The organism is Rhodococcus sp. 11-3 (assembly GCF_023704055.1).
GTDB classification, from domain to species: domain Bacteria; phylum Actinomycetota; class Actinomycetes; order Mycobacteriales; family Mycobacteriaceae; genus Rhodococcus; species Rhodococcus aetherivorans.
Genome location: NZ_CP080406.1, coordinates 4665372 through 4723042 on the forward strand (window position 1 = coordinate 4665372; position 57671 = coordinate 4723042).

52 protein-coding genes and 3 riboswitches (2 of these 55 cut by a window edge) are annotated in these 57671 nt (G+C 71.8%); of the genes, 25 read left to right on the top strand and 27 right to left on the bottom strand.

Features of this window, described 5'->3' with window-relative positions; genetic code table 11:
• Both KZJ41_RS21615 and KZJ41_RS21620 read left to right on the top strand, forming a co-directional pair.
• Positions 1–765: the 3' portion of a PepSY domain-containing protein gene (locus KZJ41_RS21615; protein WP_102800155.1), read on the top strand. Its footprint begins 678 nt before the window's first position; the window shows 765 of its 1443 coding nt (coding positions 679–1443); its start codon lies beyond the left edge, outside the window; the stop codon is at positions 763–765.
• A 34-nt stretch (positions 766–799) separates the two neighbouring features.
• Entirely contained in the window at positions 800–1312 is a 513-nt protein-coding gene (locus KZJ41_RS21620; RefSeq protein ID WP_006945430.1) for a hypothetical protein, read from the top strand.
• A 132-nt stretch (positions 1313–1444) separates the two neighbouring features.
• Here the strand turns inward: KZJ41_RS21620 and cobF are convergent, their stop codons facing one another.
• Positions 1445–2218 (bottom strand): precorrin-6A synthase (deacetylating), encoded by a 774-nt coding sequence (gene cobF, locus KZJ41_RS21625; RefSeq protein WP_006945429.1) that lies wholly within the window; start codon positions 2216–2218, stop codon positions 1445–1447.
• A complete protein-coding gene (cobN, locus tag KZJ41_RS21630) occupies positions 2215–5823 on the bottom strand; it encodes a cobaltochelatase subunit CobN (RefSeq protein ID WP_251549562.1) in 3609 nt (1202 codons plus the stop codon). Before cobN ends, cobF begins: the two co-directional genes overlap by 4 nt.
• 72 nt (positions 5824–5895) lie before the next feature.
• A riboswitch (cobalamin riboswitch) is annotated at positions 5896–6090 on the bottom strand.
• A 37-nt stretch (positions 6091–6127) separates the two neighbouring features.
• Between cobN and KZJ41_RS21635 the strand changes: the two genes are divergently transcribed.
• From KZJ41_RS21635 to KZJ41_RS21645, 3 genes are read left to right on the top strand one after another with little or no spacing between them, the layout of a single operon-like run.
• Complete coding sequence (locus KZJ41_RS21635) at positions 6128–7186, top strand: cobalamin biosynthesis protein CobG (RefSeq protein WP_065922249.1); 1059 nt, start codon at positions 6128–6130, stop codon at positions 7184–7186.
• A complete protein-coding gene (locus KZJ41_RS21640) occupies positions 7183–7833 on the top strand; it encodes a precorrin-8X methylmutase (RefSeq protein ID WP_006945411.1) in 651 nt (216 codons plus the stop codon). The genes KZJ41_RS21635 and KZJ41_RS21640 overlap by 4 nt, the downstream gene beginning before the upstream one ends.
• On the top strand, positions 7830–9359 hold the full coding sequence (locus KZJ41_RS21645; protein ID WP_065922248.1) for a precorrin-2 C(20)-methyltransferase: 1530 nt from the start codon (positions 7830–7832) through the stop codon (positions 9357–9359). The genes KZJ41_RS21640 and KZJ41_RS21645 overlap by 4 nt, the downstream gene beginning before the upstream one ends.
• A gap of 54 nt (positions 9360–9413) precedes the next feature.
• Here KZJ41_RS21645 and KZJ41_RS21650 read toward each other — a convergent pair whose 3' ends face one another.
• Complete coding sequence (locus KZJ41_RS21650; protein WP_251549564.1) at positions 9414–10178, bottom strand: cobalt-precorrin-4/precorrin-4 C(11)-methyltransferase; 765 nt, start codon at positions 10176–10178, stop codon at positions 9414–9416.
• Positions 10175–11377, bottom strand: a complete 1203-nt coding sequence (gene cbiE, locus KZJ41_RS21655; protein ID WP_168579963.1) for a precorrin-6y C5,15-methyltransferase (decarboxylating) subunit CbiE — start codon at positions 11375–11377, stop codon at positions 10175–10177. Before cbiE ends, KZJ41_RS21650 begins: the two co-directional genes overlap by 4 nt.
• A gap of 34 nt (positions 11378–11411) precedes the next feature.
• A riboswitch (cobalamin riboswitch) is annotated at positions 11412–11609 on the top strand.
• 32 nt (positions 11610–11641) lie between these two features.
• On the opposite strand from cbiE, the gene KZJ41_RS21660 reads away from it, so the two are divergent.
• From KZJ41_RS21660 to KZJ41_RS21680, 5 genes are all read left to right on the top strand, one after another.
• Entirely contained in the window at positions 11642–13582 is a 1941-nt protein-coding gene (locus KZJ41_RS21660) for a magnesium chelatase subunit D family protein (RefSeq protein ID WP_029545398.1), read from the top strand.
• Complete coding sequence (gene cobO / locus KZJ41_RS21665) at positions 13582–14196, top strand: cob(I)yrinic acid a,c-diamide adenosyltransferase (protein ID WP_006945402.1); 615 nt, start codon at positions 13582–13584, stop codon at positions 14194–14196. The genes KZJ41_RS21660 and cobO overlap by 1 nt, the downstream gene beginning before the upstream one ends.
• A gap of 100 nt (positions 14197–14296) precedes the next feature.
• Positions 14297–16666 carry a cobyrinate a,c-diamide synthase gene (locus KZJ41_RS21670; RefSeq protein WP_251549566.1) on the top strand — a complete coding sequence of 790 codons (2370 nt, stop codon included), beginning with the start codon at positions 14297–14299 and terminating at the stop codon, positions 16664–16666.
• Complete coding sequence (locus tag KZJ41_RS21675) at positions 16648–17598, top strand: cobalamin biosynthesis protein (RefSeq protein WP_050035704.1); 951 nt, start codon at positions 16648–16650, stop codon at positions 17596–17598. Before KZJ41_RS21670 ends, KZJ41_RS21675 begins: the two co-directional genes overlap by 19 nt.
• 53 nt (positions 17599–17651) lie before the next feature.
• Entirely contained in the window at positions 17652–18209 is a 558-nt protein-coding gene (locus KZJ41_RS21680; protein ID WP_006945398.1) for a hypothetical protein, read from the top strand.
• A 57-nt stretch (positions 18210–18266) separates the two neighbouring features.
• Here the strand turns inward: KZJ41_RS21680 and KZJ41_RS21685 are convergent, their stop codons facing one another.
• The 4 genes from KZJ41_RS21685 to KZJ41_RS21700 all read right to left on the bottom strand — a co-directional run bounded on the left by KZJ41_RS21685 (position 18267) and on the right by KZJ41_RS21700 (position 21563).
• Complete coding sequence (locus KZJ41_RS21685; RefSeq protein WP_029545408.1) at positions 18267–19001, bottom strand: cobalt-precorrin-6A reductase; 735 nt, start codon at positions 18999–19001, stop codon at positions 18267–18269.
• Entirely contained in the window at positions 18998–20491 is a 1494-nt protein-coding gene (locus KZJ41_RS21690) for a cobyric acid synthase (RefSeq protein ID WP_006945396.1), read from the bottom strand. The genes KZJ41_RS21685 and KZJ41_RS21690 overlap by 4 nt, the downstream gene beginning before the upstream one ends.
• A gap of 5 nt (positions 20492–20496) precedes the next feature.
• The gene (locus tag KZJ41_RS21695) at positions 20497–21336 is read right to left on the bottom strand and encodes a CbtA family protein (protein ID WP_065922242.1); all 840 of its coding nucleotides are present in this window, start codon (positions 21334–21336) and stop codon (positions 20497–20499) included.
• A 62-nt stretch (positions 21337–21398) separates the two neighbouring features.
• The gene (locus tag KZJ41_RS21700; RefSeq protein WP_373566487.1) at positions 21399–21563 is read right to left on the bottom strand and encodes a CbtB domain-containing protein; all 165 of its coding nucleotides are present in this window, start codon (positions 21561–21563) and stop codon (positions 21399–21401) included.
• 81 nt (positions 21564–21644) lie between these two features.
• Positions 21645–21709: riboswitch (cobalamin riboswitch) on the bottom strand.
• A gap of 188 nt (positions 21710–21897) precedes the next feature.
• Between KZJ41_RS21700 and KZJ41_RS21705 the strand changes: the two genes are divergently transcribed.
• Entirely contained in the window at positions 21898–23127 is a 1230-nt protein-coding gene (locus KZJ41_RS21705; RefSeq protein WP_251549569.1) for a transposase family protein, read from the top strand.
• 41 nt (positions 23128–23168) lie between these two features.
• Complete coding sequence (locus KZJ41_RS21710) at positions 23169–23708, top strand: histidine phosphatase family protein (RefSeq protein WP_251549571.1); 540 nt, start codon at positions 23169–23171, stop codon at positions 23706–23708.
• A gap of 6 nt (positions 23709–23714) precedes the next feature.
• On the opposite strand, the gene KZJ41_RS21715 is transcribed toward KZJ41_RS21710, so the two are convergent.
• The 3 genes from KZJ41_RS21715 to KZJ41_RS21725 form a co-directional block, all read right to left on the bottom strand.
• On the bottom strand, positions 23715–24647 hold the full coding sequence (locus tag KZJ41_RS21715) for a cation diffusion facilitator family transporter (protein ID WP_029545414.1): 933 nt from the start codon (positions 24645–24647) through the stop codon (positions 23715–23717).
• A 69-nt stretch (positions 24648–24716) separates the two neighbouring features.
• On the bottom strand, positions 24717–25862 hold the full coding sequence (locus tag KZJ41_RS21720) for an aromatic acid exporter family protein (RefSeq protein ID WP_043802373.1): 1146 nt from the start codon (positions 25860–25862) through the stop codon (positions 24717–24719).
• Positions 25849–26265, bottom strand: a complete 417-nt coding sequence (locus KZJ41_RS21725) for a DUF3151 domain-containing protein (RefSeq protein ID WP_029545418.1) — start codon at positions 26263–26265, stop codon at positions 25849–25851. Before KZJ41_RS21725 ends, KZJ41_RS21720 begins: the two co-directional genes overlap by 14 nt.
• Positions 26266–26345: 80 nt before the next feature.
• Between KZJ41_RS21725 and KZJ41_RS21730 the strand changes: the two genes are divergently transcribed.
• Positions 26346–27347 carry a hypothetical protein gene (locus tag KZJ41_RS21730; protein WP_006945357.1) on the top strand — a complete coding sequence of 334 codons (1002 nt, stop codon included), beginning with the start codon at positions 26346–26348 and terminating at the stop codon, positions 27345–27347.
• Positions 27348–27416: 69 nt separating this feature from the next.
• Here the strand turns inward: KZJ41_RS21730 and fbaA are convergent, their stop codons facing one another.
• Positions 27417–28454 (bottom strand): class II fructose-bisphosphate aldolase, encoded by a 1038-nt coding sequence (fbaA, locus tag KZJ41_RS21735; protein WP_006945356.1) that lies wholly within the window; start codon positions 28452–28454, stop codon positions 27417–27419.
• Positions 28455–28604: 150 nt separating this feature from the next.
• Between fbaA and KZJ41_RS21740 the strand changes: the two genes are divergently transcribed.
• Both KZJ41_RS21740 and KZJ41_RS21745 read left to right on the top strand, forming a co-directional pair.
• The gene (locus KZJ41_RS21740; RefSeq protein WP_006945355.1) at positions 28605–29378 is read left to right on the top strand and encodes a DedA family protein; all 774 of its coding nucleotides are present in this window, start codon (positions 28605–28607) and stop codon (positions 29376–29378) included.
• Between the two features lie 23 nt (positions 29379–29401).
• Complete coding sequence (locus KZJ41_RS21745) at positions 29402–30067, top strand: DedA family protein (RefSeq protein WP_006945353.1); 666 nt, start codon at positions 29402–29404, stop codon at positions 30065–30067.
• On the opposite strand, the gene KZJ41_RS21750 is transcribed toward KZJ41_RS21745, so the two are convergent.
• The 5 genes from KZJ41_RS21750 to KZJ41_RS21770 form a co-directional block, all read right to left on the bottom strand.
• Entirely contained in the window at positions 30064–31128 is a 1065-nt protein-coding gene (locus KZJ41_RS21750; RefSeq protein WP_065922232.1) for a GTP-binding protein, read from the bottom strand. The genes KZJ41_RS21745 and KZJ41_RS21750 overlap by 4 nt on opposite strands.
• Positions 31129–31145: 17 nt before the next feature.
• Positions 31146–32306: a glycoside hydrolase family 76 protein gene (locus KZJ41_RS21755; RefSeq protein ID WP_161997176.1), complete on the bottom strand. Its 1161-nt coding sequence runs from the start codon at positions 32304–32306 to the stop codon at positions 31146–31148.
• Between the two features lie 76 nt (positions 32307–32382).
• A complete protein-coding gene (locus KZJ41_RS21760; RefSeq protein ID WP_029545427.1) occupies positions 32383–33048 on the bottom strand; it encodes a TrmH family RNA methyltransferase in 666 nt (221 codons plus the stop codon).
• A 2-nt stretch (positions 33049–33050) separates the two neighbouring features.
• Positions 33051–33671 carry a hypothetical protein gene (locus KZJ41_RS21765; protein ID WP_251549573.1) on the bottom strand — a complete coding sequence of 207 codons (621 nt, stop codon included), beginning with the start codon at positions 33669–33671 and terminating at the stop codon, positions 33051–33053.
• A 47-nt stretch (positions 33672–33718) separates the two neighbouring features.
• A complete protein-coding gene (locus tag KZJ41_RS21770; RefSeq protein WP_251549575.1) occupies positions 33719–34486 on the bottom strand; it encodes an SDR family oxidoreductase in 768 nt (255 codons plus the stop codon).
• Positions 34487–34549: 63 nt separating this feature from the next.
• Between KZJ41_RS21770 and KZJ41_RS21775 the strand changes: the two genes are divergently transcribed.
• Positions 34550–34996: a hypothetical protein gene (locus KZJ41_RS21775; RefSeq protein WP_043796715.1), complete on the top strand. Its 447-nt coding sequence runs from the start codon at positions 34550–34552 to the stop codon at positions 34994–34996.
• 36 nt (positions 34997–35032) lie between these two features.
• Here KZJ41_RS21775 and KZJ41_RS21780 read toward each other — a convergent pair whose 3' ends face one another.
• The 9 genes from KZJ41_RS21780 to clpB form a co-directional block, all read right to left on the bottom strand.
• Positions 35033–35782 carry a lysoplasmalogenase gene (locus KZJ41_RS21780; protein WP_029545433.1) on the bottom strand — a complete coding sequence of 250 codons (750 nt, stop codon included), beginning with the start codon at positions 35780–35782 and terminating at the stop codon, positions 35033–35035.
• A gap of 47 nt (positions 35783–35829) precedes the next feature.
• The gene (galK, locus tag KZJ41_RS21785) at positions 35830–36972 is read right to left on the bottom strand and encodes a galactokinase (protein ID WP_029545435.1); all 1143 of its coding nucleotides are present in this window, start codon (positions 36970–36972) and stop codon (positions 35830–35832) included.
• Complete coding sequence (galT, locus tag KZJ41_RS21790) at positions 36969–38075, bottom strand: galactose-1-phosphate uridylyltransferase (protein WP_251551007.1); 1107 nt, start codon at positions 38073–38075, stop codon at positions 36969–36971. Before galT ends, galK begins: the two co-directional genes overlap by 4 nt.
• Positions 38076–38094: 19 nt before the next feature.
• Complete coding sequence (gene pyrE, locus KZJ41_RS21795; protein WP_006945331.1) at positions 38095–38634, bottom strand: orotate phosphoribosyltransferase; 540 nt, start codon at positions 38632–38634, stop codon at positions 38095–38097.
• Positions 38635–38712: 78 nt separating this feature from the next.
• Positions 38713–39345 carry a LemA family protein gene (locus KZJ41_RS21800; RefSeq protein WP_306430621.1) on the bottom strand — a complete coding sequence of 211 codons (633 nt, stop codon included), beginning with the start codon at positions 39343–39345 and terminating at the stop codon, positions 38713–38715.
• Positions 39346–39453: 108 nt separating this feature from the next.
• Positions 39454–40242, bottom strand: a complete 789-nt coding sequence (locus KZJ41_RS21805) for an SDR family oxidoreductase (protein WP_043796710.1) — start codon at positions 40240–40242, stop codon at positions 39454–39456.
• A 49-nt stretch (positions 40243–40291) separates the two neighbouring features.
• Complete coding sequence (locus tag KZJ41_RS21810; RefSeq protein WP_029545443.1) at positions 40292–40951, bottom strand: hypothetical protein; 660 nt, start codon at positions 40949–40951, stop codon at positions 40292–40294.
• Between the two features lie 30 nt (positions 40952–40981).
• On the bottom strand, positions 40982–41899 hold the full coding sequence (locus KZJ41_RS21815) for a DUF5666 domain-containing protein (protein WP_029545445.1): 918 nt from the start codon (positions 41897–41899) through the stop codon (positions 40982–40984).
• Positions 41900–41976: 77 nt separating this feature from the next.
• Positions 41977–44532, bottom strand: coding sequence for an ATP-dependent chaperone ClpB (gene clpB / locus KZJ41_RS21820; protein ID WP_029545447.1), 2556 nt, complete (start codon positions 44530–44532; stop codon positions 41977–41979).
• 242 nt (positions 44533–44774) lie between these two features.
• On the opposite strand from clpB, the gene KZJ41_RS21825 reads away from it, so the two are divergent.
• The 4 genes from KZJ41_RS21825 to KZJ41_RS21840 all read left to right on the top strand — a co-directional run bounded on the left by KZJ41_RS21825 (position 44775) and on the right by KZJ41_RS21840 (position 49575).
• On the top strand, positions 44775–45935 hold the full coding sequence (locus KZJ41_RS21825) for an FAD-binding oxidoreductase (RefSeq protein ID WP_006931236.1): 1161 nt from the start codon (positions 44775–44777) through the stop codon (positions 45933–45935).
• Between the two features lie 255 nt (positions 45936–46190).
• A complete protein-coding gene (locus KZJ41_RS21830) occupies positions 46191–46802 on the top strand; it encodes a LuxR C-terminal-related transcriptional regulator (RefSeq protein ID WP_373566445.1) in 612 nt (203 codons plus the stop codon).
• Between the two features lie 5 nt (positions 46803–46807).
• On the top strand, positions 46808–47554 hold the full coding sequence (locus tag KZJ41_RS21835; protein ID WP_251549579.1) for a DUF4255 domain-containing protein: 747 nt from the start codon (positions 46808–46810) through the stop codon (positions 47552–47554).
• Between the two features lie 62 nt (positions 47555–47616).
• Entirely contained in the window at positions 47617–49575 is a 1959-nt protein-coding gene (locus KZJ41_RS21840) for an ATP-binding protein (RefSeq protein WP_373566488.1), read from the top strand.
• An 8-nt stretch (positions 49576–49583) separates the two neighbouring features.
• Here the strand turns inward: KZJ41_RS21840 and KZJ41_RS21845 are convergent, their stop codons facing one another.
• Complete coding sequence (locus tag KZJ41_RS21845) at positions 49584–51575, bottom strand: hypothetical protein (RefSeq protein WP_251549583.1); 1992 nt, start codon at positions 51573–51575, stop codon at positions 49584–49586.
• A 1792-nt stretch (positions 51576–53367) separates the two neighbouring features.
• On the opposite strand from KZJ41_RS21845, the gene KZJ41_RS21850 reads away from it, so the two are divergent.
• The 5 genes from KZJ41_RS21850 to KZJ41_RS21870 all read left to right on the top strand — a co-directional run.
• Positions 53368–54858, top strand: a complete 1491-nt coding sequence (locus tag KZJ41_RS21850; protein WP_161995739.1) for a peptidoglycan DD-metalloendopeptidase family protein — start codon at positions 53368–53370, stop codon at positions 54856–54858.
• The gene (locus KZJ41_RS21855; RefSeq protein ID WP_050035726.1) at positions 54855–55349 is read left to right on the top strand and encodes a hypothetical protein; all 495 of its coding nucleotides are present in this window, start codon (positions 54855–54857) and stop codon (positions 55347–55349) included. Before KZJ41_RS21850 ends, KZJ41_RS21855 begins: the two co-directional genes overlap by 4 nt.
• A gap of 26 nt (positions 55350–55375) precedes the next feature.
• Positions 55376–56302 carry an RsiV family protein gene (locus KZJ41_RS21860; protein ID WP_144415040.1) on the top strand — a complete coding sequence of 309 codons (927 nt, stop codon included), beginning with the start codon at positions 55376–55378 and terminating at the stop codon, positions 56300–56302.
• Positions 56303–56425: 123 nt separating this feature from the next.
• On the top strand, positions 56426–57154 hold the full coding sequence (locus KZJ41_RS21865) for a DUF4157 domain-containing protein (protein WP_161995740.1): 729 nt from the start codon (positions 56426–56428) through the stop codon (positions 57152–57154).
• Positions 57155–57257: 103 nt separating this feature from the next.
• Positions 57258–57671 carry the 5' end (the start) of a hypothetical protein gene (locus KZJ41_RS21870; protein ID WP_251549585.1) on the top strand. Its footprint extends 3228 nt past the window's final position, so 414 of the gene's 3642 nt are visible here — the first part of the coding sequence; the start codon lies at positions 57258–57260; its stop codon lies off the right edge, out of view.

Genomic DNA, 57671 nt, shown 5'->3' on the forward strand with positions numbered 1-57671 from the left:
GGCGTGTGGATCGCGGTGGGCCTGGTGTTCCTGTCCGCGACCGGCCTGACCTGGTCCCGGTTCGCCGGCGACAACATCGCCGAGCTGCGGGCCGCGCTGCACTGGAAGACGCCGACCGTCGACGCGACCCTGACCGGGGGCGGCGCCGCGGCCGCGACGGGCCACGAGGGGCACGGCGGCCACGCCGGGCACGCCGCCGACCCGGGACTGCTCGACGCGAACATCGCCCGGATCGACTCGGTGCTGGACACGGCCGCCGCCGCGGGACTGACCGGGGTCGTCGAGGCCTCGATCCCGGCGCGCCCCGGCACCGCGTTCACCGTCGCCGAAACCCGCCAGCCCTGGGTGTACGGCATCGACTCGGTCGCCGTCGACGGCGCGACCGGCGAGGTCGTCGACGTGTCGCGGTTCGCGGACTGGCCGCTCGCCGCGCAGCTGACGTGGTGGTCGATCACTCTCCACATGGGCATCATGTTCGGGCTCGTCACGCAGGTCGCCCTGGCGCTGCTGGCGGTGGCGTTGATCACGGTCGTGCTGCGCGGCTACGTGATGTGGTGGCGGCGACGGCCCACGCGAGGGTCGGCGTGGGCCGTCGGCCGGGCCCCGGCACGCGGCGCGCTGCGCCGCATCGGCGCAGGTCCGGCGGTCGCGATCGGCGTCGCGGCCGCGGTCGTGGGCTGGTTCGCCCCGGTGCTCGGGCTGAGCCTGCTGGCGTTCCTCGTCGTCGACACCGCCGTCGGGTGGCGCATGCGGGGGCGCGCATAATGGTCCCTCGTGTGCCGATCGACGAGGAGTGCCGGTGAGCGACGATCTGTCCGCGTACCGTAAGGAGTTCGCCCGCATCGAACGAAAGGTCGCCGGCGAGTTCGACGCCGGTCGGCGGCACCGTGTCCTCGTCGCCTGCATCGTCGCGGTGGTGCTGGGTCTGCTTCTGCCGCAGTCGGATACGGAATGGTCGTGGACGGTGCTCGGCACGTGGTTCGGGCACGACGCCACGACGACGGTGCCGATGCGGATCTTCGTGAGCCTCGCCCTGGTGTTCGGCGTGGTGTCGTCCACCGCGGCGCTGTGCACGCACCGCTGGCGGCTCGCGTCGGCGTCGATGCTCGGCTCCGGACTGGCGTCCCTGTTCGGGCTGCTCGGCTACTGGTCGCAGAACGGCATGCCGGTCGAGACCCCGCACGCCCCCGGCGCCGGGATGGTGCTGTCCTGGCTCGGCATGGTGGCGCTGACCTCGCAGTGGCTGCCCGTCGTGCTCAGCCGCTCCCCCACGGACCGGCACCCGCATCCGGTGACCACGCCCGTGCTCTGACGGGGCATCCGCGCGCCGTTCCTCGGCGCGCGGATGTCCCGTGTGCACGGATCCCCTGCGCGCCGGGGGGACGCGGCGTACATTTCCCCGCCGAATCGGCCGCACCGGGTCGGCGCATTCCTCGGCGTGCGGTCAGGAGACGACGCCGTCGCCGTCCGCGCGACGTAGCAGGTAGGTGTCCATCACCCAGCCGCGCGCGGCCTTCGCGCGGGCGCGGGCCCGCTCGATGTCCGGCAGCACCTCCCGCAGCGGGCCGGCGACGAGTTCCTCGTCGGACGTGCCGAGGTCGGCGCCCCACCAGATGCGCCAATCACCTTCGAGCCGGGCGCATTCCAGCGCACCGTCGAGCATGACGACGAGGTTGTCACCGCCGGCCGCCACCTCCTGCGCGAGCCGGCGGCCCGTGGTGACGACGATCGGGCCGCCGATCCGGTTGAGCACCAGCCGGTGCCGCGCCGCGAGCAGCGACACGCTGCTCACCCCGGGGATCACGTCGTAGTCGACGTCGAGCACGCCCCGGTCACGGATGCGCTCGACGACGCGAATCGTGCTGTCGTACAGGCTCGGATCGCCCCACACGAGGAATCCGGCGGTCTCGTGCTCGGCAACCTGCTCGCGCAGCACCGTCTCGTAGGCGGCGGCCCGGGCGGCGTGCCAGTCCCGCACCTCGGTGCCGTAGGCGGACGGGGCGCGGTCCCGCGGCGGGTCCGGCACCGGGATCGTCCGGTAGTCGCCGGCGATGTGGCGACGGCAGATCTCCTCCCGCACCGCGACGAGGTCGTCGACGCCGCGCTGCTTGTCGGCGACGAGGAAGACGTCGACGTCGTTCAGCGCCCGGACCGCGGCCACGGTGAGGTCGTCGGGCCCGCCCGGCCCGATCCCGATCAGCCGCAGCCGCCTCCTCACGCGCGGTCCTCGAGGTCGCCCTCCACATCGAGGTAGGCCTGCTGCAGTTCCGCGAGCGTCGCCGGATCCGGTTCGGCCCACAGGCCGCGGTCGGCGGCCTCGGTGAGCCGTTCGACGATGCCGCGCAGCGCCCACGGGTTGGCCTCGCGCAGAAACCGCTGGTTCTCGGAGTCGAGGGCGTAGGTGCGGGCGAGGGTTTCGTACATCCAGTCGGCGACGACCCCGGCGGTGGCGTCGTAGCCGAACAGGTAGTCGACGGTGGCGGCGAGCTCGAACGCGCCCTTGTAGCCGTGCCGGCGCATCGCCGCGAGCCAGCGCGGGTTGACGACCCGGGCCCGGAACACACGGGCGGTCTCCTCCGCCAGCGAGCGGGTGCGGACCTGGTCGGGGGTGGTCGAGTCGCCGATGTAGGCCTTCGGATCCGCACCGGTGAGCGCCCGGACGGTGGCGACCATGCCGCCGTGGTACTGGAAGTAGTCGTCCGAGTCGGCGATGTCGTGCTCGCGGGTGTCGGTGTTCTTCGCCGCCACCGCGATCCGCCGGTAGTTGGCGCGCATGTCGTCCGCGGCCGGGACGCCGTGCAGGTGCCGCCCGTACGCGAAGCCGCCCCACGCGGTGTACACCTCGGCGAGATCCGCGTCGCTGCGCCAGTTTCCGGAGTCGATGAGCGGCAGGATGCCGGCGCCGTAGGAGCCGGGCCTGGACCCGAAGATGCGGCGCACCGCGCGCTCGGGGTCGCCGTGCTCGGCCTCGTCGCGGCGGGCGTGCGCGCGCACGTAGTTCAGCTCGTCGGGTTCGTCGAGGGCCGCGACGGTGCGGATCGCGTCGTCGAGCATCGCGACGACGTGCGGGAAGGCGTCGCGGAAGAACCCGGAGATGCGGACGGTGACGTCGATGCGCGGCCGGCCGAGCTCGTCGAGCGGGATCACGGTCAGCTCGCGCACCCGCCGGGACTCGGCGTCCCATTCCGGGCGCATGCCGATCAGGGCGAGGACCTCGGCGATGTCGTCGCCGGAGGTGCGCATCGCGGAGGTCCCCCACACCGACAGGCCGACCGAGGGCGGATAGCCGCCGGTGTCGGCGCGGTACCGGTCGAGCAGGTTGTTCGCGAGCGCCACGCCGGTGTCGTAGGCGAGCCGGCTCGGCACCGCCTTCGGGTCGACGGTGTAGAAGTTGCGGCCGGTGGGCAGCACGTTGACCAGGCCGCGCAGCGGCGATCCGGACGGGCCGGCGGGCACGTAGCCGCCGTCGAGGGCGTGCAGCACCGCGTCGAGCTCGTCGGTGGTGCGTGCCAGGCGCGGCACGACCTGCTCGGCGGCGAAGGCGAGCACCCGCTCGACCTCCGGGTCCGCCCCGCCCAGCACGGACTGCACGACCGTGGCGGCGCTATCCGCCTGCCAGCCGGCGTCCTCCATGCCCTGCACCAGTGCCCGGGCCTGCGCCTCGACCGCGTCGGTCTCGGTGAGCGGCGCGTCCGGCTTCAGGCCGAGGGCGGTGCGCAGACCGGGCACGGCGTGGGCCCGCCCGCCCCACACCTGGGCGGCCCGCAGCACCGACAGCACCAGGTTCACGCGGGCCTCGCCGACGGGTGCCGTGCCGAGCACGTGCAGGCCGTCGCGGATCTGCGCGTCCTTCACCTCGCACAGCCAGCCGTCGACGTGCAGCAGGAAGTCGTCGAACTCGGCGTCGTGCGGGCGGTCCTCGAGCCCGAGGTCGTGGTCGAGCTTGGCGGCCTGGATCAGCGTCCAGATCTGGGCGCGGATCGCCGGCAGCTTGGCCGGGTCCATCGCCGCGATGTTCGAGTACTCGTCGAGCAACTGCTCGAGACGGGCGATGTCGCCGTACGACTCGGCGCGCGCCATCGGCGGGATGAGGTGGTCGACGATGGTGGCGTGGGCGCGGCGCTTCGCCTGGGCCCCCTCGCCCGGGTCGTTGACCAGGAACGGGTAGATCAGCGGGAGATTGCCGATGGCGGCGTCGGTCGCGCAGGCCGCGGACAGGCCGGCGTTCTTGCCGGGCAGCCACTCCATCGAGCCGTGCTTGCCGAGGTGGACGACGGCGTCGGCGCCGAAGCCGTTCTCCACCCACCGGTACGCGGCGAGGTAGTGGTGCGACGGCGCCATGTCCGGATCGTGGTAGATCGCCACGGGGTTCTCCCCGAACCCCCGGGGCGGCTGGATCATCAGCACCACGTTGCCGGCCTGCAGGGTGGCCAGGACGATCTCGCCCTCGGGAGCGGACTGCCGGTCCACGAACAGCTCGCCGGGGGCCGCGCCCCACGCCTCGGTCATCGCGTCGGTCAGTTCCGCGGGCAGGTCCGCCGTCCACTCGCGGTACTGCGCCGCGCTCACCCGGACCGGGTTGCCCGCCATCTGCTCGGCGCTGAGCCATTCCTCGTCCTGCCCGCCCGCGGCGATCAGGGCATGGATCAGCGCGTTGCCCGCCTCGGCGTCGTCCGCGGTGTCGAGGCCCGGGAAGCCGTCGCCGAGGTCGTAGCCGCGCTCCCGCAGCGCGCGCAGCAGCCGGATCGCGGACACCGGGGTGTCCAGGCCGACCGCGTTGCCGACCCGGGAGTGCTTCGTCGGATACGCCGAGAGCATGATCGCCAGGCGCCGCCGTGCGGGCGGGATGCGCCGCAGGCGGGCGTGCGCGACGGCGATGCCGGCGACGCGGCGGCAGCGTTCGGGGTCGGTGACGTAGCGGGGCAGGCCGTCGGCGCCGAATTCCTTGAACGAGAACGGCACGGTGATGATGCGGCCGTCGAACTCGGGGACGGCGATCTGCGTCGCGGAATCGAGCGGGGAGACACCCTCGTCGGAGTCGGCCCACGCGTCGCGTCCCCAGGTCAGGCACAGCGCCTGCAGGATCGGGACATCCAGGGCGGCGAGCGCTTCGACGTCCCAGGCATCGTCGTCGCCGCCGGCGGAGACGGTGGCGGGGCGGGTGCCGCCGGCGGCGAGGACCGTGACGATCAGGGCGTCGAGGGTGCCGAGCTCGGCCAGCAGGTCCGCGGGGGCACCGCGCAGCGTGGAGCAGAAGATCGGCACGGCCACGGCGCGGCCGGTGGCGTCGACCGCCTGCGCGAGATCGCGGACGAAACGGGTGTTTCCGCTGGTCTCGTGGGCGCGGTAGTAGAGGATGCCCACCCGCGGCAGGCCGGGATCGGTCGCGGCGGGCGCGTGGCTGCCCCACGCGGGCAGCGCGGCCGGCGGCTCGAAGCCCTCGCCGGTGAGCAGGACGGTGTCGGACAGGAAGGCATGCAGCTGGGCGAGGTTCGCGGGCCCGCCCTGCGCGAGGTAGGCGTGCGCCTCGGTGGCGATACCGACGGGGACGGTCGAGTGGCTCATCAGCTCGGCGTCGGGCAGCTGCTCGCCGCCGAGCACGACGACGGGTGCGCCGTGCGCCAGGACCGCGTCGATACCGTTCTGCCAGGACCGGACGGAGCCCAGGATGCGGACGATCACCAGGTCGGCGCCGTCGAGGAGGCGGGGAAGCTCGGTCTCGACGTCGAGGCGCGACGGGTTGCCCAGCGCGTACTCGGCGTCCGAGCTCAGCGCCGACAGCAGGTCGGTGTCCGACGTGGACAGCAGCGCGAGCCGCGTCACGACCGGGCCCCGCGCAGTTCCCGATCGCCCCTGCGCAGCACGAAATCAGCCATGTTCAGTCTCCAAACCCTCGTGGACTTCCCGCGCCGTGGCCGGTCTCCTGGCTGACGGATCATCGCTGCCGCGCCGACCTTCCCGGACTTCCGTCCAGTGGTCTCCGGACCGGCGGACCGGTCCGGACGAGGGCGAGCACCTACCCGCTCACAGTGGCGAGGGCCGCGCCGGTCTCACACCGGCTTCCCGAGCACCACGGCAGGTGGAGCGTAACGCACCGCTTCCTCGTCGTGTGCAACCATGTGCCCCCATGGCCGACCTTCCCCCGGACCGGTGCCCCGGTCTGCTGCGCCCCCACCTCGCCGCCGACGGCGCGCTGGTGCGGCTGCGCGCGCCCGGCGGCAGGCTCCCGGACGGTGGACTGCGGGCGCTGTCGGCGGCGTCGACCGCCTTCGCGGACGGCGATATCCACCTCACCTCGCGCGGAAACCTGCAGCTCAGGGGCGTCACGGTGGACGAGTGCGGCGGTGTGCCGGCCGGCCTCGTCGACGCGGTGGCGGCGGCCGGGTTCCTGCCGGCACCGTCGCACGAACGGGTCCGCAACGTCGTCGCCTCGCCGCTGTCCGGGATCGTCGGAGGACGCGCCGACCTCCGTCCGCTGATCGGCGCGCTCGACGCCGCCCTGTGCGCCGAACCCGTGCTCGCGCAGCTGCCGGGCCGGTTCCTGTTCGGCCTCGACGACGGTCGCGGCGACGTCGCGGCCCTGCGCTGCGACCTCGCCGCGGTGGCCGCCGACTCGGGGTCGTTCGAGATCGCGATCGGCCGGCTCTGCGGTCCGGTGGTCCCGGCCGACCGGGTCGTCGACACGCTGATCGACCTGGCGCGACGGTTCGCGGCGGTGCGCGGCACCCGCTGGCACGTGCACCAGCTGCCCGAGGCGGGGGCCGAGCTCGGGGGCGGCGCGCCGCTGCCGCCGGCCGCCCGGTACACGATGCCGTACGGCCCCCTGCCGGGAGCGGTCTCGGCGCTGGTCCCGCTGGGCATCCTCTCGCCGGCGATGGTGGCGGCGCTGCCCGAGTCGGAGGTGATCGTCACGCCGTGGCGCGGCCTCGTCCTCGCCGGCGAACCCGATCCGCAGCCGCTGCGCGACGCCGGGTTCGTGCTCGACGGTGCGTCGCCGTGGACCCGCACCACCGCGTGCGCCGGCGCGCCGGGGTGTAGCCTCGCCGAGGGCGACACCCGTTCCGCGGCCCGGCGTGCCGTCGCCGGCGCGCCCCCGGCCGGGCACCTCCACGTCGTGGGATGCGAACGATCCTGTGGCGCCCCGAATTTCCCACATACCCTCCTGTTCGCGAGGACCCGCCCATGACGCCCACTCCCCCACCCCGGCGCTACGACTACGTCACCGACGGCGCCGACATCTACGTCCGGTCGTTCGCGACGATCCGTGCCGAGACGGACCTGTCCGCGATCCCCGCCGACGCCGAGAAGGTGGCGGTGCGGATGGTGCACGCGTGCGGCCAGACCGACCTGACCCGCGACCTCGCGATCCATCCGGACCTGGTGTCGGCGGCGCGCGGGGCGCTGCGGGCGGGCGCGCCGATCCTCACCGACGCCCACATGGTCGCGTCCGGGGTGACGCGCACGCGGCTACCCGCGGACAACGAGGTGCTGTGCCTTCTGCGCGACCCGCGGGTGCCGGACCTCGCGGCGGCGTGGGGCACCACCCGCTCGGCCGCGGCGGTCTCGCTGTGGGAGGACCGGCTCGACGGCGCGGTCGTCGCGATCGGCAACGCCCCCACCGCGCTGTTCCACCTGCTCGAGCTGATCGACGCCGGCGGCCCCCGGCCCGCCGCGATCGTCGGGGTGCCGGTCGGGTTCATCGGCGCCGCCGAGTCCAAGGAGGCGCTCGCCGCGCATCCGCTGCAGCTCCCCTACCTGGTGGTGCGGGGGCGCCGCGGGGGTTCGGCGATGGCGTCGTCCGCGATCAATGCCCTGGCCCAGGAGGCGGAGTGAACGACACCGGACGGTTCTACGGCGTGGGGCTCGGCCCCGGCGATCCCGAGCTGATCACCCGCAAGGCGGCTCGGCTGATCGAGCAGGCCGACGTGATCGCCTACCACTCGGGCACCCACGGCCGCTCCATCGCGAGGGGCATTGCGGCCGAGCTGATCCGGGAGGGGGTGATCGAGGAGGCGTTGATCTACCCGGTCACCACCGGCACCACCGACCATCCCGGCGGCTACGACGGCGCCATCGCCGACTTCTACGACGAGTGCGCGGCGCGCCTGGCCGCCCACCTCGACGCCGGCCGCACCGTCGTCGTGCTGTGCGAGGGCGATCCGCTGTTCTACGGCTCCTACATGTATCTGCACGACCGGCTCGCGGATCGCTATGCGACCGAGGTGGTTCCGGGCGTGACGTCGGTGTCCGCGGCCGCCGCGGCCGCGGCGGAACCGCTGGTGCGGCGCACCGACGTGCTCACGGTGCTGCCCGGCACGCTGCCCGAGCCGGAGCTGGCGCGCCGTCTCGCCGACACGGACGGCGCCGCGATCATGAAGCTGGGCCGTACCTTCCCCGCGGTCCGCAGCGCGCTCGCCCAGGCGGGCCGGCTCGACGACGCGGTGTACGTCGAGCGCGCGTCGATGGGCGGGCAGCGCATCGTCCCCGTCGCCGAGGTCGACGCCGACGCGGTGCCGTACTTCTCGGTGATCCTCACCCCCGGCGACCGGGCGCCGCGCAACCGGGACATCACCGACCGGTCCCGGCCCGTCGTCGCCGATGCTCCCGAGGCGGTCGCTGCCCGGGAGCTCCTCGTCGTCGGTCTCGGCCCCGCGGACGAGAAGTGGCTCACCCCCGAGGCCGCCGCCGCGCTGGCGTCCGCCGACCACATCGTCGGCTACGGGCCCTACGTCGACCGCGTGCCGGTCCGCCCGGGCCAGCGGCGGCACGCGAGCGGGAACACCGTCGAGGTGGACCGGGCCCGGTTCGCGCTCGAGCTGGCGCTGTCCGGAGAACGGGTGGCCGTCGTCTCGGGCGGCGACGCCGGGGTGTTCGGGATGGCGTCGGCCGTGTTCGAGGCCGCGCAGGATCCGCGGTTCGCCGAGCTGCCGGTGCGCGTGCTACCCGGGGTGTCGGCGATCCAGGCGGTGGCCGCGCGGGCGGGCGCCCCGATCGGCGGGGACTTCGCCGTGATGAGCCTGTCCGACCGGCTCAAGCCGTGGGAGGTGATCGAGCGGCGGCTCGCGGCCGTCGCGCAGGCGGACCTGGTGCTGGGTCTGTACAACCCGGCGTCGCGGTCGCGGACCACGCAGGTCGCGCAGGCCCAGGCCGTGCTGCTGCGGCACCGGCCGGCCGACACCGTCGTCGTGGTCGGCCGCGACGTCGGCCGCTCCGGCGAGTCGCTCGAGGTGACCACGCTCGAGAAGCTCGACCCGGCCACGATCGACATGAAGTGCCTGCTCATCGTGGGATCGTCCGGGACCACGGTCACCGACGCCGGCGCGGTGTGGACGGCGCGGTCAGTACGCACCGACTCCTGACATCCGTGCGCTGACCCGGAATCCGCGCCCGCCGCGGCGGGCGCGGATTCCGGGTCAGCGCGTGAATTCCGTGCGATCCCGCGCCGGGTCGTAGAGATGCGAGCACGCGACGTCCGGCTGCGCCCGCACGCCCAGGGCCCGGCCGACGACGATCACCGCGGTGTGCTTCAGTCCCGCCGCCTCGGCCCGGTCTGCGATGTCGGCGAGGGTGCCGCGCAGCACCAGCTCGTTCGGGCGGGACGCGAACGCCACCACCGCGGCCGGGCAGTCGGCGCCGTACTCGCCGCTCAGTTCCTCGGCGAGGGCGCGGATGCGGGTGATCGCCAGGTGCAGCACCAGGCTGGCGCGCAGTCCCGCGACGCGCGCCAGGGACTCGGTGTCGGGCATCGCCGTGGATCGTGCCCGGGTACGGGTGAGGACCACGGTCTGCACCAGTTCGGGCACGGTCAGCTCCGCGCCGAGGGTCGCGGCGGCGGCCGCGTAGGCCGGCACGCCAGGGGTCACGTCCCAGGGCACCCCGGCCGCGTCGAGCCGGCGCGTCTGCTCGGTCAGGGCCGAATACAGCGACGGGTCACCGGAACACAACCGGACGACGTCGAGGCCGCGCCGGTGCGCGTCCACCAGGTGCGCGGTGATCTCGTCGAGGTCCAGGTGCTGGGTGTCGACGAGTTCCGTGTCGGGCCGGCAGTGCGCGAGCACCTCGGCGTCGAGGTAGGTGCCGGCATAGAGCACCACCGGTGCCTTGCTCAGCAGCCGCGCCGCCCGCAGCGTCAGCAGGTCGGCCGCACCCGGCCCGGATCCCACGAAGTGCACTGTCATTTCTCGCCTTTCGTCACCTGCCACTGCACCACCGGGCGCAGCGCCTGCCAGCCACTGAACCCGCCGAGGGGTGCGGCCTGCTCCACGGTCAGCCGGGTCAGCTCCCCGCCGTGGGTCTTCCACCACTGCACCAGCGTCGCCTCGGTCTCGAGCGTCACCGCGTGCGCGACCAGCCGCCCTCCCGGACGCAGTTCCTCCCAGCACTTTTCGAGCACACCGGGAATCGATCCGCCGCCGCCGACGAAGACGGCGTCGGGGGTGTCGAGGCCGTCGAGCGCCGCCGGGGCGGGGCCGCGCACCACCGCGACCGACGGGACGCCGAGCCGCGCGGCGTTGCGCACGATCCGCTCCGCACGCCCCTCGTCGCGCTCGATCGCGACGGCGCGGCAGCGCGGATCGGTGCGCGCCCATTCGATCCCCACCGAACCGGCGCCGGCGCCGACGTCCCACAGCAACTGCCCCGGCCGGGGCGCGAGCGCGCACACCGCGGCGAGCCGGATCGGGCGCTTGGAGATCTGCCCGTCGTGCTCGAACGCGTCGTCGGGCAGGCCCGGCGCGGTGGAATAGCCCTCCGCGCCCCGGCATTCGACGCAGACAACGTTGAGGGCGGGGGCGTCGCCGGACCACTCGTCGGCGGTGGCGCTGCGGCGGGCCTCGGCGGGGGCACCGAGGTCGGAGAGCACCGTCAGCACACTCGCCCCGAAGCCGTCGCGGCGCAGCAGGTCCGCGACCTGCGCGGGCGTGCCGCCGTCGGAGGAGAGCACGATCAGCCGCCGGCCCCGCCCGAATGCGCGGCGGACGGCGTGCACGTCGCGGCCCACCAGCGTCACCACGTCCACCGACTCGGCGCTCCACCCCATCCGCGCGCGGGCCAGGGCCACCGACGACACCGCGGGCAGCACCGTCACCGCGGCAGCGCCGAGGTGGGCGATCAGCGTGGAGCCGATGCCGGAGACGAGGGGGTCACCCGAGGCGACCGCGACGATCCGCCGGTCACGATGGCGCTCGAGCAGCGCGCCGAGCCCGTCGCGCAGCGGGGAGGGCCACGGCTCCCGGACGGCGCCGGTCTCGGGCAGCAGCGCCAGGTGACGGCGCCCGCCCAGCAGGACCTGCGCGCCGAGCACCGCGTCGCGAGCGGGCGGCGGCAGGCCGTCCCAGCCGTCGGCGCCCATGCCGACGACGGTGATCTGTGAACCCATGGCGTCGAACCCTAGCCGGTGCGGTTAGACTCGGCGGCGGCAAGACAATCGAGGTGCCCCTCACGGGGATAATCGGGAAGCCGGTGCGAATCCGGCACAGGCCCGCTGCGGTGACCCGGGAGCTGTCGATCACGCGCAACACGCGCAGCCACTGGACCGACCGGTCCGGGAAGGCGATCGCACGGCGTTCGACCGGGAAGTCCGAATACCGGCCTCGATTCAGCTGCCGAGAAGACATCCCAGCGGGAGCCTGTGGAGGTTCGAGTGCACGTGTATCCGTTCAGTGCCGTCGTCGGCTCCGACGACCTGGCGCTGGCCCTGTCCCTGTGCGCGGTCTCGCCGTCGATCGGCGGGGTGCTCGTGCGCGGCGAGAAGGGCACCGCCAAGTCGACCACCGTGCGCGCCCAGGCCGCGCTGTTGCCGCAGGTCACCGAGGTCACCGGCTGCCGCTTCGCGTGCGATCCCGCCGCCCCCGACCCGGCGTGCCCCGACGGGCCGCACCCGGGCGGTGCGGCGGCGCAGACCCGTCCGGCGCGGCTGGTGGAACTGCCGGTCGGTGCCACCGAGGACCGCGTCACCGGCTCCCTGCACCTGCAGAAGGCGCTGTCGGCGGGCACCGCCGAGTACGAGCCCGGCCTGCTCGCCCGGGCGCACCGCGGGGTGCTCTACGTCGACGAGGTCAATCTGCTGCACGACCACCTCGTGGACCTGTTGCTCGACGCCGCCGCGATGGGCCGCTGCTCCGTCGAGCGCGACGGGGTGTCGGTCTCGCACGCCGCCCGGTTCGTGCTGGTCGGCACGATGAACCCGGAGGAGGGTGAGCTGCGGCCGCAGCTGCTCGACCGCTTCGGCCTCACCGTCGAGGTGGCCGCGCCCCGCGATCCGCAGGTGCGGGCGGAGATCGTGCGGCGGCGCCTGGCGTTCGACGCCGACCCGGACGCGTTCGTCGCGCGGTGGGCCGACGCCGAGGCGGCGCTGACGCGGCGGTTGGCGCAGGCCCGCGACCGGCTGCCGCAGGTGCGGCTCGACGACGACGCGCTCGTCGCGATCGCGGAGGTGTGCGCGGCGTTCGACGTCGACGGGATGCGCGCCGACCTGGTCACCGCGAAGACCGCCGTCGCGCATGCGGCGTGGGTGGGCCGCGACGAGGTGACGCGGGCGGACATCGCGGTGGCGGCGCGGCTGGCGTTGCCGCACCGTCGTCGCCGCAATCCGTTCGACGAGCCCGGCATGGACGAGTCGCTGCTCGACGAGCTGCTCGGCGAGCAGCCGCCCGAGCCCGATCCGGACGGCCCCGACGATTCCGGTCCCGACGATTCCGGTCCGGACGGCCCCGGCGCCGGCGAGGCGACGCCGGGCCGGGACGACCGGGGGCAGGGCTCCGGTGCGGCGACGTCCGTCGCGGCCCCCGCCGAGCCCTACCGGACCCGCCTGTTCACGGCCGACCGCACCGGCCGCGGTGCCGCGGGCCGCCGCTCCCGCGCCCGCACCACGGTCGGCCGGACCGTCGGCGAGCGTCGCGGCGACACCGGCCCGATCCATCTGCCCGCCACCATCCGCGCCACCGCCACCCACCCGTGCGTGGTTCCGGTAGCGGGGACTACCGAAACCACGCACGGGTGGCAGGTGCGGCGGAAGGTCGTCGAGGGCCGCGAGGCCAACCTGGTGCTGCTGTGCGTCGACGCCTCCGGCTCGATGGCGGCGCGGCAGCGGATGACGCAGGTGAAGACGGCGATCCTGTCGCTGCTGCTCGACGCCTACCGGCGTCGCGACACGGTGGGCCTGGTGACCTTCCGCGGGGATCGCGCCACGCTCGTGCTGCCGCCGACCAACTCGGTGGACGTGGCCGCGACGCGGCTGCGGGAGCTGCCGGCGGGTGGGCGCACCCCGCTCGCCGAGGGACTGCTCGAGGCGGCCGAGACGATCCGGCGGCACCGGCTGCGCGAACCCGACCGGCGGGCCCTGCTCGTCGTCGTCACCGACGGCCGCGCCACCGCCGGGCCGGACGCGGTGGCCCGGTCCCTCGCGGCCGCCGACCGGCTCGCCGCCGCCGGGATCGACGCGGTCGTCGTGGACTCCGAGACCGGCCGGTTCCGCATGGGCCTCGCGGCCCGGCTCGCCGAGCGGCTCGGCGCCGAACACGTCCCCGTCGGTGAGGTCCACGCCGACGCGCTCACCACCGTCGTGCGAGGAAGGGCCGCCTGATGCCGAAGGGACAACCGACCGCCGTGCCGGACGACGGCCTCACCACCCGCCAGCGCCGCAACCGGCCGCTGCTGATGGTCCACACCGGCGACGGCAAGGGCAAGTCGACCGCCGCGTTCGGTCTCGCACTGCGCGGCTGGAACCAGGGCTGGTCCGTCGCGGTGTTCCAATTCGTCAAGTCCGCCAAGTGGCGCCTCGGCGAGCAGACCGCCTTCGAGACCCTCGGCGACCTGCACACCGAACGCGGCACCGGGGGCCCGATCGAGTGGCACAAGATGGGCTCCGGGTGGTCGTGGTCGCGCAAGGACGGCACCGAGGAGGACCATGCCGCCGCGGCGCTCGCCGGGTGGCGGGAGATCCAGCGCCGGCTCGCCGCCGAGCAGCACGGGCTGTACGTGCTCGACGAGTTCACCTACCCCATCGGCTGGGGATGGATCGACGCCGACGAGGTGGTGCAGACCCTGCGGACGCGCCCCGGCCACCAGCACGTCGTGATCACCGGCCGCCGGGCACATCCGGCGCTGATCGAGGCCGCGGATCTCGTCACCGAGATGACGAAGATCAAGCACCCGATGGATGCGGGCCAGAAGGGCCAGAGGGGCATCGAGTGGTGACACTCGCGGGTGACGGCGTGGTGACACTCGCGGGTGACGGCGTGGTGACACTCGCGGGTGACGGCGTGGTGACACTCGGGGGTGACGGCGTGGTGACCGCATGACACCGCTGCCCCGGCTGGTGGTGGCCGCACCGGCCTCCGGACACGGGAAGACCACGGTCGCGACGGGCCTCATGGCGGCCCTGCGGGCGGCCGGGCACACCGTGTCGGGACACAAGGTCGGCCCGGACTACATCGACCCGGGCTACCACGCCCTCGCGACGGGCCGGCCCGGCCGCAACCTGGACGCCCATCTCGTCGGCACCGACCTGCTCGCACCGCTGCTCGCGCACGGCGCCCGCGGTGCCGACGTCGCGATCGTCGAGGGCGTGATGGGCCTGTACGACGGGATGCTCGGCACCGACGGGTTCGCCTCCACCGCCCACACGGCCGCCGTCCTCGGTGCCCCGGTGATCCTCGTCGTGGACGTCTCCCACGCCTCCCGCTCCGTCGCGGCCGTGGTGCACGGGATGGCCACGTTCGACCGCAGCGTCCGCATCGCCGGGGTGATCCTGAACAAGGCCGGCTCGGTGCGGCATTCCGACGAGGTGGCCGAGGCCCTGGCCGCGACGGGCGTCCCGGTGCTCGGCGTCCTGCAGCGCGACGACGGGATCTCGGCGCCGTCGCGGCATCTCGGGCTGGTGCCGGCACAGGAGCGGGCCGAGGCCGCCGCCCAGCTCGATCGCCTGGCCGCACAGATCGCCGCGCGGGTCGATCTCGCCGAGGTGATGCGGATCGCGTGCGCCGCACCGGATCTTCCTGCGAGCCCGTGGGATCCGGGGGCGCCGGCCGACGACGGCCCGGTCGTCGCGATCGCCGGCGGCCGCGCCTTCACGTTCCGTTACGCCGAGACCGAGGAGATGCTGCGCGCCGCCGGGTGCCGCACCGTGGTGTTCGATCCGCTGCGCGACGAACGACTGCCCGGCGGCACGGCCGGGATCTATCTCGGCGGCGGCTTCCCCGAGGTGCACGCGGCCGATCTGGCCGCCAACACCGCTCTGCGCGAACATCTCCGGGCCGCCATCACGGCCGGCACACCCACCGTCGCCGAGTGCGCCGGACTGTTGTACCTGTGCCGCGAGGTGGACGGGGCGCCGATGATCGGCGCGATCGACGCGGCCGCCCGGATGACGCCGCGCCTGACCCTCGGCTACCGCACGGCCGTCGCGCCGCGCGAGACCCTGCTCGCGCCGGCGGGCACGCGGGTGACCGGACACGAATTCCACCGCACCACGGTCGATTCCACCGACGAGCCGGCGTGGCTGCTGGGCGGACGGCCCGACGGCTTCGCGTCCGCCACCGTGCACGCCTCCTACCTGCACACCCACTGGGCCGGGCATCCGGCGCTGGCGCAGCGGTTCGCCGACGCGGTGCGGGCCGCGACGCCGGTCCCCCCGCCGCCGCGCACGACCCGGGCCGCCGCACCGGACCTGCAGCACCACGGCGACCGGGAGGCCACGCCGGGACTGGTGGATCTGGCCGTCAACGTCTCGCGCCGGCCGCGCCCGGAGTGGCTCGACGCCGCGCTGGCCGGGTCGCTGGCCGAGCTGGATCGGTATCCGGACCCGCGCGCGGCGCGGGCCGCCCTGGCCGCCCGGCACGGACGCGACCCGCTCGAGGTGCTACCCACCGCCGGCGGCGCGGAGGCGTTCACCCTCGTCGCCCGTGCCCGTCGCTGGGCGCGACCGGCGGTGGTGCACCCGCAGTTCACCGAGCCGGAGGCGGCGCTGCGCGCCGCCGGGCACGAGGTGACCCGGGTGCTGCTGCGCCGCGAGGACGGCTTCGTCCTCGACCCGGCGCTGGTGCCCGACGACGCCGACCTCGTGATCGTCGGCAACCCCACGAACCCGACCGGCGTGCTGCACCCGGGTGCCGCGCTGCGGGCCCTGGCGCGGCCCGGCCGGGTGCTGGTGGTGGACGAGGCGTTCATGGATGCGGTACCGGGGGAAACGGAATCGCTTGCCGGCGTGTCGCTTCCGGGTGTCGTGGTGGTCCGCTCTCTCACCAAGACGTGGGCGATACCCGGTATCCGCGCCGGGTACGTGCTCGGCGACGAGTCGATCGTCGCCGAGCTCGCCGCGCACCAGCCACCGTGGTCGGTGTCCACACCGGCGGCGGCGGCGATGATCGCGTGCGCGTCGCCGGCGGCCACGGTCGAGGCGGAGCGCATCGCCGTGCAGGTCGCGGCCGACCGCGCCGTCCTCGTCGACGGCCTGACCGCGCTCGGCATCGAGGTGACCGGCCCGTCGGCGGCACCGTTCGTGCTGGCGCACGTCCCCGTGGGGACGCGGGAGCGACTGCGGGGCAAGGGCTTCGCGGTGCGTCGTGGGGACAGCTTCCCCGGCCTCGGCGCCGACTGGGTGCGCATCGCGGTGCGCGATGCGCAGACCACCGAGGCGTTGCTCGGGGCATGGCGGGACCTGACGTGAACCCGCGCGCCGCCGGCCTCGTCCTCGGCTACCTCGCCGATCAGGCGTTCGGCGATCCCCGTCGCGGCCACCCGGTGAGCGGCTTCGGCCGGATCGCCCGGACCACCGAGCGCGCGCTGTACGCGGACCACCGGGCGGCCGGGACGCTGTTCACCGCGGTGCTGGTCGGCGGCGCGGCCGGCCTCGGCTACGGGGTGGACCGGCTCACCCGGCGTCGTCCGCTGGTGCGCACGGCGGTGACCGCGGCCGCGACGTGGACCGTGCTCGGCGGCCGGTCGCTGGCGCGGGAGGCGACGACGATCGACTGCCAGCTGCGCCGCGCGGATCTGCCCGCCGCGCGCCGTCAGGTCACCCACCTCGTCGGGCGCGACCCGTCGCGCCTCGACGCCGCCGGCGTCGCCCGCGCCACCCTCGAGTCCCTCGCGGAGAACACCTCCGACGCCGTCGTCGCCCCACTGCTGTGGGGTGCGGTGGCGGGGCCGGCGGGCCTGCTCGGCTACCGGGCCGCGAACACCCTCGACGCCCGCGTCGGCCACCGCACGCCGCGGCACGAGCGGTTCGGCTGGGCGTCCGCCCGGTTCGACGACCTGCTCAACCTGGCGCCGGCGCGGCTGTCCGCGCTGCTCGCGGCGGGCCTGGGCGAGCGGCCCGGCGCGGCCCTGACGGCCTGGCGCCGCGACGCCCACCGGCATCCGAGCCCGAACGCCGGGCCGGTCGAGGCGGCGTTCGCGGGTGCGCTCGGGGTCACTCTGGGCGGGGTGAACGTCTACCACGGCGTGGTGGAGGACCGCGGCACCCTCGGCGACGGCCCGGCCCCGGAACCCGGGGACATCGCGCGGGGCGTGCGGCTCGCGGCCCGGGTCGGCGCGGGCGCGCTCGCGGTGTCCGCGGTCGTCGCGTCCGCAAGCACCGTTGTGGCGCGAATCACGTAAGCGGTGTAACACTGTAATCAGTGATATTGGCACTTCGTCCCGAGGAGGACGACATGCGACACCATCCGCACATGCACGGACCCCGCTTCGGACGCCCGGGCGGCTGGCAACAGGCCGACGTCCCCGATGCGAGCGACGCCGCCGAGTGGTTCGCCGGACGCCTGCCCGACGACTGGTTCACCGGCCCCGCCGACATCGAGGTCGACCGCGAGGAGATCGTGGTCGTCGGGGAACTGCCCCCGCCCGAGGACACCGGCCCGGCGTCCGTCGACGGGCGCATCGCGCGGTTCCGGGAGACCACCCGGCCGGACCGCATGCGCATCGCCGACGAGGCCGAGGCCCGCTACGGACGGAAGGTCGCGTGGGGTGTCACGCTCGGCGAGCGTCGAGTGCTGTTCACCCACTTGGCCGTTCCGGTGATGACCCGGTTGCGCCAGCCCGAGCGCAAGGTCCTCGACACCCTCGTCGACGCCGGCGTCGCCCGCTCGCGCTCCGACGCGCTCGCCTGGTGCGTCCAGCTCGTGGGGCAGCACAGCGAGCAGTGGCTCGCCGAGCTCCGCGAGGCGATGCGCAAGGTCGACGACCTGCGCACCGAGGGCCCGCAGGTCTGAGATCGCGGACCCGCGCGGTTCCCGGTCGTCTGCACACGACATTGCGTGCACGGACGACTAATCCGCGCAGGAATCCGTCGCCCACGCGACGGCGTCCGCGACCGTCGCCACCGTCGGCACGCCCGCCGGCGAGGGCGGGCGGCGCACGACGACCACCCGCACCCCGAGTTCGGCCGCCGCGTCGAGCTTGGCGCGCGTGAGGTCCCCGCCGGAGTCCTTGGTGACGAGCACGTCCACCCCGTGGCCGGCGAGCAGCGCACGCTCGCCGTCGACGGTGTAGGGGCCGCGGGCCAGCAGCACCGTCCAGGAGTCCGGCACGTCGAGGTCCAGCGGCTCGACCACCCGCACCAGGACGCGGTGCCGCGCGAGCGGCCCGAGGAAGCGATCGAGGGTCTGGCGGCCAGTGCTCAGGAACACGCTCGCCCCCCGGGCGGCCACCGCGGCGGCCGCATCGTGGTCGTCGACCCACGTCCAGTCGCCGGTGCCGGTCCAGCCCGGCCGCGCCAGGCGCAGCAGCGGCATCCCGGCCGCCGCGCAGGCGGCCGCGGCGTTACCGCTGATCCGCGCGGCGAACGGGTGGGTGGCGTCGACCACCCTGCGGATACCGTTGCCGCGCAGATACTCCCGCAGTCCGTCGATGCCGCCGAAACCGCCGATCCGCACGTCGCCGACCGGCAGGCGCGGGTTGCGCACCCGTCCCGCAAGCGACGACACGTACGCCACCCCCGCGGTGTCCAGGCCGGCGGCGAGCGCCCGCGCCTCGCCGGTGCCGCCGAGGATGAGGACGGTCACGCCAGGCCGCCCGTCAGTGTGGGCAGCACCGGCCGAGCCCCGAGCATCCCGAGCAGGGCGCCGACGTCGAGGTGCTCCTCGACCATGTCCGCGAGCACCTCGAGGCGCGCCTCGCGGGCGGCGTGGAAGCCGACGGTGCCGGTGGCGAGGTCGCGCCCGGTGAGGGCGGCCGCCTCGCGGAGCCACGCCGTGCGCAGGGCGTCGCCCTCGAGGCTGCCGTGCCACATGGTGCCGAACACCGTTCCCGCCCGGGCGCCGCCGAGGAACTCCTCGTCGCCGCCGCGGGAGATGCGGCCGTGGTGGATCTCGTACCCGGAGGCCGGCACCCCGAGCGCCGACCCGGCCGGCAGCCGCAGCACCTTCTCCGGTTCGAAACGGGTGTGCACGTCCAGCAGTCCGAGCCCGTCCACGCACGCCCCGGGGGTGCCCTCGACGCCGTGCGGATCGGAGATCCGCCGGCCGAGCATCTGGAAGCCGCCGCAGATCCCGAGCACCACGCCCCCGCGACGGGCGTGGTCGGCGACGGCGGTGTCGAGGCCACGGCCGCGCAGCCACGCGAGGTCCGCGAGGGTGGCGCGGGTGCCGGGCAGGATCACCACGTCGGCGCCGGCGAGGGCGCGCGGATCGTCGACGAACCGCAGCCGCACGTCCGGTTCGAGGCACAGCGCGTCGACGTCGGTGAAGTTGCTGATCCGCGGCAGCATCACCACCGCGACGGTGAGCGACCCGGCGCCGTCGTGGGCCGGGCGCGACGACAGGGCGAGCGAGTCCTCCGAGTCGAGCCACAGGCCGCGCTGCCAGGGCAGGACGCCGAGCACGGGCCGGCCCGTGAGCTTTTCGAGCGACTCGAGACCGGGACGCAACAGCCCGAGGTCTCCACGGAACTTGTTGATCACGAAGCCGCGGACGAGGGCCTGATCGGACGCATCCAGCAGGGCGAGCGTACCGTACATGGCGGCGAACACCCCGCCGCGATCGATGTCGCCGACGAGCACGGTCGGCAGGTCGCCGTGCCGGGCCAGGCCCATGTTCACGTAGTCGTGGGCCCGCAGGTTGATCTCGGCGGCGCTGCCGGCACCCTCGCAGACCACCACGTCGAACCGGTCCCGCAGGTCGTCGAGCGCACCGAAGGCGGCCTCGGCGAGGTGCTTTCGGCCGCCGGCGAACTCGCCGGCCTCGAGGTGACCGGCGGGCCGGCCGAGCACGACGACGTGACTGCGGCGGTCGCTGCCGGGTTTGAGCAGCACCGGATTCATCGCGGCCTCGGGTACGGCGCGCGCCGCCACCGCCTGGATCCACTGCGCGCGGCCGATTTCCACGCCGTCGCCGGTGACCGGGTCGACGGCCACCATGGAGTTGTTGGACATGTTCTGCGCCTTGAACGGCGCGACCGACAGCCCACGGCGGGCCAGGGCCCGGCAGATCCCGGTGGTCACCACGGATTTCCCGGCGTCCGAGGTGGTTCCGGCGACGAGCAGGCCCTGTCCCACGACGGCTACGCCACGCGGACGGGCACGCGACGATCGGCGCGTTCGGTGAGAAACGCGAACGCCACGCCCAGGGCGAACCACAGGGTGGTCTGAACGATCACCGACGCAACGCGGAAGTCCCACAGCAGCGTGGCCGGAAAGTCCGTGCCGACCTCGTCGATCGTCGGCAGCACCGCATACCCGAGACCGACCACGACGAGGAACGCCAGGACCGGTCCGGCGAGCCGGACGGTACGCAGCTCCTGACGGGCGAGCGCCTTCGCGGCGGCCACCGCCACCGCGAGCGCGACGAGGCCGAGCACGACCGCCGCGACCCACAGGAGGGTGCGCTGGTCGATGGTGTCCGGGTCCCCCACCGCCGGCGGGTTGGCCGGGTACTTCAGGAACGGCACCGCTTCGATCGCGAGCCATCCCGCTCCGGCGCCGAGCAGTCCGAGAGCGGGACCCGACAGCGTGGTGTGGCGCCGGGCGAAGTGCAGCACCGACGCGAACAGCGCGCCGAGCGCCAGACCGGCGAGGGTGGTGGCGAGGATCAGGCCCACCTTCTGCCCGGTGCGGCTGACGAGGGCGTCCTCGCCGTGGCTGTGACCGGCGGACGCGGCCTCGTGCGTGTGGGAGTGCGCCTCGGTGGCCGCGTGCGTCGCGGCGGCCTCCTCCAGCGCGATCGCGGCCTCGATGTGCGGCTCGCCGACCACGAAGGCGACGGCGCCGGCGAGCAGGCCGGCAATCAGGCCGGCCAGCAGGCCGCGCAGCAGGATCCGGGTGTAGGGGCCGGTCAGCGGGACGCCTGCCGACACGGCAGCGTCCGGGTGCGACGAGACGCCGGCCCCCGGCCTCGGTGACATGCCGGCCCCCGGACTCGGTGACACGCCGGCCCCCGGACTCGGTGACACGCCGGCCCCCGGCCTCAGTGGCACGGCAGGCCGAGCAGGTGCCGGCCGTCGTGCATCAGCTCATGCATGAACATGCCGGTGCGCGAGATCGCGCCCTGATCGAAGCCGACCAGGTAGAGGGTGACGAAGGCGAGCAGCACGACGGCGGTGATCGCGGCGGCCAGCGCCGCGGAGCCCATCGTGGACTCGGGGGTGTGGACAGTAGCCATGGCATCCTCCTGGGATAACGCGTCCCGTCGAAAATCCATGCGCCGAGACAGTTTTCTGACTCCCGGGCGGGTCGCCCGGTCACAGTGGCGCGACCGCTCCGGACTTGCACCGGATTGCCTGCACCTCGGCACGTGTGACGCAGGAACAGTCGCACCGTGAGCCCGCCCCTGTCAAGGCGACGCGTTGACTCATCCAAAATGCGCGCGTAGAGGTAGTCGTTGCCTCAAATGAGAATGCGCGCGTACGGAGCGCCTGCCGTGTCCGGCCTGGGCCGGGCTGTAGGCCCGGACGATGGGGCTGTCGATGAGTCAACGCAAGGCCGTGACCAAGACGATTGCGACGCGGTACGCCCGGGCCGACAAGGCCACCAAGGGTGTGATCCTCGACGAGTTGTGTGCGACGACCGGCTGGCACCGCAACCACGCCCGCAAGGCGTTGACGCAGGCGTTGCACCCCACGACGGTCAGGGGACGCACCCCGAGATCGCCGAAGTACGGCTCGGAGGTGGTTGCGGCGCTGCGGTTCTGCTGGGCGGTGCTCGGTGCGCCGGCGGGTAAACGCCTCGCGGCGGTGCTGCCGGACCTGGTGCCGATCCTGCGTCGGTTCGGCGAGTTGAGCATCGACGACGCCACCGCAGCGTTGTTGGTGTCGATGTCGGCGGCGACCATCGACCGTCGGCTGGCCGAGGACCGGCGCAGGCTCGATCCGAAGGGCAGAGCGCACACCAAGCCGGGGTCGCTGCTCAAGTCGCAGATCCCGATCCGCACGTGGGCGCAGTGGGACGACGCGGTGCCCGGGTTCGTGGAGATCGACCTGGTCGGGCACGAGGGCGGCAACGCGGTCGGCGACCATGCCTACACGTTGACGGTCACCGACATCGCCACCGGGTGGACGGAGAACCGGAGCGTGCCGAACAAGGCGCGCAAGTGGGTGCTCGCCGCCCTCGAGGAGATCGCCGGCATCCTGCCGTTCCCGATCCGCGGGGTCGACTCCGACAACGGCAGTGAGTTCATCAACCATCACCTGCTCGCCTGGTGCGCGCAGCGGCAGATCACCTTCACACGGTCCCGGCCCGGCAACTCCAACGACGGCGCGCACGTCGAGCAGAAGAACTGGGCGATCGTACGGACCGTGGTCGGCTACCACCGCTACGACACATCGGCAGAGTTGTTGTTGCTCAACAGTATTTGGGTTCTGCAGTCGAGTCTGTCGAACTTCTTCTGCCCGCAGCAGAAGCTGATCTCGAAGGTCCGTGACGGGGCGAAGGTGACCAAGAAGTACGACACCGCGACCACTCCGCATCGTCGCGTCGAGCGGCACGATGCCGTCGCGGCCGAGGACAAGGCGATCCTCGCCGGCACCTACGTCACGCTCAACCCGGCAGCGATCCAGCGGCAGATTCAGGCCCTGACCGCCGAGCTGCTCACGCTCACCACCGCCAAGGCCGGCCCGGGGCGTAGCCCCATCGTCGAGCCCTCCTCCACGCGCGCATCCTTGAATGAGTCAACGAAGCGCACCTCGCGCGCATCTTGACATGAGGCAATAGGGGCGACACCCCCGGCGGTTGTGATTCGATGACCGCCGTGGTTCGCCTCGTCCTTCTGGCCCATGCCTCGACGGAGGCGCAGCGCGCCGTCCGGTTCCCCGCCGACGAGCCGCTGTCGCAACGCGGCCGACGAGAACTGGAGCGGGCGGTCGCGCCGGTGGCCGACCGCGTCGTCGCGGCGCCGGAGCGACGGGCCGTCGAGACTGCGGCCGCGCTGGGCACGACGGCCGTGGTCGATCGGGCGCTGCGGGACCTGGACTACGGCAACTGGGCGGGGCGGGCGATGGACGAGGTGCCGGCCGAGAGCCTGCAGCAGTGGCTCACCGACCCGCACGCGGCGCCGCACGGCGGCGAGTCGATCGCGGAGCTGACCGAACGGGTGGCGCGGTGGCTCGACGAGCTGGCGCCGGGCCGGGTCGTCGCGGTGACCCACCCGGCCGTGATCCGCGCCGCGACGGTGCACGCCCTCGGCGCGCCCCCGGCAGGATTCTGGCGGATCGACGTGCGCCCGCTCGCACAGGTCCGGCTGCACGGACGCGGGGGCCGGTGGTCGCTGCGGCTGGGTTGAGCCGCCCTACCAGGTGACGTTCTCCTCGCAGCGCCGCCCGTTGACGGTCGTCTCCACCTGGACGGTGGCGTGCTCGAGCCCGTGGGAGGTGAGGACGGCGCGGGCCGACTCGAGCACCCACTGCCCGTCGTGGTCGCTGATCAGGTGCACGGTGGCGACGTCCATGCCGGTGGTCAGGGTCCACACGTGCAGGTCGTGGACGCCGGTGACGCCGGGCAGGGCGGACAGGTCGGCGCGCACCCCGTCGACGTCGAGGTGGGCCGGCGAAGCCTGGGTGAGGATGCGCAGCGACGCCGCGGCCAGGCGCACCGCCCGCGGCACCACCCACAGGGAGATGAGGACGCCGACGACGACGTCGGCGAGGCTCCAGTCGAACAGCAGCACGAGGGCACCGGCGACGAGCACCCCGACGCTGCCGACCGCGTCGGCGAGCACCTCGAGGTAGGCGCCGCGCACGGCGAGGCTGTCCTTGGCGTCGGCCCGCAGGAGCAGCATGACGACGAGGTTGGCGGCCAGGCCGGCCGCCGCGGTGACCACCAGCGCCGTCCCGGGGATCTCCGGGGCGTCACCGATGCGGCGGATCGCCTCGTAGAACACCCACACCGCCACCGCGAGCAGCAGCGCGGCGTTCGCCATGGCGGCGAGCACCTCGGCGCGGTGCCACCCGAAGGTGCGCGCGGCCGCCGTGCTGCCCCGCCGGGCCAGGATCAACGCGACCATGCCCATGGACATGCCCACCACGTCGGTGAGCATGTGGCCGGCGTCGGCGAGCAGGGCCAGCGAGTCGATCCACAGGGCGACGCCCGTCTCGAGGATCAGGAACGCGACCAGGACGACGAGGGCGATCGCCATCCGCCACAGCCGTCCCTTCGACGGGCCGGCCCCGCCGGGAGTGCTCGTCCCGGAATGGCCGTGCGAGTGGCCGTGTCCGACGCCCATGGTCCTCCCTCCGAAGTTTCGGCAATCATATGCAGACATACGCATATGTTCAACGGAGAGGGGAGCCGTTCAGGACTCGGGGGGATACGCCGGATGCTCCACCGTCGGGGGCAGCGTGGCGATCGCCGAGACCCGCTCGAGGCCGGCCACCTGCAGCAGGTCCACGATCAGCGAACGAATCTGCGCGAACACCACCGTCGAGGACAGGCCCGCCCCCGCCACGAGGTCCGGCTTCATCTCCCGGGCCACGCTGCGCAGCACCCGGGCCGCCTCCGCCTGATCGGGCTGCTCCCCCGGCTCGGCGAGGACCATCAGCCGCAGCACGTCCACCGCCCCGGCCAGCTCCTCGATGCGCCGCACCAGCCGCGGGTCGAGGATCTCGTCGTCGCGCACGAGCGAGAGCGACCGGCGCGCCAGCACCCGCGTGTTGCGCATGGCGTTGTCGATCGGGTCCGCCGCGGCCATGAGGCGCTCGAGCCGGGGCCGGCTGTTCCAGTACAGCGGCGAGATGCGGCTCACCTCCTTGCCGCCGGAGATGTTGGCGCGCATCGCGTCGATCGCCGACTGCGTGGCCCGGGCCTCCCTGAGGGCCGCCTCGATGGGTTTCGGGTTGTTCTCGACCAGGCCGGCCTCGACCTTGCGCAGCACGTCCGCCGTGGTGGACAGCACGTTCGCCGCCTCCCGCCGCGCCCGGCGCACCGGGTGGGTGGGGATGACGGCGACGACGGCGATGCCGACCAGCCCGCCGATGAGGGCGTCGACCATTCGGTCGATACCCCCGGACCCGCCGGGCGGGATCAGGGTCGCCACCAGCACCGCCGAGTTCCCGGCCTGCATGGAGAAGATCGGGCCGCTGTTGAGCGCGACCGCCGTGCCCATCGCCATCGCGACGACTAGCGCGATCTGCCACGGGCCGCTACCGATGAACGAGATGATCAGGTCGCCGACACCGATGCCCACGGTGACACCGCAGACGAGTTCGACCGACCGTCGCATCCGCGCACCCAGTGACAGCCCGAGCGACACCACCGCCGCGATGGGCGCGAAGAACGGCTGCTCGTGCCCGACCGGCCCCGTGGCGACCCACCAGGCGATGCCCGCTGCCAGCGCGCACTGCAGGATCGGCAGCGCCGAGGAACGCAGGCGGAGCCCCGACGTGCGCAGCCGCCGGCGCGTGCCCACCCTGGTGGGTAACCGGGGACTAATCGACGCCAAGTGCTTCGGCGGCGCGCGGGTCGCAGTCCTCGAGCAGGTCGAGGCAGCGGGCATGCTCGTCGGCCTCGCCGATCTCCTTCGCCGCACGGGCCAGCGTCGCGACGCACCGCAGGAAGCCCCGGTTCGGTTCGTGGTCGAACGGCACGGGACCGAAGCCCTTCCAGCCGTTGCGGCGCAACTGGTCGAGACCGCGGTGGTAGCCGGTGCGGGCGTAGGCGTAGGCCGCGATCGTCTCGCCGCGCCCAAGGGCGGCTTCGGCCAGGTATGCCCAGGCGATCGACGCGGTCGGGTGATCGGCGGCCACCTTCGCCGGGTCCTCGTGGTTCAGCAGCGCCGACTCCGCCTCGTCGTCGCCGGGCAGCAGGGTGGGTTGGGGTCCGAGAAGGTCACCGAAAGACGTCATGGCCACCATTGTGCCCACCGCCCGAAGACGGTCGATAGGCTGCCCGGGAGAACAGCCGTCCGTCCAGCAAGGGGGATCGCGTGCCGGATCCGAAGAACGAAGACACCACCACGTCCCCCCGTCCGGCGACGGACACCCCCGGGTCCTCCGCGGAGCACGACGACGCCGAGGACCCGGCACCGCGCGCGGGCTCGGAGCGCGACACCCCCGGCGACGACGCGCCGGCCCCGGCCGGTGCCGCGGATCCCGCCGCCGCCCCGGACACGCCGGCCGCACAGCCCGGGCCGGCCGCGGCGAGCGAGGCGGCGACCGTGGCCATCCCGGCCACGCGCCGCGCCGAGCCCGCGCCCTCCCCCGCCGACGCACCCACCGCACGCATCCCCGTCACCACGCACACCCCCAAGCAGGCGCCGCAGCGGATCGAGCCCGATCGGGCGGCCGGACGCGCGGAGCCGCAGCGGGTCGCCCCCCAGCGCGCCGAACCGCCGCGCGTCCAGCCGACGCGGGTCCCGCCGCCCCGGCCGGAGGCGCGGCGTGTCGAACCCCAGCGCATCGAACCCCAGCGCATCGAACCCCAGCGCATCGAACCCCAGCGCGTCCAGCCGGTCCCGGGGCCGCAGCGCATCGACCCGGTCGCACCCGCCCGGCGCGGCCGCCGGGGCTGGGCGATCGCGGCCCTCGTCGCGGGCCTGCTCGTCGTCGCCGCGGTGGCGGCCGCGGCCGTGAAGGTCTACCTGGACGACCGGGCGGCGAACTCGCCGGAGGCTCGGATCCGGACCACCGTCGAGACCTTCGTCCGGGCGCTCGCCGCCGGCGACCTGACGACGCTGCGCACCACGACGTGCGGCGGCCTGCAGGAGTTCTACGCCTCGGTGCCGCCCGAGCAGTTCGCCGACATCCACCGCACCGCCGTCGACCAGGGCACCGTGCCCGTCGTCACGGGCATCGACAAGGTGCAGATCACCGACGGCCAGGCCATCGCGCAGGTGACGGCGCACCCGGCCGGCACCCCGACCGACGTCACCCAGCGCACCTTCGACCTGGCCCAGGAGGGCGAGGACTGGAAGGTCTGCGGGGAGTGAAACGACGCGAGCGGTGACGCGGGCCGGGCCCGCGCCACCGCTCGTGTGGGATGACCGCGCAGGGACGGATCAGCCGGCGGACACCGAGCGGCCCGCGGACTTGAGGTCGTTGCAGGCCTCGACGACCCGAGCGGTCATCGACGCCTCGGCCTTCTTCAGGTAGCTGCGCGGGTCGTAGGTCTTCTTGTTGCCGACCTCGCCGTCGATCTTCAGCACACCGTCGTAGTTGGCGAACATGTGGCCGGCGATCGGGCGGGTGAACGCGTACTGGGTGTCGGTGTCGACGTTCATCTTCACCACGCCGTAGCTCAGCGCCTCGTCGATCTCCGACTTCAGCGAGCCGGAACCGCCGTGGAAGACCAGGTCGAACGGCTTCGAGCCGGCGGGCAGGCCCAGCTTCTTCGAAGCGGCGGCCTGGCCGTCGGCTAGCACGGACGGCTCGAGCTTGACGTTGCCCGGCTTGTAGACGCCGTGGACGTTGCCGAACGTCGCGGCGAGCAGGTACTTGCCCTTCTCACCGGCGCCGAGCGCGTCGACCGTCTTCTCGAAGTCCTCGATCGAGGTGTAGAGCTTCTCGTTGATGGCGTTCTCGACGCCGTCCTCTTCACCGCCGACGACGCCGATCTCGACCTCGAGGATGATGTTCGCGTCCTTCGACAGGGCCAGCAGCTCCTGGGCGATCTGCAGGTTCTCGTCGATCGGGATGGCCGAGCCGTCCCACATGTGCGACTGGAACAGCGGGTTCTCGCCGTTCTTCACCCGCTCCTGCGAGATGGCGAGCAGCGGGCGCACGAAGCCGTCCAGCTTGTCCTTCGGGCAGTGGTCGGTGTGCAGCGCGATGGTGACGTCGTACTTCGCGGCGATGACGTGCGCGAACTCGGCGAGCGCGACGGCGCCGGTCACCATGTCCTTGACACCGAGGCCGGAGCCGAACTCGGCGCCACCCGTCGAGAACTGGATGATGCCGTCGCTGCCGGCGTCCGCGAAGCCCTTGATGGCGGCGTTGATGGTTTCGGACGAGGTGCAGTTGATGGCCGGGAACGCGAAGGAGTGATCCTTGGCGCGGGCGATCATCTCGGCGTAGACCTCGGGAGTCGCGATTGGCACGGCGGCTGTCCTCCAGATGAGAGTCGATGGGTGCCTCCCCGGGGGTGCGGGAGGCGCCAGGGTTGTCCCTGCAGTATGTCAACTGCCGGCGCGGGGACACAGTCGGGTGCCCGCCGTGATTCGGGCCACCGGCCTCCCACCGGTACTCTGGTGGCCGTGAGTGTGCTCGGAGGCCTGGAGTCCGTGACCGTCGTCCCGGAGAGCGTGACGAATCTGGCGTTGCTGCCGGGATTCCTGGACCCGGTGAACCTGCTCAACTCCTTCGGCACCTGGGTGCTCATCGGCCTGCTGCTCGTGGTGTTCATCGAGTCGGGTCTGCTGTTCCCCCTGCTGCCGGGCGACTCGCTGCTCTTCACGGCGGGCCTGATCGCCGCCTCGAAGTCCGAGGAGATCCCGCCGTTCGCGCCGCTGTGGGTGCTGATGGTGACGATCCCGATCGCGGCGATCCTGGGCGACCAGGTGGGCTACTGGATCGGCGCCAAGGGCGGCACCCGCCTGTTCAAGAGCTACGACGCGAAGATCCTCAACAAGCAGTACATCGACCAGTCCGAGGACTTCTTCCAGCGGCACGGTCCGATCACGATCGTCCTCGCCCGGTTCGTGCCCATCGTGCGCACCTTCGCGCCGGTCGTCGCGGGCGCCTCCCGCATGCGGTATCCGGTGTTCCTCACCTACAACATCGTCGGTGGTGTGCTGTGGGGCGCCGGCGTGACGCTGCTGGGCTACCTGCTCGGTCAGATCGCCTTCATCCGCGACAACATCGACATCATCTTCCTGCTCATCGTGTTCGTCTCCGTCGTCCCGATCCTGCTCGAGATCGGCAAGCACCTGATCGCCAAGCGCAGGGCCGCGGCCGTCACGGAGGCCGAGGCCACGGCCGACACGGTGCCGGTGCCGACGACCCGTCGCGACACCACGCCCTGAGCACGCGCGCGAACGCGTCCTCCATGATTCTCGCCGCGGAAACCTTCGGTCCTCTCGAAACCGCCGGGCCCGCCCTGGTGTGGCTCGTCGTCGTGACGTTCGTGTTCGTCGAGTGCGCGATCATCCTCGGACTGTTCCTGCCCGGGGACTCCATGCTGCTGACCGCCGGCGTCGTGCTGGCCGCCCACCATTCCGGTGCGGCGCAGGTGTGGGCCCTGGCGGTCGGCGCGATGGTGGCCGCGATCGCCGGGAACCAGGTGGGGTACGTGATCGGCCACCGTCGCGGCCACCACCTCATCGCCCGCCGCAACGGCCGATACCTCAACGCGGCCAACCTGCGGAAGGTCAATGTTCTGCTCGACCGGTACGGGTTCTGGGCGGTGCTGATCGCCCGCTGGATCCCGTGGGTGCGCACGCTGTCGCCGCTGGTGGCCGGGGCCGCCCGGATGAACCACACCCGGTACACGATCGCGTCCACGATCGGCGCGATCCTGTGGGCGCCCGTCCTGCTGCTCGTCGGGTTCTACTTCGGCGAATACCTCGAGCGGGTCTCGTGGCTGCTGCCGACGGTCCTCGCCGTGATGGCCGCCGTCCTCGTGGTGGGCACCGTGCTCGGCGTCCGGCAGTACCGGATCGAGATGGCGCGGCCCGCGGTGGACGTGGAGATCGCGGACGTCGACCCCGACTAGGAGTGCCCGGCCGCGAGAGCCGGATCCAGGAGGCGGCGCGGGGTGTCCGGGTCCAGGCGCACCCCGATGAAGACGATCTCCTGGCCCGGCGTCTCGCCGGTCAGAGACCACGGCTGCGCCGGTTCGAGCATCAGGTTGGGGCCGGCCTGCGACCAGATCGCCGCGGTGTCCGGGTCGTCGGCGAACCAGCAGAAGCCCTTGCTGCGCAGCACCCCGTGCAGGTTCTCCACCGCCGCCTCGAGCCGGGCCCGGTCGAAGGGGCGGTCGGCGCGGTAGACGACGCTGCGGATGCCGTACTCCTCGGTCTCCGGGGTGTGACCGCCGGCGAGCTCCTCGGCCCAGCCCGGGGCGAGCGCGGCCGCCTCCGGGTCGTAGCGGCCGGTGCCGAGGACCTCGTCGATCGGGACGGCGCCGTGGACGGTGCGCAGCAGCCGCGCCGTCGGGTTGAGCCGGCGCAGCGTGGCCTCGACGGCCCCGGCGACGGCGTCGCTCACCAGATCGGTCTTGTTGACCAGCAGCACGTCGGCGAACTCGACCTGCTCGACGAGCAGGTCGGAGATGCTGCGCTCGTCGCCTGCGCCGGCCTCGAGCGCGCGGTCGTCGAGGCGGTCGCCGCGCGCGAGCTCGGCGAGGAATGTGGCGGCGTCGACGACGGTGACCATCGTGTCGAGGCGCGCGAGCCGGCTGAGGCGGAAGCCGTCGTCGAACTCCCAGTCGAACGTCGCGGCGACGGGCATCGGCTCGGAGATGCCGGTCGACTCGATCACGAGATGGTCGAACCGGTTCTCCCGGGCGAGCCGCGCGACCGTCTCGATCAGGTCCTCGCGCAGCGTGCAGCAGATGCAGCCGTTGGTGAGCTCGACGAGCTTCTCGGTGGTGCGGTCGAGGCTGCCCTGGCCGGCGACGAGCGCGGCGTCGATGTTGATCTCGCTCATGTCGTTGACGACGACCGCGACGCGCGCACCGTCGCGGTTGGCGAGGATGTGGTTGAGCAGTGTGGTCTTGCCCGCGCCGAGGAAGCCGGAGAGCACGGTGACGGGCAGGGGCGTCGCGACGGTCATGCCGTCGACGATAGCCGTTATCGATAACCGTTTTCAAAACGGGTGCGGTCGGGCCGCGCGGCGCTCGGCCCGGGCGCCCGCTCGGCGGCCACGGCGTAGGCCGACTCCATCAGCATCCACCCGCTCAGCTGCACCGACAGATCCCGCTCGGCCACCCCCGAGCTGCGCACCGTGCCGCCGGAGAAGCGCGCGATCCCAGGGGCCGTTCCCGGCAGCCGGGCCTGGACGGACCAGTCCCGCCCGAACAGGGGCAGCCCCTCGATCTGCAGGCGGTTCGCCCACGCGGCCTGCGCGGACGCGAGCACGATCCGCGCCGCGACCCGGCGCGCCCGTTCGTCCTCGGGATCGACCACCGGCAGCGTCGTCGCGACCATCGCCAGGTACCGGACGAGGATGCCGTTGAACAACCCACCGTCCCCACCGCCGCCGCCGGTGATCACCCCCCGTTCGGTCAGCTGGTTGTCGACGGCCTCGACGAGGGCGTGCACCCGCTCCCGGTGCCGCGGATCGCCCATCCGCACCGCCAGCTCCGTTTCCAGTCCGAGCACGACGCCCTGGCAGTACGTGTAGACGGCGCGCTCGACCCGGTCGCGCCGGATCCCGTCGAAGATCAGGCCGGTCTCCGCGTCGTGCAGCGTCTCGTGGATCCAGTCCGCCATCTCCTGGGCCCGCAGCAGCTTTCCGGTGCGGGCGAGCAGCAGGCCCGCCGGGCCGTTGGCCGGGGTGTTGTAGAAGTCGTCGCGGCGCCGCCAGGGGATGCCGCCGCCCCGCTCGGGCGCCCACGCCGCGAACAACTCGTTCTCGAGGACGGCGATGGCGTCGCGGCGGTCGACGTAGAGGTGCCGCTGCGCCCGCTCGAGCGCCAGGCCGAGCCAGGCCATGTCGTCGAAGTAGTTGTTGGTCCAGCCGGCGAGGTTGCGGATCCGGTGCGAGCGCGTCAGCCGCAGCACCCGGCGCCGGCGCCGCGGCGTCGCCTCCCGCTCGGCGGCGTCGACCGCGAGATCGATCAGGTGGGCCTGCCACCAGTAGTGCCAGGTGAGGAAGAGCCGTTCGCGGCGCACCGCCGGCCAGCCGACGACCCCGAGCGCGGTGCCGGGCAGCGCCCACAGCCGCCGCACGTGCCGCGACATGACTGCAGCCTCCGCGAGATCCGCCCGCTCGGCCCACACATCCGACATGTCGTCGCCAACCTCGTCTCACCGTCGCTACCGATACCAGCTTTCCCCTATCGGCCGCTCCCCGTCGAACGTTTCTTCACCAGGCCCGGTCGAGATCGGCGTGCTGCCGGATCCAGGCGTGCATCGCGATCCCGGCGGCGACGCCGGCGTTGATGCTGCGGGTCGAGCCGAACTGGGCGATGGACACGGTCGTCGCCGCGACCTCCCGCGCCCGCGCCGTGACACCGGGCCCTTCCTGGCCGAACAGCAGCATGCACGCGCGGGGCAGCTGCGCGGTCTCGAGCGGCACCGATCCGGGTGTGTTGTCCACCGCGACGATCGTCAGTCCCCGTCCGGCTGCCCAGTCGATCAGGGAGTCGACGTCGGGGTGGTGCACGAGATGCTGGTACCGGTCGGTCACCATGGCCCCGCGACGGTTCCAGCGCCGACGGCCGACGATGTGCACGGCGGCCGCCGCGAACGCGTTGGCGGTGCGCACCACCGTGCCGATGTTCGCGTCGTGCCCGAAGTTCTCGATCGCCACGTGCAGCGGATGACGGCGGTTGTCGATGTCGGCGACGATCGCCTCGCGCGTCCAGTAGCGGTAGGCGTCGACGACGTTGCGGCGGTCGCCGCGGGCGAGCAGCTCCGGATCGTAGCGCGGATCCTGCGGCGGTTCGGTGCCGAACTCCTCGGCCCACGGGCCGCACCCGTGCGGGTGCTCGCCCCACTCGGTGGGGCCGGGAGCGTCGTCGAGTTGCACGGTCAGAAGGTCGTGTTGGAGCCGGCGGCGATCGTGAAGCCGTGACCGGTGGCGTCGTTGGCGCAGGTGACGTCGGCGTCGGTGGTCTCGCACGTGTAGCCGAGCTTGCTCAGCCGCGATCCGCTCGGCAGCACCGGGTCGTCGCCGCCGGAGGTGTAGACCGAGCCGCCCGAGCACATGAACTCCGCCGGGCCCGCGTCCTGTACGCGAATACCGTTGCCCCAGTTGACCATACAATTCTCGGGACGCGGGGGGACCGGATCGGTGGCGCCCTCGCAGCCGGCCTCGGTGCGCGAGGGGAGTTTGACGATGCCGCAGCGGAACCCGCCGTCGGGGCTGGTGAAGTAGTACGACTCGTTGCGCTCGTACTGCACGTCCGCCAGCGTCGTCGGCGCGCTGTCGGGGGCCGGTGCCGGCGGCGTGGTCGTCGTGGTCCCGGTGGTCGTCGTGGTCCCGGGGGCCGTCGGCGCGGGTGCCGCGGTCGTGGTGGTGGTCGTGGCGGCCGCGCTCGCCGACGACGCGGCGGCCGGCTGCTCCCCGCCGTCCGCGGTCCCTCCGCACCCGGCCAGTGCCAGCACCGCCACCGCGGCCGCACCGATCGACGACATCCGACGCACGTTCACCCGACTCCTTCCGTCGCTGATCCGTCCGCCACTCTAGCGAGACCGCCTCAGCTGCCGGTCACCCACCGGTTGACCAGGCGATTGAGCCGGGTGGGCGTAACCTGCGCGAGGGCGGCGAACGCCTTGGCCTGCCAGCCCACCGCGTGGTGCACACCCGACGGCCGCCGCCCGGGGCGGGTCAGGTCGTAGAGATCCCGGGCGACGTCGTCGGCGGTGAGCCGGATCCCGAGCCGCCGCGCGGCGCCGACGTTCAGGTCCCGGGTCATCGCCGTCTCGACGAACAGCGGCCACAACGCGATCACCCGGACGCCGTGCGGGGCCCATTCCAGATCGAGCGCCTCGGTCAGCCCGCGCACGGCGAACTTGGTGGCGCTGTAGGTCGCGAGCTCCGGCTGGCCGTAGAGCGCCGACGCCGAGCAGAGGTTGACCACCTGGGCGCCGGGCGTGCGGCGCAGGTACTCGAACACGCTGTGGCAGCCCGTGATCGTGCCGGTGACGTTGACGTCGACCATCTGCCGGTGCCGTGCGAGCGCGGTCGTCTCGAACGGTCCCGACGCCAGGAGGCCGGCGTTGTTGACGAGCAGGTCGAGGGTGCCGTCGGTGCAGAACCCCTTCAGCGCCCGCTCCCAGCCCGGCGCGTCGGTGACGTCGAGAACGCCGGTGACGATGCCGGGCTGCTCCGCGGCGAGCACCTCGAGGCCCGCCGCGTCGACGTCGACGGCCGCGACCCGGTAACCGCGGCGGGCGAAGAGCAGTGCGGTGGCGCGGCCGATCCCCGAGGCGGCGCCGGTGACGAACACACTGGGTGAATTCATGGATGCAGCGTAGCGACGACGGACGTGGCGCAGGTCACGGACTATCCTGGCATCGGAGGAGCAATGAACCACGTTCGAGTCGTTCGTGCCGTCGCATTCGTCACCGCCGGGTACATCGTCGTCCTGGCGCTGTGGCTGGGCCTGTTCGTCGGCAACTCCCCCGAGGGCACCGTCCCCTACCAGATCATGTTCCTGCTGGCCGCGTACGGCTCGGCGCTGGGCATCGCCATGATCCTCGCCGGGCGGCCGCCGCGCGCCGACCGCCGCCTCGCCCGCCGCGGCCTCGAGGGCTGGGCCACCATCACCTCGGCCCGGCAACTCGGCCACACCGTCGACAACGGCGAGCTGACCGAACTGGACCTCGACCTGACGGTGCCGGGCTCCGAGCCGTACCACGGACGGGTGCTCTACGAGGTCGCCCGCGAGGATCTCGCCCGGTTCGAGCCCGGCCGGGTCGTCGGCATCCGGGTCGACCCCCGCGACCGCGACCGGATCGTCCTCTGCCCGTAGGCGACGCGCGCACGAAAGTGCCTGCCGCGCCCGTCGTTACCCGCGCAGGTAGCCCCGGCGCGCGCGAGTGTCGTCCCGGCCGAGGGCGAGCTTGCCCTCGACGAGGAGCAACTGCGCGAGCGCGTACGTCGCGAGCACGAATCCCTCCGCCGCGGCCCGGGTCCGCTGCGACCGCAGCAGCACCCGCCGCACGACGATGGTGCCGTCGGACAGGGTGAAGACCAGGCCGCCGGCGCCCAGCCAGCTGCGCCGGTCCTCGTTCGGGATCGGCAGTCCGGCCACCCGCCGGGCCCCGGGCGCGAGCGCCGGATCGGCGGCGAGCGTCGCGGTGGTGCCCAGCAGGGCGCCGTACCCGGTCAGCGGCGCCGCCACCTCCGGGGACCGTGCGCCGAGCAGACCGGCGGCCCCGAGCGCCGCGACCGCCCGCGGCACCGCCGCCGACCGCGTCGGACGGGCACCGCGACGCACCAGCAGGGCTGAGTAGCAGGCCTGCATCACGGCGAACGACGACGCACCGCGCAGCAGCCGGGCGTCGTCGTCCGGGTCGATCATGAACACGTCGCCGACGGTCGCGCCGGTCAGCCCGAGCAGCAGCAGGGCGGTGTCGAGCCGGTCGGTGTGCGGGGCGTGCCGCAGCACCCGCACCGCCAGCGACGGGCCGATCAGCGGCTTGGCCACCCGCTGCAACCGCTCGTTGCCGAGCACCCCGCCCACGACCGTCGCCGCCGCGGCCGCGGCGAACACCACATGCTCGGCGTTCCACTTGTCCCGGCTGAACCATCCCATGGCCGGCAGCGTACCGACCCGCACGACGTCACCCGGCCGCCTTTCCCTCAGGAGCAACGCCGGGCGCCCGCCGCCGCCACCGCACGCAGGAACTTCGGCCGCGGCAGGTCCCGCTCGCGGGCGGCCGCCGTCACAGCCTCCGCCACCGCGGCGACGTCCGTCGCCCGGCACAGCGCGATCGCGGATCCGCCGAATCCGCCGCCGACCATCCGGGCCCCGAGCGCCCCGGCGGCGCGGGCGGCGTCGACGGCGCTGTCGAGTTCGACGGAGCTGACCTCGAAGTCGTCGCGCAGCGACCGGTGCGCGGCGTCGAGCAGCGGCCCGAGCCGGTCCGGGGCGTCGTCCCGCAGCGCGGCGACGGCGGCACGCACCCGGGCGATCTCCGTGACGACGTGCCCGGCCCGGCGCCGCAGCACCGGATCGGTCAGCGCGTCGAGCGCAGCCACGGTGTCGACCTCGCGCAGACTCGTCACGCCGAGCCGGCGCGCGGCCTCCTCGACGTCGCGGCGCCGCTGCCCGTACGGCCCGTCGACGAGGCGGTGCGGCGCGTCCGTGTCGACGACGAGCAGCGCCAGGCCGTGCGATTCCAGGTCGATCGGGATGTGCTCGACCGCTCCGGTCGCGCAGTCCAGCAGCAGTGCACGACCGGCCCGGCCGCGCAGCGCGACCTGCTGGTCCATGCCGCCGGTGGGGGCGCCGACACAGTCGTTCTCGGCCCGCGTGCAGGCGGCGGCGAGGGCGGCCCGGCCGGCATCGTCGACCGGCAGCCCGTACAGCTCGGCCAGGGCGAGGGCGACGGCCGCCTCGAGCGCCGCCGAGCTGGACAGGCCCGCCCCCACCGGCACGTCGGAGGCGATCGCGACGTCGACGCCCGCGAACCCGGGCGGGTCGAGCGTATGAATCACCCCGGCGACGTAGGCGGCCCAGCCGCCGGTGCGTCCTTTGGGCGGCTGGAGCAGCCCAAAGGACGCACCGGCGAAGCCCTCGCTGACGAGCCGCACCGTCCCGTCGTCGCGGCGACGCACCGCCGCCGCCGTGACCTGCGGCAGCGCCAGGGGCAGGCACAGCCCGCCGGCGTAGTCGACGTGCTCACCGATCAGGTTGACCCGGCCCGGCGCGCACCACACCCCCTCCGGTATCCCACCGAACTCCCGGGCGAACTCGGCCGCCGCGGCCGCGCACACCTTCATCCGGCGAGCTCCCGAAGTCGCGCCGCGATGCGTTCGGCGGAGGTGTCGCTGATCCATACACCCATCGCGGACTCCGAGCCGGCCAGGTACTTGAGCTTGTCGGCGGCGCGGCGCAGCGAGAAGATCTGGCAGAACAGACGACCGTACGGTCGCTCGTCGCCGACCGGCGCCTGGTGCCAGGCCGCGATGTAGGGGACGCGGTCCACGCCGTCGAAGAACAGGTCCACGCGGCGCAGCAACTCCCGGTAGGCCACCGCCAGCTCGTCGCGCTCGGCGTCGTCGAGGGCGGTGAGGTCCGGCACGTCGCGATGCGGGGCGAGGTGCACCTCGATCGGCCACCGCGCCGCGGCCGGCACGTAGGCGGTCCACCGCCGCCCGGACCACACGATGCGCGTGCCCGCCCGGCGTTCGGCCTCGAGCACGTCGCGTTGCAGCAGCCGGCCCGTCGCGGCGTGGTGCGCGCGGGCGCGCTGCACCAGTACCTGCGAGCGCGCCGGCAGGAACGGGTAGGCATAGATCTGCCCGTGCGGATGTTGAAGCGTCACACCGATTTCCGCACCGCGGTTCTCGAAGCAGAACACCTGCCGCACGTCGGGGGCGGCCGAGAGCTCGGCGGTGCGGTCGGCCAGCGCATCGAACACCGTGCGGGCCCGCGCGACGCTCAGGTCGGCGAACCGGGCGTCGTGGTCGGCGGTGAACGCGACCACCTCGCAGCGGCCCGTCGCGGGTCGTCGCGGCCACAGCGGGTCGCCGTCCACCGGACCGGCGACGGCGCCACCCGGCCCGAGGGCCGGGAAACGGTTCTCGAACACCACCACGTCATAGTCGTCGGCGGGGATCTCGGTGGCGGCCCGGCCCGGACGGGTGGGGCACAGCGGGCAGTCCGCGGGGTCCGGCAGGAAGGTGCGGTCCATGCGGTGCGACGCGGAGACCACCCACTCCCCCGTCAGCGGGTCGAAGCGGAGTTCGGACGCGGCCCCGGCCGACGGTAGCCGCCGCGTGTCGTGCCGCTCCCGCACCGCGCCACCACCGACGTACGGCTCGGTGTCGTCGAAATAGAACAGTTCCCGGCCGTCCGCGAGGCGCGTCGCGGTCCGTCGCACCCGCCCGGCCACGGAGAACCTAGGCGTCCTGCAGTCCCAGGTCCTGCAGACCCAGCAGGTAGCGGTACTCGACGCCCTCCGCGGCGATCACCTCGCCGGCACCGGTGGCCCGGTCGACGACGGTGGCGACACCCACGACCGTCGCGCCGGCGTCGCGCAGGGCCTTGACCGCGGTGAGCGGAGAGTTGCCCGTGGTGGTCGTGTCCTCGACCACCAGGACGCGCTTGCCGAGCACGTCGGGACCCTCGATCTGCCGCTGCATGCCGTGCGCCTTGGCGGCCTTGCGGACGACGAACGCGTCGATCGGGCGGCCGGCGGCGTGCATGACCGCGAGCGCCACCGGATCGGCACCCATGGTGAGGCCGCCCACGGCGTCGAAGTCCCAGTCGGCGACCAGTTCCCGGATGAGCTTGCCGATCAGCGGGCCGGCCCGGTGGTGCAGGGTGGCGCGGCGGAGATCCACGTAGTAGTCGGCCTCTTTGCCGGACGACAAGGTCACCTTGCCGTGCACCACCGCCAGTTCGCGAACCAGCGCAGCCAACTCCTCGCGATCACTCATCGCAACCCCTCACCGTCTCTCGTTCCACGCCGCGCCCCGAGGGCGCCGGCGACGACGAGCCTAGTCGGGGTCCGACGGTCAGGCCGCGACGGTGTCCGATCCGCCGGTCGGCGCGTCCGATCCGCCGGTCGGCGCGTCGCCTCCGGGGGCGGAGGCGGGAGCCGTCGCGACGGGCTCCGGCGGGGCCACGGCGGTGGGGGCGGGCGGGGCGGCGACCTCGAACAGCGGGACGGGTCCGACCGCGGCGAGGCGCGCGAACACCGAGGCCGGGAAGGTGATGGTCGCGGTGTTGATGGCGCGGCCGAGGTCGTTGTGGACGCGGGCGGCCCCGGCGATGCGCTGCTCGCGGGTCTGCAACTCGCGGGCGACGCGGATGAACGGCCAGTGGTTGACGCCGTCGAGGACGCCGATCAGGTCGTGCAGGGCCGCCGACAGGGTGTTCTCGGCCGCGGCCCGCTCGCCCAGGGGCAGCCGCTGGTCGCGCATGGCGATTGCCAGGGAGCGGGCTCCGACGACGGGGCTGAGCCGGCTGCGGTCCATGCCGGCGCCGGCGGAGGCCGCGACGAGGGCGGGCACCTGGTCGTAGCGGTCGTCGAGTTCGTTGGTCAGCAGGCGCAGGCTGTCACGGTGGCGCGACTTCAGCACCCGGAGGCGGCGGACGGCGACGCGCGTCCACAGCAGCAGTACCACCACGACCGCAACGACAATCACAAGAGCCACAGACGTCACAGGGCGGAATCTACCGCGGGGCCGAGGGGACGCCCGAGTCGCGACGCGCCGTGTCGGCGCGCCGTGTCCGGACCGTTACCTGCGCTGGGCCTACGTCCGTCCCCGGCCGCGGCCGACCAGGTTGGTCGCCCTGCGCACCAGGTTCTTCGGGACGAGCCGGCCCACCGTCGTGAGCACCTTGTACTGCAGGCCCGGAATGCTGATCACCTTGCCGGCCTCGAGGTCGGCGAGGGACGTGCGCACCACCGTGTCCACGTCGAGCCACATCAGTTCCGGGATCGAGCTCATCTCGATCCCGGCCCGCTCGTGGAACTCGGTGTGCACGAAGCCGGGGCACAGCGCCTGCACCCGCACCCCGGTGCCGGCAAGGCCGCCGGCCAGTCCCTCGGTGAACGAGACGACGTAGGCCTTGCTCGCCGAGTACGTCGAACCACGCCCGGAGAGCAATCCGGCGACGCTGGCGACGTTGACGATGCTGCCCCTGCCTGCCGCGATCATCGGCGGCAGCGCGGCCCGGGTCAGCTGCATCACGGCGGTGACGTTGACGTCGAGCTGCGACTGCAGCAGAGCGGGGTCGGCGGTCCAGAATTCGCCGGACGTACCGAACCCGGCGTTGTTGACGAGCATCTCCACGCCCTCGGCGAGGCGCCGCGCGACGGAGACGCGGCCGTCCTCGGTGGCCAGGTCTGCGGCGAGGATCTCCGAGGTGGTGCCGAAACGCGACGTCAGTTCGTCGGCGAGGGACCGCAGGCTCTCCTCGCGACGGGCGACGAGCACGAGGTCGTACCCCTTGCCGGCGAGCGCGCGCGCGAAGCCTGCGCCGATGCCGGACGTGGGGCCGGTGATCAGGGCGACGGGCCGGGTGGCAGCGGAAGTCATGGGCTAAAGCTAGCGCAGCGCGCCGGCCGCTTCCGGTGACGCGGTGGGCTCAGTGCCGCGCGGAGGGGCGGCCGGGGTCGTGCGCGACCCGGTCGAGTTCCTGCGGCTCCACGATCGGGGGCAGCACGTGCAGGATCCCGGAGAGCCGGGCGACGGTCTCGATGGCCGAGTCCCATTCCCGGCCGGTGCTGCCCACGGGGATCGAGCCGAGGGTCCATTCGCCCTCGCTCCACAGCATCTGCACGTGCGGCGGGATCGACTCGGTGTAGGCGACCATGCGCTGGTCACAGATGCGGCGGGCGATCTCGAGGTCGGTGGCGAACACGATGCGCGGACCGATGGCGCCGAGCAGGTTCATGTCCGAGTCCTTCGGCGGCGGCGTCGACTTCAGGCGCAGGTCGATGTCGACGTCGGAGCCGACCTTGCGGCGCACCGCGACGATCGTCGCGGTCTCCTCGATGTCGAAGAGGATGAACTCCTCGCCGCGGCGGATGCCGTGGACCACGTCCACCGCGCCGAGATACTCCTGCTTGGCCAGGGCCGCCCGGTGCCAGTGCCCGGGCAGGGTGTCGTCGGCGGCGCTGTACTTGTAGCCCTGGGCGCGCGCCCAGATCTCGCGCACGCGGCCGGACTGTTCGCGGCGCGTGCGGTCGATGTAGAGCAGCACCAGCGCACCCGCGAGTGCGATCGCCGCCAGTCCGAACCACATAACCGTCATCGAGGGTCAGCCTATCGCGTTCTAGTTGCCCGGACCGCCGAAGGACGGCAGGGACGCGCTGACCACAGTGTCGGCGATCATCTCCCCGTCCCGCAACGGCGAGCCCTGCGCGACGACCGAGTCGCCGACCCGCAGCGCCGACGGATCGGAGCCCGCGAGCGACATGATCTGCGTCTCGGGCGTGAGCCGCACGGTGACGCTCGAGCCGCCCATGCCGCTGAGCGTGAGGGAGGTGCCGTCGTTGGCGGTGATCGTGCCGACGACGGTGCCGGCCGCGCCGATGACGTCGCCGAGCCCGCCGGGCAGCTGCTCGAACGGCAGGCCGGGCACGGCCGGGTCGGTGGTGGGCGCGGGCGTCGTGGGCGCGGGCCGGGGCACCGTGGTCGTGGTGGTCGGGGCCGCCGCGCTGCGCTGCTGCGGGTCGTCGCCGCTGCCGCCGCTGAGCAGATAGCCGCCGAAGCCGGCCAGCACGATCAGCGCCACCGCGGCGAGCAGGATCAGGCCCCAACGGCGCCGCCGGGGCGGCTTCGCGTCGAGAGCCGGGTACTCGCCGGTGTGCGGCGGGGTGGGTGGCGCCGCCCCGTACTGCTGGGTGTGCGGGTACTGCTGCGCCGACGTGTACTGCTGGGTCGGCGCGTACTGCTGGGTCGGCGCGTACTGCGGCTGGGGCCCGTAGGAGCCGGGCTGCTCGAACGCCTGCGTCGGGTTGGGCGGCGCCGCCGTCGGATCGAACCGGGGGTCGTACGCCGGGTAGACCAGGGTGGGGTTGGCGGGCGGACGGCCGTACGCCTCGGTCGGGTCGGCGGTGTGCAGGACCCGGGTGTCGTCGGCGTCCGGGTCGGTGCGGCCGGTGCCCGTCGCGCGCGCGTCGTCCGCACGCCCCTCGTCGAGCGAGTAGGCGCGCTCCTGGGGGGTGCGCGGATCGTGCGGGTTCGTCATGGTCCCTCCAGGTTAGGCGCTGCGCGCCGGTGCGTCCTTCGGGCTGGCACAGCAGCCCAAAGGACGCACCGGCGCCGTCAGGCGCCTATCACGAGGTGGTCGCCGTCGTCGCTGACGCCCACCGAGACGGTGTCGCCGTCCTTGATGTCCCCGGCCAGCAGCTTCTTGGCGAGCTGATCGCCGATCGACTGCTGGATGAGCCGGCGCAGCGGACGCGCACCGTACTGCGGGTCGTAGCCCCGCACGGCGAGCCAGAACCGGGCCGAGGTCGACACGTCGAGCGCGAGCCGCCGGGCCGCTAGACGCCCGGCCAGCTGCTCGAGCTGGATGTCGACGATCTGCTCGAGCTGCTCCTCGGTCAGCGAGTGGAAGATCACCACGTCGTCGAGCCGGTTGATGAACTCCGGCTTGAACGCCGCCCGCACCGCCGCCATGATGTGCTCCCGGTCGCCACCCGCACCGAGGTTCGAGGTGAGGATCAGGATCGTGTTGCGGAAGTCGACGGTGCGGCCCTGCCCGTCGGTGAGCCGACCGTCGTCGAGCACCTGCAGCAGCGTGTCGAACACGTCCGGGTGGGCCTTTTCGACCTCGTCGAACAGCACCACCGAGTAGGGGCGGCGACGCACCGCCTCGGTGAGCTGGCCACCCGACTCGTAACCGACGTAGCCCGGAGGGGCGCCGACGAGCCGCGCGACGGAGTGCTTCTCGCTGTACTCGGACATGTCGATCCGCACCATGGCGCGTTCGTCGTCGAACAGGAAGTCCGCCAGCGCCTTCGCCAGCTCGGTCTTGCCGACGCCGGTAGGGCCGAGGAACAGGAACGAGCCGGTGGGCCGGTTCGGGTCGGCGACGCCCGCCCGCGAGCGGCGCACCGCGTCCGACACGGCCTGTACGGCCTCGTCCTGGCCGACGACCCGCTTGCCGAGCTCGGACTCCATGCGCAGCAGCTTGGCGGTCTCGCCCTCCATCATGCGGCCGGCGGGGATGCCGGTCCAGGCGGCGACGACGTCGGCGACGTCGTCCGGGCCGACCTCCTCCTTGAGCATGACGTCGCCGTCGGAGGCGGCTCCGGACGCGGCGGCGGCCTTCTCCAGTTCCTTCTCCAGCTGCGGGATGCGGCCGTAGCGCAGCTCCGCGGCCTTGCCGAGGTCACCGTCGCGTTCGGCGCGTTCCTCCTCGCCGCGCAGCGCCTCGAGTTGTTCCTTGATTCCCCGCACCGAATCGATGGCGGTCTTTTCGTTCTGCCAGCGGGTGGTGAGCTGGTTCAGCTTCTCGCGTTCGTCGGCGAGTTCGGCGCGCAGCTTCTCGAGCCGGTCCTTGGAGGCCTCGTCGGTCTCCTTCTGCAGCGCCATCTCCTCGATCTCGAGGCGACGGACGATGCGCTCGACCGAGTCGATCTCCTCGGGGCGCGAGTCGATCTCCATGCGCAGCCGGGACGCGGCCTCGTCGACGAGGTCGATGGCCTTGTCCGGCAGGAACCGGGAGGTGATGTACCGGTCGGAGAGGGTGGCGGCGGCGACGAGCGCGGAGTCGGTGATGCGCACGCCGTGGTGCACCTCGTACCGCTCCTTGAGCCCGCGCAGGATGCCGACGGTGTCCTCCACGCTCGGCTCGCCGACGAGCACCTGCTGGAAGCGGCGTTCGAGGGCGGCGTCCTTCTCGATGTACTTGCGGTACTCGTCGAGGGTGGTGGCGCCGACGAGGCGCAGCTCGCCGCGGGCGAGCATGGGCTTGATCATGTTGCCGGCGTCCATCGCCGATTCGCCGGTCGCGCCGGCGCCGACGATGGTGTGCAGCTCGTCGATGAAGGTGATGATCTGCCCGGCCGATTCCTTGATCTCGTCGAGCACGGCCTTGAGGCGTTCCTCGAACTCGCCGCGGTACTTGGCGCCGGCGACCATCGACCCGAGGTCGAGCGCGATGACGGTCTTGCCGCGCAGGGACTCGGGGACGTCGCCGGCGACGATGCGCTGGGCGAGGCCCTCGACGATGGCGGTCTTGCCGACGCCGGGCTCGCCGATGAGCACGGGGTTGTTCTTGGTACGCCGGCTCAGCACCTGGACGACGCGACGGATCTCGTTGTCGCGGCCGATGACCGGGTCGAGCTTGCCCTCCCGGGCGCGGGCGGTGAGGTCGGTCGAGTACTTCTCGAGCGCCTGGTAGGTGCCCTCGGGGTCCGGGCTGGTCACGCGGGCGCTGCCGCGGACGGTGGTGAACGCGTCGCGCAGCGCGGCGGGGGTGGCGCCGTGCCCGACGAGGAGCTTGGCGACGTCGGAATCGCCGCCGGCCAGGCCGACGAGCACGTGCTCGGTCGAGACGTACTCGTCGTCGAGTTCGGTGGCGAGGTGCTGCGCGGCGGTCAGGGCGGCGACGGCCTCCCGGCCGAGCTGCGGCGTGGTGGTGGCGCCGGTGGCGCTGGGCAGCCGGTCGACGAGTGTCTGCGCCTCCCGGTGCACGACGGTCGGGTCCACGCCGATGGCCTTGAGCAGCGGCGCGGCGATGCCGTCGGTCTGGTCGAGCAGCGCGACGAGCAGGTGGGCCGGACGGATCTCCGGATTGCCCGCAGCGGACGCGGACTGCATGGCAGCCGTCATCGCCGCCTGGGTCTTGGTGGTGGGATTGAACGAGTCCACTGCGAACCCCTTCCCTTCATTGAGCGAGCCGGTATCAATTCTGCACCCGCCAGCCTCCCGCCGCGGGCGTTCGCATGCTTCAACGGCCCCAAAGTTGAGTTTGTTCCGCTCAACTTTATCGAGTCGTGTGACCTGCGGCACATCGCGGGGGTCATCGAGCCGCTCGACGTCGATTGTGGCCGAAACACCGCCGCGGGACTACAGTGGCGGCCGACCAGCAGAGACGGCGAGCAGGAGGGTGCGTGGAGGCCTTCGCCGTCGCCCGTGTCCAGCTCAGCTTCGCGTCGATCGTCGCGACCCCCGGCGGCGCCGAGCGCTTCGCCACGGCCTTCTACACCGCCCTGTGGAGCGACACCGTCGGCATCCGCGAGCTGTTCCCCGCGGGAATGGAGACGATGCGGCAGCGGTTCGCGACCGCCGTCGGCTGGGCGATCAACCGGCTCGGCGACCCCGACACCGTCACCGCCTTCCTCACCCAGCTCGGCCGCGACCACCGCAAGTACGGCGTCCGGCCCGACCACTTCCATGCCGCCGGCCGGGCCCTGCACACCGCCGTGCGCGAGTGCACCCCGCCCATCCTGTGGACCGACGCCCTCGACCGCACGTGGTCCGGGGTCATCACCCACGTCGTCGACACCATGGCCGCCGCCGCCGCCGAGGACGACCTGCCCGCCGCGTGGGGCGCCACCGTCGTCGGCCACGAACGGGTGCTGCCCGACCTGGCGATCATCCGGCTCGAGACGGACTCGCCCATCCCGTACCACGCCGGGCAGTACATGAGCGTGCAGATCCCGCAGCGGCCGCACATGTGGCGGTACCTGTCGGCGGCAATCCCCCCGAACCCGTACGGCCAGATCGAGTTCCACGTCCGTCGCGTGTCCGGCGGCTGGGTCAGCCCGGCACTGGTCGGCGACACCTCCGTCGGGGACCGCTGGGTGATCGGGCCGCCGCTCGGCGGCCTGCACGTCGACCGCGACAGCGGTGAGGACGTGCTGATGATCGCCTCCGGCACAGGCCTCGCGCCGCTGCGGGCGCAACTGATGGAGATGGGCATGCGGGGCGACAACCCGCGCGTGCACCTGTTCTTCGGCGGCAAGTACCCCTGCGACCTCTACGACCTGCAGACGCTGTGGCAGCTGGCCACCACCAATCCGTGGCTCACGGTCGTGCCCGTCGTGGAGGAGACCGAGAACCCGTGGTGGCACCCGGTTCCCGTGGAAGATCCGCCGCCGGGCCTGCACCGGACCCTGCACGGCAAGCTGGGAAAGGTGGTCTCACAGTTCGGCTCCTGGGCCGATCGGCAGATCCAGATCGCCGGGTCCCCGTCGATGATCAAGACCACCCTCTACGCACTGTCCGCCGGCGGCACGCCGCGGCAGAACATCAGCTTCGACCCCCTGTAGATCCGCATCTGCCGCACATTGTGTGCCGGTGAGCCTACGCACCGCACCGGCGGTGACCGCAATTCGTTCCCCTTCGAGCCGCCTCACGGGTAATTCGACCTCCGAAGCGATTCCTGGGGATCTCGTTCGGTCCGGGCAATGGACGTCCACCGTGTTGAGCGTTCCGATTCGCCCGTTGAGCCGATGTTGAGCGCCGTCCGGACACTTGTTGTTGCCCATTCACACCTCCCCCGGGAGCAAGAGATGCAACCCCGAGTGCCTGTTTACGTATACGCCGACGACTCGATACTCCGGGCCGGAGTAGTCAGTCAGCTGCGCATGCGGAGCGAGGTGGCCGTCGTCGACACCGATCCGGAATCCGCGGAGGTCGCCATCCTCGCCGCTGACGTTCTCGACGACGCCGCCATGCGGACCCTCCACGCCCTCCAGCGCGGCTTCTCGCCGCGAGTGATCCTCGTCCTGCGTGTCATCGACGACTCCACGCTCGTCGCCGCGGCAGAGGGCGGTATCAGCGGCCTGCTCCGCCGTAGTGACGCGACACCCGACCTGCTGGTCCGCACCGTCCAGCGCGTCATCGCCGGGGACGGGGTCGTTCCTCCTGACCTTCTCGGCCGCCTGCTCGGCCAGGTCGGTGCCCTGCAGCGACAGGTACTGACGCCGCGCGGATTGCGATTCTCGGGACTCTCCGAACGCGAGGTCCAGGTTCTGCGTCTGGTGGCCGACGGACACGACACCTCTGAGATCGCGCAGAAGCTCTGCTACAGCCAGCGCACGGTCAAGAACGTCCTGCACGACATCACCACCCGGCTGCAGCTCCGCAACAGATCGCACGCCGTGGCATATGCCGTCCGCGAGGGACTGATCTGAGGCCGGTGGTCGCCGTGATATCCGATGTCGATGCAGCTCTCCGCCAGCTGATCGAGCACGAGGCGATCGATGACGCGGAGGTTGATGTCGTCTTCGACGCACCGACCAAGGACTGGGCGGCCCGCCGCACCGGTCCGACGGTCGACGTCTACCTGTACGACATCAGGGAAGACCTGCGCCGACGCCAGCGTGGCCTCGTGAACGAATACGACAACGGGCTCGTGCGCGCCCGGCATCTACCTCCCCGCTACTTCAAGCTCTCCTATCTCGTGGCCGCCTGGACCCAACGTCCCGAGGACGAACATCACCTGTTGGGTCGGTTGCTGACCTGCTTCCTGCGGCACGATGCACTGCCGGGGAGCCTGTTGTCCGGTTCGCTGGCCGACCTCGGGATGCCTGTTCCGGTCGCCGTCGCGCTGCCACCGCCCGAAGACCGATCGTTCGCGGACGTCTGGACAGCGCTCGGCGGTGAACTCAAACCGTCCCTCGACCTCGTCGTCAGCATGCCCACACCTACCGGTCGTGTGCACCCGGCCGCTTCACCTGCCCTTCGCACTCCGCGCCTGTCCGCTGAAGGGAAACACGGCTCGGTTCCTGGTGAGCAGAAGCGCAGACGCACGCCGGCGCCGGACGGCTCCAATCCCGTCCCGTCCGGCCTCGAGACCTTGCCGGAGGACGCACCTCCGGCGGACGGCGAGAGTCCGTCGATCACCATGCGCAAGGCTCGCCGCAAGCAGGGACGCAACGAATGAACTCGGACGCCAACCTGCGGGATCTGCTCGACCGGTGCGCCCTGATCGAGGCACGCGTCCGCATGGTCGTGACCCATCGGCGCAGTTACGATCCAACCCCCGACGACCCCTTCCGAGGCCTGTATCTGAGCGACGAATCCGCAGTGGCGTTGCTCGACGTGGTTCCACCCCCGCCGGAGTCCGACCGCGTGGCTCGCATCGCACTGGATCGCCGGGCCGACGCGGCAGAAGCGGCGGGCGGCGACCTGCGGCTGCGTCGGCTTGCCCGGTCCGCCGGGCTGTCCGACATCGATGTCGACGCGTTGCTGATGTGCATGCTGCCGGACTTGAATTCGCGGTTCGAACGTCTCTACGGCTACCTCAACGACGACGTCACGCGGCGGAGGGCGACGATCGGCCTGGTCCTCGAACTACTCGAGCTGTCCCCCATGACAGCCGAGCACCGCGCACGATTGGCGGCAGGGGCGCCGCTGATCGAAACCGGCCTCGTACTGGTGGAGGACGAGGAGCGCCCGTTTCTCACCCGGGGCCTGCGAGTTCCGGATCGTGTGACCCAGCATCTGCTCGGCGACGATCGCTGCGACCCGGAGATCGCCGATCTGCCTTTCGATGCAGGGCATTTCGAGTCTCCCGTGTCCGGCCGGATCGCGCGGACGATACGAACAGGCCAGCACTGCACCTACATCCGGGAGTCCATCGGGTCCGGCGCTCCTGCTGTTGCCGTTGCAGCCCTGGAGGCAGCAGGTCGCTCCGCCCTGTGTGTGGACGCCAGCCGGCTGCTCGAGCACCCCGACCCGGCCCGCGCGGTGGTTGGGCTGGGCCGAGAAGCGATGCTACGCGGAGCCGGGATAGTCGTGACACCCATGGACGCGCTGGCCACACACACGGCGATCATCCGGGCGTTGTGCGAACTGACAGCACCCGTCGTTGCGATCGGAACCGTCACCTGGGATCCGCGCTGGTCGGACAGCGTGCCGCTCCAGGTCGATGCGGAGCGCCTGTCGACCGAGGACCGAGCACACCTCTGGGCCGTCGCAGCCGGGGACAGCGTCGTCGACGGCTCCCTCACCGAGGTCGCGAACCAGTTCGTGCTGGGTCCGGCACAGATCGAACGTGCGGTTCGTTCGGCGCGTATATCGGCGAGCCTGACCGGCAGCACCCTCACCGGACGAGACCTGTGCCAGGGAGCGCGGGCGCAGAACGCGGCTGGGCTGGAGCGACTCGCCCGGCGCATCGAACCCTCGGTCGGCTGGGATGATCTCGTACTCCCCCACCGCGTCGTCGACCAGTTGCACGAGCTCACCGCTCGTGCTCGCTATCGGGAACGAGTCCTCACCGACTGGCGGATGCGGCCCGGTGGCGGACGAGGGCGTGGAGTCACCGCCCTCCTCGCAGGTGAATCGGGCACCGGCAAGACCATGGCCGCCGAGGTCATAGCCGGGGATCTCGGTCTCGACCTGTACTCGGTGGACCTGGCCGCGGTGGTGGACAAGTATGTGGGCGAAACGGAGAAGAACCTCGAACGCATCTTCGCGGAAGCGAGTGGCGTCAATGCCGTGCTGCTGTTCGACGAGGCCGATGCCGTCTTCGGCAAGAGGAGCGAAGTACGCGACGCGCACGATCGCTACGCGAACATCGAGAGTGCTTATCTGCTGCAACGCATGGAGAACTTCGACGGACTCGCCGTTCTCGCAACCAATCTGCGCGCCAACCTCGACGAGGCATTCGTCCGCCGGCTCGACGCCATCGTGGACTTTCCGACGCCCGACGAGGACGCACGGCGGGCGTTGTGGCGGCATTGTTTCGACTCACCGGTACCGTGCAGCGACGATCTCGATATGGACTACTTGGCCCGATCGTTCACGTTGTCGGGCGGCAACATTCGTTCCGCAGCCATCACCGCCGCCTACCTGGCGGCGGCGAGCAACAGCGCGATCGGCATGGAACATGTCATACCCGCGGTGCGTCAGGAATACCGCAAGCTCGGCCGACTCGTGCCGGAATCCGTCGCCGCCGGGTGATCCGATCGTCACGATTCGCTACTTCGGATGCACAATCCGCCGACGCATCCGAGGAGGCACCCCACCACCACGAGCGGCAAACCGGTTCCTCCGGGCGCCGCAGAGAACTGCGCATCCGCGTAGACCGCGAATCCGATCGTGACAGCGATGGCAGCGAGGCCGGCAATGATGGTCATGCCACCCTTCGGACGCAGGATGCCGATCAGCATGAGCGCGATGAGCACGATCACGACCGCCCGAGCGATGGGTTGAGTCACGTAGGTGTAGTCGTCTCCGGTAGCGACGCTCATGATGTCGCCGATACCGGGGAACCGCCGCACGGTCAGCAGCGGAACCTGCTGTGCATCACCCGTCCACGGGAGAAACGCGCCGATCAGCGCGATCAGGCCTCCGAGGAGGGTCGCGGCGATCCGGATCAGCGGAAGCAGGTCGTCCGAGGTCTGGGTGAGCACGGCGCCGGCATCCACGACGATTCCGCCGTCCTCGGCACCCACCTCGAGGTTTCGGACCTTGGCGTGCCCCATTCGCGGACGCGGCGCCCGGACGGTGACCTTCGCCCAACCGGCTTGCCCCGGGGGAATGTTCAACGTCGGCGGGTCGAAGGAGAACTGGACGGCGTTTTCGGGGTCGCGGCCCACCAGTCGCGCCCGGAGAGGCAAGGCCCTGCTCCTGTTGTCGACCACGACACGCAGCTGTCCACGCGAACTGTTGTGCACGGTGAACTGTTCCGGCTCGAGCCGTATCCGAGCGAGGGTGATCGGCGCCGGGGACGCTGTCTGCACGAAGGCGCCCTGGGTCTTGACGGAACCGTCCTCGTTGCTTGCCACGACCCGGATCTCCCGGGAGACCGTCTCTCCGCCCGGCGGTGGTGGAGCGGAGACCGTCATCGCGACCCGCGACACCCCGCCCGGCGGCACTTCGAGTGCCCACGCCTCGAATTCGAATCCGACGGCGCGTTCCGGATCGGAACCGTTCAGCCGCACTTTCAGTGGTTGCGATCCACGGGTGTTGTCCACCGCTACACGGCAGCGACCGTGTGTGCGGTCCTTGACCGTGATCTGCTCGGGTTCGAGTCGGATTTCGGCTGTGGCGATCGGATTCGGCGAGGTCGTGTGTATCAGGGTTCCGTCTACGGTTGCCTCACTGGTGCCGTCGGTCGCGACGACCGTGAAGGGTTTGCTGGTTTCGGCTTCCTTCCGGGGAGCAACGAGTTGGGCGCGGATGCCGACCCGGCTCTCGGATCCGGCGCGGACATCGATCTTTGCTACATAGAACAAAACCCGGACCGATCCTTCCGGGTCTCGACCGGAGAGCCGGACATGTCGGTCGACGCCACCTTTGCGGTTGTCGATGATCAGCCATCCCTGCCCGTAGGGCGCGTCGGCGGCCTTGAGGGTGCTCGGTTCGAGCCGCAGCTGCAGTGCCGACACCTCTTGTTCGATCGTCAGATGCGTCTCGATCTCGGCCTGATCGTTCGCACCGCGGATCGTGGCGCGATACGACCGTGCCGAACCGGCCTCCGGTGGTGGCACGAGGACGGCGAGTCCGATCGGAACCGTCTCCCCCGGAGGAACTTCGATGACGTCGGCGGAGAACTCGAATTCGAGGAGATCCTCGGCGTCCGAACCGCTCAACTCGAAACGTTGAGGATAGTTGCTGCTTCGATTGTCGACCTTCAGCTCGACCTTCGCCGATGTCCCGTCCCGGAGCCTGACCCGCTCCGGTTCGACGTGGAGCTGAGCGGGGTCGCCGATCGGTGGCACCGTCAACGCCAGAGCGACGTCGATGGCGGCGTCAGGATCCTCGTCCGAACGTACTCGGATCGGCAGCGTGAACCTCTGAGCGGCAGGCCATCTGGGTGCATCGATCACGACGCTGATCGTGGCCGGCTTCTCCTCGTCGGGATAGAGGGCGATCGCGGGATGCGTCAGCTTCAACCAGCCCGGAGCATCGAGCGGCACCGCCCGGAAGCGATCGACGATCGTGGAGGTATTGTGCACCCGCAGATCGAACGTGCCACCCCCTTCCGGATCGATCGTCAGCTCCGGAGTGACGATCTCGACGCGGGGAGGACGCGCCTCACCGTGACCGCCGGCGGAGCTCCGGCTCGGGGCGGAGGGGGCAGCACTTCGAACGTCCGAACCGGTAGCCCGATCCGGTGGACTCCAGGACGTCACCACCGGGATCTGGGACGTAAGTGTGCGCCCCTCATGGGTGCCCGATCCCGACTCGAACCCGACGAACCGTCCGCAGCGAACACAGAATTCGGCATTCGCCGCGTTGACGGTGCCGCAGTTGCCGCAGATGGGTGCGACATCCGCGTTCGAGATCCGTCCTGAATCGTCCATGTCAGCCGGCTTCTTACTCGACCTACCCGTCCCCCTACACACATCGATCTGCGGCGATCATCTTCGACCTGGTCCGCCTTCGGTCTGGCTTAGGCCGTCTACAGCGTTCCCGATCAATCGTTCCAGGGGGACAAATATAGGAGGAATCATCGTCCTCGGGCGTATAGCAGGTCCCATCAGGCAAGGGAATGCTTCCCAGCGGGCAGTCGGGAGGCTCGTAACATGTTCCGTCCGCTAGGGGATAGCTTCCCGGAGGGCAGTCAGGAGGCTCGTAACACGTCCCATCCGGCAACCGAGGACTACCATCCGGACACGGCTCCGGAGGCTCGTAACACGTCCCATCCGGCAACCGAGGACTACCATCCGGACACGGCTCCGGAGGCTCGTAACACGTCCCATCCGGCAACCGAGGACTACCATCCGGACACGGCTCCGGAGGATCCACAATCGGCGGACAGGTCTGCCCCGCCTGCACCGTAGTTCCATCCGGGCACGTGGTTCCTGTAGTTCCGGGATTCGGTGTTCCCGGTCCGGGGCTTGGTCCGGGGCTTCCCGGCTTGTGAGGCTGAGTCCCCGACCCCGGCGGTACCTGCGGAATCGGGACGCATGGGCCGGTCGGGTGCTGCAGACGCTGCTCTCCCTCAGCGCATTCCGGCGGTGGTGGCGCCTGGGTCGGAATTCCTGGGAAGAAGGAGATGAGGCTGACGCGCCAGTCGTTCCCTTGTTTGACAGCAGCGACACGGTCCACGCGCATGTCGCTCTCCTCGAGAACCGCCCCGTCCGACGCCGTCACCTTCTGGTTCAGCATCACCGCACGCTCGACGGCGTTTTCGGAGTCCTTCGGGTGCTCTCCGAAGATCACCAGGGCATCGGCGATCACCGAAGCATCCGCGGCTTTCCATTCGTCCCACCACACGCTGGTTCCGCGTTCACTGGAGTGATTCGCTGCCGCGAGCTCGGGAGTCAGATACTTCGATGCCCGCTCGTAGGCGTCGCGTGTCGAGGCGTCCGTCGTCGGATACCACGTGAACATGGTTTCGAGGGCACCTTCGATGGCGTCTCGGGCTCCGTCCGGAAGTGAGTCTTCGTCGGTCCCCGTCCATGCCGACTGCGGATCCGGTTCTCCGCCTCCGCACGCCACGACGAACCCCAGCGCTGCGATCAGCGCTACGAATGCCGAGAGGAAGCGCAGCGATCTCATCAACCCTCCTGGGAGTCGATCGTCGCACGCTCCATGGTCGAAGAGCGCTGGCAAGCAACAGAATGCCCGATCGGGAACGGCAGTCGGAACGTTCGAGCAGGCATACCGGACAGCGGGGGCACGGATCCTCGACGAAAGGGCCGAACCGGCCGGCAACCCTGCCGTTGTAGAACAGGTCTGGTGATAGTTGAAGCCGTACAACGGATGCGATCGAGTCCACGAAATGCCGGCGGGATCCATGCCATGAGAATGCGTCGTGCACTCGGACGGCTCGCGGGCCTGCTCGTGGTCGTCCTGACAGTTGCATTGGGTCAACCGGGACCGGCGTTCGCCGACACCGGGGCGGGTGTCCCGTGCCCCATGAACCGGAAACCGGTCGCGGACGGCACGTTCGTCGTCTCGTCCCCGTTTGGTGCCCGAAGTGGGGGTTTCCACCAGGGCGTCGACATGGCCGGGGATGCCGGAACCGACATCTACGCAGCTCTCGACGGCACCGTCTCGGCGGCCGGGCCTGCCAGTGGCTTCGGGCAATGGATCGTGATCGACACACCGACACGTACCGGGGTCGTCTCCACCGTCTACGGGCACATGTACCCCGACGGCGTGCTGGTGCGCACCGGTGATCCGGTGAGGACCGGGCAGCACATCGCCGACATCGGATCCAACGGCCAATCCAGCGGACCGCACCTGCACTTCGAACTGTGGGAGGGCGGGCGCTTCAACGGTCGAGCCGTCGACCCCGCTCCCCTGCTCGACGAGGGCGCATCGTCGGGTTCCTCCGTGGTGGAACTGGTGGCCGCCACCACCGACTGCTCCGTCGGTGTTCTCACCCCCGGACTCGTCCCGCCCGAGTTCGTACCGTGGCTGCTGAAGGCCGGCGTGATGTGTTCGGGTATTACCGCACCGCTCCTGGCGGCGCAACTGGAGGCGGAGAACGGATTCCGGCACGGCCCTTCGGCCCCCGTCTCGTCGACGGGAGCCCGCGGCCCGGCACAGTTCATGCCTGCCACGTGGACGACCTGGGGCAAGGACTACGACGGCAGCGGACCTCCCCCGGACGTCAACAGCATCGCTGACGCTGTGATGGCCCAGGGCGCGCTGATGTGCGAGAACCACCGATCAAGCGCCGACGCCATCTCCACGGGCCGTGTGGTCGGCGATCCGGTGGCCCTGGCGCTCGCCGCCTACAACGCCGGATTCGGTGCGGTGCTGGAGGCGGGAGGCATGCCCTTCGGTGGGGAGTACACCACCCAGACACAGCCCTACGTGAAGAAGATCCTCGAGCGCGCCATGGCGTTCGCGGCCGCGCCCTGGGCGACGGGGACGACCCCACCGCCGCCGACCGAGGCGCCGCAGCCCGATGTCGGCGACCGGATCGTCGAGGTGGCCCGGACCCTCGAGGGGACATCGTGGGTCTGGGGCGGCGGCAACATCGACGGCCCGACCAGGGGTGGTATCGACAGTCCCGGCCTCACCCGGCATGCGGTGGCGCAGGCAACGGACGGCAAGGTCGTGTTGCCACGTTCGACTCAGGAACAGTGGGAGATCGGCGACCCCATTCCGGTCAACGAACTCGACCCCGGGGACCTGGTCTTCTCAGGGTGGAACGAGTTCGACATTCCCACCCACGTCGGGATCGCGGTTGGCGGCGGCAAGATGGTGCACGCGTCGACCGACAGTGGCGTGACCGTCTCGAACTTCGACCCCGAGTCGGAGGGGCGGCGAGTGACATGAACCTCGGGAAGTGCTCCGGATCGCTGCTCGCGTCGTGCGCAGTGGTGCTCATCGCGTCCGGATGCGGGGAGAGTGTCCAGGGAACGGCCACTCCGGACATCGACCGGGAGGATCCGCTCGTCGTCATCGAGACCGCACTGGAGACGATGTTCACATGGAGGCCGGCAGAGGACGAATCGGGAGCAGCCGCACTGGAGCGGGCCGCACCGTACCTCGGTCCCGAACTCGGGTCCCAAACCGTCGTCTCTCAACCAGGACCCGGATCACAGTGGGAGCAGTGGAAACGCGACCAGGCGACCGTCCGCGCGGACGCCGCCTTCCTCGCCGACGAGCATCCCCCCGACAGCGACGACACCGTCCACCGTGTCGTCTCGATCAGACAATCGGCAACGACACCGAACGACCTGCTCATCGACGAGAACGAACACGTCGCATGGGCGATTGCGACCAGAGGTGACGACGGATGGCGGCTGACGTCGCTGCAGTTCTGATCTTCCTGTAGAGATGGGATCCCGGCATGCTCGAGAACGGCGGACGGATCTTCACCGCTGCGGTCGGTGTGGTCGCTCTCGTGGTGGCAGTGATCTTCGTCGGCCACGGTCTCCTTACCGGCCCTACTACACCTTCGGCAGTCTCCGACACGTCCATCGCCGCGAACGCACCGCCGGGTGAAGCCGACTCCAGCGCAGCGACGGGTGGCCCCGACCACCCACCTGAGGGAGGCGGAGCGCCCGACTCCGCACCAGCACCGGAGCCCAGCACCGTACCGGGACCGTACGGGAACGGCGGCGCAGGCGGAGGTGGCGCTGGCGGAGGCGGCGGAGGTGGCTCCGGCACCGCCACCCCGGAGCCCTACACCGACGCCTCGACCGAAGTCGTCACGCCGAATCCCGTACCTGTCGATGTCGTCCTCCCCCAGATCACCGGGGGCGACCCCGCCGTCACCGATACCTTCAATGCAGCGATGCGCGCCGCTCTGGACGACCGCATCGCGGAGGTACGGGCAGGTGGTCGATTGACCGGCTCGGACGGCGAGGTCGCCCATATCGGCGAACGCGTCACTAGTGGCGTGCTACTGGTGACAGCCGAATACGAGGAGTCCGCAGAGGACTTCGCAGACACCGTCGTGGTCGGCATTGACTCCGGTGACGTGCTCACGCTCGACGAGATTTTCACCGACACCGCTGACGGCCTCGATCGTCTTGTTGCCGTCTCCCGCGAACTCGGCCCGAGCACCGACGCGGGCGCCTCGTTCGACCTGAATGCCGTCAGCGCCGACCCGGCATTGTTCTCTCGCTGGCTTGCGACCCCCGACGGGATGCGGATCTACTTCGCCGAGGGATCCGTCGCACCGACCTACTCCGATCTTGTGGAACTCACCGTGCCGTGGGAGGAACTGAGTACTGTGCTCGACCCGGACATGCATGCAGTCCTCACCAGCTGAGAATCCTGCCCGATCAGATGCACGTTCGGGCAGTCATCGTTGCCCGAACGGCCACGCCTTCGCATCTTTCGTACAGCTGGAGAACGGTGGATGTTCGGTGCGTACCGACGGAAGCGAGAGACCATGCGCACGCACGAGACAGATCACGACGGCGATGCGGAGCTGCGTCCCAAGGCTTCGCGACTCGACGAACCGAACTCGGCTCTCGCTCTGAGAGCGGCGTTGTCCGGACGTCTGGACGTCGCCGGACCCGAAGGCATGGCCGGGTTGCAGCGTGTCGTCGGCAATGCCGGAGCGTCGGCACTCCTCGACGAGGACCGTTCGCCCGTGCACGACGTCGTCGCCTCTGCGGGAACACCGCTGCCCACCGACCTGCGCACTGATATGGAGGGCCGGTTCGGTCAGGACTTCGGAGACGTGCGCGTCCACAGCGACGGAACAGCGCACGAATCCGCGAAATCCGTCAATGCACAGGCGTACACGGTGGGTTCGGACATCGTCTTCCAGAACGACAGGTACGACCCCGGATCGGACACCGGCAAGCACATGATCGCTCACGAACTGACGCATGTCGTGCAGCAGCGCAATGGCCCTGTCGACGGCACCGACGCCGGCGGTGGGGTACGGATCAGCGATCCCTCGGATCGGTTCGAACGCGACGCCGTCGCGAATGCCGACCACGTCATGGCCGCACCCGCTCCCACGACCGCGCCCTCCGGCGCACTCCAGCGAACCACGGAAGAGGGATCCGCTGCCGTGCAGCGTGAGGAGGCCGCGGAGGAAAAGGAAGACGAAACCGCCCAGACCTTCGTGCAGCGTCAGGAGGAGGAGTCCGAGGAAGAATCGGCGTGATGCCATGACTGCACCCACTCGAGTCACGAGATCCGTTGCCCCGGAACGCACTCCTGCGCGATCGGCTGCTGCTGTGCGGTCGGATTCCAACTCACTACGCCGCTTGCAGTCCGCCGCGGGCAACCACGCCGTTGCGTCTCTCGTCACCCAGCGTCTCGACGCCGGACCCGTCCAGAGCGGTTGCGTTGCGCCACCCGTAGAACCGACACCGGCTGATCCGCAGAAGGATCCGCAATGGGCCCACGCGAAACATGAGATCGAGACCAAAGCCGATGCAACCAAAGCGCATCCCCCTGCCTCGAAGGAAGTGGGCGAGGCACAGAACGCGGCCGTCGCGCCACCCGACGACAAGGAAGCCCAGGCCAAGGCCGCTCACACCGGCAAGATGGACGCCGCGAAGCCAGGAGGCTTCGACAAGGCGGGCTTCATCGCCGCGGTGAAGGCCGCGATCGCGGCGAAGGCTCCGAAGAACCTGGACGAGGCGGACAAGTTCGCGCAATCCGGCAAGGCGGATCAG

Bases quoted from the DNA above. Each gene is read 5' to 3' on its own strand.
- KZJ41_RS21675 (WP_050035704.1), top strand. From the start codon at position 16,648: ATGGCGGGACCTGACGTGAACCCGCGCGCCGCCGGCCTCGTCCTCGGC.
- galK (WP_029545435.1), bottom strand. From the start codon at position 36,972: ATGAAGGTGTGCGCGGCCGCGGCGGCCGAGTTCGCCCGGGAGTTCGGT.
- cobO (WP_006945402.1), top strand. From the start codon at position 13,582: ATGCCGAAGGGACAACCGACCGCCGTGCCGGACGACGGCCTCACCACC.
- pyrE (WP_006945331.1), bottom strand. From the start codon at position 38,634: ATGAGTGATCGCGAGGAGTTGGCTGCGCTGGTTCGCGAACTGGCGGTG.
- KZJ41_RS21635 (WP_065922249.1), top strand. From the start codon at position 6,128: ATGGCCGACCTTCCCCCGGACCGGTGCCCCGGTCTGCTGCGCCCCCAC.
- KZJ41_RS21725 (WP_029545418.1), bottom strand. From the start codon at position 26,265: ATGACGTCTTTCGGTGACCTTCTCGGACCCCAACCCACCCTGCTGCCC.
- KZJ41_RS21805 (WP_043796710.1), bottom strand. From the start codon at position 40,242: ATGACTTCCGCTGCCACCCGGCCCGTCGCCCTGATCACCGGCCCCACG.
- KZJ41_RS21780 (WP_029545433.1), bottom strand. From the start codon at position 35,782: ATGGGATGGTTCAGCCGGGACAAGTGGAACGCCGAGCATGTGGTGTTC.
- KZJ41_RS21815 (WP_029545445.1), bottom strand. From the start codon at position 41,899: ATGACGAACCCGCACGATCCGCGCACCCCCCAGGAGCGCGCCTACTCG.
- KZJ41_RS21680 (WP_006945398.1), top strand. From the start codon at position 17,652: ATGCGACACCATCCGCACATGCACGGACCCCGCTTCGGACGCCCGGGC.
- KZJ41_RS21710 (WP_251549571.1), top strand. From the start codon at position 23,169: ATGACCGCCGTGGTTCGCCTCGTCCTTCTGGCCCATGCCTCGACGGAG.
- cbiE (WP_168579963.1), bottom strand. From the start codon at position 11,377: ATGGGTTCACAGATCACCGTCGTCGGCATGGGCGCCGACGGCTGGGAC.
- KZJ41_RS21715 (WP_029545414.1), bottom strand. From the start codon at position 24,647: ATGGGCGTCGGACACGGCCACTCGCACGGCCATTCCGGGACGAGCACT.
- KZJ41_RS21670 (WP_251549566.1), top strand. From the start codon at position 14,297: ATGACACCGCTGCCCCGGCTGGTGGTGGCCGCACCGGCCTCCGGACAC.
- KZJ41_RS21750 (WP_065922232.1), bottom strand. From the start codon at position 31,128: ATGACCGTCGCGACGCCCCTGCCCGTCACCGTGCTCTCCGGCTTCCTC.
- KZJ41_RS21865 (WP_161995740.1), top strand. From the start codon at position 56,426: ATGCGCACGCACGAGACAGATCACGACGGCGATGCGGAGCTGCGTCCC.
- KZJ41_RS21775 (WP_043796715.1), top strand. From the start codon at position 34,550: ATGAACCACGTTCGAGTCGTTCGTGCCGTCGCATTCGTCACCGCCGGG.
- KZJ41_RS21855 (WP_050035726.1), top strand. From the start codon at position 54,855: ATGAACCTCGGGAAGTGCTCCGGATCGCTGCTCGCGTCGTGCGCAGTG.
- KZJ41_RS21770 (WP_251549575.1), bottom strand. From the start codon at position 34,486: ATGAATTCACCCAGTGTGTTCGTCACCGGCGCCGCCTCGGGGATCGGC.
- KZJ41_RS21640 (WP_006945411.1), top strand. From the start codon at position 7,183: ATGACGCCCACTCCCCCACCCCGGCGCTACGACTACGTCACCGACGGC.
- KZJ41_RS21650 (WP_251549564.1), bottom strand. From the start codon at position 10,178: ATGACAGTGCACTTCGTGGGATCCGGGCCGGGTGCGGCCGACCTGCTG.
- KZJ41_RS21850 (WP_161995739.1), top strand. From the start codon at position 53,368: ATGAGAATGCGTCGTGCACTCGGACGGCTCGCGGGCCTGCTCGTGGTC.
- KZJ41_RS21860 (WP_144415040.1), top strand. From the start codon at position 55,376: ATGCTCGAGAACGGCGGACGGATCTTCACCGCTGCGGTCGGTGTGGTC.
- KZJ41_RS21705 (WP_251549569.1), top strand. From the start codon at position 21,898: ATGAGTCAACGCAAGGCCGTGACCAAGACGATTGCGACGCGGTACGCC.
- KZJ41_RS21840 (WP_373566488.1), top strand. From the start codon at position 47,617: ATGGTCGTGACCCATCGGCGCAGTTACGATCCAACCCCCGACGACCCC.
- KZJ41_RS21695 (WP_065922242.1), bottom strand. From the start codon at position 21,336: ATGTCACCGAGGCCGGGGGCCGGCGTCTCGTCGCACCCGGACGCTGCC.
- KZJ41_RS21810 (WP_029545443.1), bottom strand. From the start codon at position 40,951: ATGTGGTTCGGACTGGCGGCGATCGCACTCGCGGGTGCGCTGGTGCTG.
- KZJ41_RS21700 (WP_373566487.1), bottom strand. From the start codon at position 21,563: ATGGGCTCCGCGGCGCTGGCCGCCGCGATCACCGCCGTCGTGCTGCTC.
- KZJ41_RS21745 (WP_006945353.1), top strand. From the start codon at position 29,402: ATGATTCTCGCCGCGGAAACCTTCGGTCCTCTCGAAACCGCCGGGCCC.
- KZJ41_RS21755 (WP_161997176.1), bottom strand. From the start codon at position 32,306: ATGTCGGATGTGTGGGCCGAGCGGGCGGATCTCGCGGAGGCTGCAGTC.